This window comes from Bacillus sp. ISL-7 (genome assembly GCF_018613065.1).
Genome location: NZ_JAGGQW010000002.1, coordinates 1 through 57,450, shown reverse-complemented (window position 1 = coordinate 57,450; position 57,450 = coordinate 1). Strand labels below are relative to the sequence as shown.

Genomic DNA, 57,450 nt, shown 5'->3' with positions numbered 1-57,450 from the left:
ACGTTTAGCCCAATTAATTTTTAAAAACTTAATGGAACATGTATCAAAGGATATCGATACACCTGACTTTACTATGCCAAACAGCGTTCAAAGAGTAAGTATTGAAAGAGGCTCCATGCCGCCGGTATTGGCAAGTAAATATACCCCTGGAAGTCAAGTTATTACTGAGTATGCTGTGAAAGGTCATGCACCTAAACGTGTCTCCCAAAGGTATGACAAACTGAATGCTCCGAAAAAACTAAATGCCAAATATGATGAAGTAAATAAAAATATTACCTTAACATGGGATTACAATAATTCAAAAGAGGCAAATGTTACTTTCTCTGTAACGGTAAATAGCGGGACTGGTCAAAAGCAATATAATCAAGCAGAAACATCTTTAAGCATCCCTGCAGTACCTGGTACTAAATATTCTTTCACGATTGTGGCAATCAGTGGTGATCGAACTAGTAATCCAGCAACTGCTGCAATTGACATACCACTACCTATTCAAGAAGAAAACCCAGGTAATACCAATCCTGGCAATGGTACAAATCCAGGAAATGGAAACGGGAACGGCAATGGGAATGGTACCGGTAATGGCAACGGTACTGGTAATGGCAACGGTAATGGCGATGGTACTGGTACTGGTAATGGCGATGGTACTGGTACTGGTACTGGTACTGGTACTGGTACTGGTACTGGTACTGGTACTGGTACTGGTACTGGTACTGGTACTGGGAATGGTACTGGCAACGATACTGGTAATGGTGATGGTACTGGGAATGGCACAGGTACTGACAACCAAGATGACGGCGTTACTACTCCACCAGATACCCCGGTCGACAATGGGACAGTAAATGGAGCAAATTCAGGTACACCTACAACATTACCCTAACTAAAAAGAATAGTAAAAAAGCGTCTAACCTTTAGGTTTAGACGCTTTTTTTAGTATTCTTCTTTTCGAATACAGCTTTTCTTGCTCAACCATTAACTCTGATAACTGCCGATATGAATGATATAGATTTGGTCTAGACATGATAAAACCTAACCGTTCTTCCACATTGACAGGTTTAAACTCAAATTTATAAGAGTTAAAAGGTTCATCCAGAGTTGCAGGCAATTCATTTGACCAAGACAAGAACTGAATAAACATTAAAATTCCCTTTTCCATCAACACTTTTGCGTTTTGATAATCTCGTTCACGAAATAATGCTTCGAGTTGGACCTTACTATTTTCCCATTCCTTCAATAGGCTGGAAATGTTCTCAACCTTTTTAACCACTGATAGATACCTGACCTTTCATCCGCTTTTTACCCTCCCTGCATAGCCCTACTAGTGGGCAGCTTGGACATTGTGGATTTTGGGCTTTACAATGATAGCGGCCGAAAAATATCAAGCGATGATGTGTAACTGACCATTCGTCTTTTGGGATCTTCCTCATTAATGTTTTTTCCACTTCGAGTACAGAATCCTTCCAACGGCAAATCCCTAAACGCTTACTCACTCTTTCAACGTGAGTATCTACTGCTATAGCAGGTACATTAAAAGCAACGGACACAACTACATTTGCTGTTTTCCTGCCCACACCAGGCAGCTTTGTTAACTCATCACGATCCATTGGGATTTCACCTTTATACTCTTCTAATACCATTCGGGAAAGGCTTTGAATGTTTTTAGCTTTATTTCGGTAAAGGCCAATCGAACGTATGTCGTTTTGTAATTCTTCTAGTGAAACCTCAAGATAATCCTCAGGTATTTTGTATTTTTCAAATAACGATTTAGTCACTTTATTTACGAGCACATCGGTACATTGTGCCGATAAGGCCACAGCAATGACTAGTTCGAATGGATTTGAATGATTTAATTCACAGTGGGCCTCTGGAAACATCGCACCCATTTGATCAAGGCAATAACGGATTTGGGTATTATTCAACATATCTATCACCTACTATTATTAAAATGAATAAAACGAGAGATAACTCCCTCGTTAATCAAATTATTGTTCTAACCAATTGTAAAAGGGCACAGTTGGTTGATGTGTTTCACCCTTCACAGTTCCATTAGGTGTTTGCTTTTGACGAAATTTAAGTCCATGGGTTTTCGCTTGCTCAATCGTTTTTATCCCATTTTTCTTCCACTCAAAAAGAATTCTATCAATATACCGGAAGTTTAATTTTCCAGACATTACAGCTTCCCGTAAAGCTGCTTTGATAATAATTGGGGCGTGATGATCATCATCCATCCACATGGCTAGGGATTCACATTCAAATGGAGATAACGGTCGGCCAAATTCCTTCTCAAAGCAAGTATAAAGGTCGGTTTCGTCTGCTTTCTTATCTGTTTCCTTATTACTTTTATTATTTTTCAAGAAATGTTCAACAAGTCTTTCCCATAAAGGGATGACAGAATACTTTTCATATCGGATACCTTCATTCGTATATTCATCGGTAATTTCGATAAAACCTCTTTGAATCAACTTTCTAAGCATTTCATTACATTCCGAAATGGAAATCGTCATTCGTGCCGATAACTCATCTGGTGTAGGGAATTCATGCCCCTTTTCTAAAAAGGTTAGTATATTTAATAAAAGAACAAGTTCAAATTCATTTAAATTTAGATTACGGTATTCAGAAAATAATAATGTTGGAACGGTGATATTACCTTCTTGAATCCATGCTAAAAAGTTTGTTTTCATCATTAGGACACCTCCAGTTAAGTATACCACGAACAAATTATCCGAGTAAGAGTTTTAGGCATCCATCTTTGGTAACTAAAAGCAAAAAGCCTGCAGACCTTAGCAGACTTTTTACGTTTTTAATTATTGACAATGCTTGATTTGGATGTAACAAATTGGTGGATTCTCTCCACTGCTTTTTCCAATAATTCTAAAGAAGTTGCATAGGAGAGTCGAATATTGTCAGGAGTTCCAAAGCCTGAACCTGGGATAACAGCGACTTTGGCATCGACCAGCAAGGCTTCAACAAAAGCATCAACATTTTGATATCCTGTCAATTCAGCAGCTTTTCTTACATTTGGATAAAGGTAAAATGCTCCTTGCGGTTTCACACATGTTACACCGGGAATCGCTACTAGTTTATCAAAAATTATTGATAATCTTTTTTCAAATGCCTGGCGCATATCTTCTACTGGCTGCTGTGAGCCATTGTAAGCAGCGATTGCTGCATACTGGGCTGTGGTTGTCGGATTAGATGTACTATGACTTGCGAGGTTTGTCATCGCCTCAATAATTACTTTATTTCCAGCCGCGTACCCGATTCTCCAACCTGTCATCGAATGTGATTTAGAAACGCCATTAATTACAATGGTTTGGTTTTTAAATTCTGGAGAAAGTTGTGCGATCGAAACATGTTTATTTTCCCCATAAACTAGCTTTTCATAAATTTCATCTGAAACAATGAGAATATTTTCCTCAAGACAAACTTTGCCTAACTCATAAAGTTCTTCTGCTGTATACAACACACCCGTTGGATTGCTAGGTGAATTAATTATAACAGCTTTCGTATTTTTCGTAATGGCGCTCTTTAATTGCTCTGGGGTTACTTTAAATTGATTTTGCTCTAATCCTTCGATATACACAGGAACGCCGCCTGCTAATTTGACTTGCTCTGGATAGCTGACCCAATATGGAGTAGGGATTATAACCTCATCCCCATCATTTAATAGGACTTGAAATAATGTATAAAGAACGTGTTTAGCTCCATTTCCTACAATGATTTCATTCAGTTTATATGTTAACCCTTGGTCCGCTTCAAATTTCTTAATAATTGCTTTTTTTAATGCAGGTAAGCCTGCTGATGGGGTATACTTCGTATGCCCTTCTTTCATAGATTGGGACGCAGCATCTAATATATATTGTGGAGTATTAAAGTCAGGTTCACCTGCTCCCAAACCGATAACGTCTTCACCTTGTTCCTTTAATTCCTTTGCTTTTGCAGTAATTGCTAATGTTGTTGAAGGTGTAAGTGCCTTCACACGATTTGCTAATTCCAATACCATAAATATTTCCTCCATTCTCCATTACATCTATAGGTTTTCGATTTTCTTTAGCCATTCACCTGTTTCAAAGTGAACATAGTAATAATTTATTAAATTATTATTAGAACGATAATATATTTCCCACAAGGGGATATTTTTTTCCATGCCAAGTCTTACTGAAATAACCTTTTTAGGACTTTTTTCTTGTAAAAGTTTCTGAATGGCTTCTTCTTTTGATAAACCATCCTTTGCTTTTTTCACGTAAACTTTTTTACTTTTTTCAGGAATCCAAACGATAATTTTTTCACCATTATTACTTTTTCCCTCAATGACATTAACAGTTTCTATGCCATTATATATATGAAAATCCTCAACTTCTTTTATAGATATTTCCTTTTTGGCTAGTGCAACCGCTTTTTTCTCTGCAGCTTTAACAGGATCCACAGATGTGAAATACACTTTTATTAATAAACCAAAAATCACTACTATAAATATTACTATAAATATAATCCACTTTTTCATAAGCACTCACTTCTTTATGTACGATAAATGGTAAAAATCGCTGTATTTTTATCTTCTTGATCAAGTGCCAATCCAAACATAAGATCTTTTTGCTTCAAGGTTCGATTAAGGGCATCAACAATTTTATACAAATCCGGACTGTGCTGGATTTTTACTGTTGATAACACTTCAATTTTACTTTCCATCCGTTTTCCTCCAATATTTGCCTATTTCTCTACAATAATTGATAAATCTCAACCATTATTATAACAGGTGGAAGCAAAAAGCGGGTCTGTGATTATATGAATTTTTCTAATTTTTTCTTAGTTATCCTCTTCGACAGGGATCGTTATTACTTCATAGTTTGAATCGGTGAATTTTATCGTGACGGTACCATGTTTTTTGGTAGTATAGATTTCTGACCAAGTTTCATGGAGATCGACAAGAATATCTGGGTCATGCTCCTCTTCTTCCGGTGCAAATAGAATCGAAATTTGCGGATTTAAATACTGGATTAATTTTTCAGATAAAGAGTCCTCCATTGCACAATTAGGAATCTTAAAAACATTAATATTTTCCAAGTTTTTCTTCATCAAGGTTTCCTCCGCATGTGGTGTAAATGAAGTCATCAGGAAAATGCGGTGATTAAAAAAATCCAGTGTCAAATCCATGCCCTCATTGGGTTCATTTCCAACAAATTGGACCACTGCAGTCAACTCCGGAAGAATGGTTTTTTTTGTTCCCTCACCCCAGGTGACGACTGCAGGTTTATTTGGTATGCCTAGTTTGTTTGTTATTTGGGCAGATAACTCCGGTGTTGTGATAATTTCTTTAATACTATACTTCGTTATTAGCTTATTGATTTGTTTTTCTGAAAGCTCCAGATTGTTCTTTGTAAGAATTAGCTTCGAAATTTTCTTCACATCATAAAGATAAAGCCATCCTTCCAATTCTGCATCCGTCTCTTTCCCGCCGGCATTTACCAAGATATTTTCACCATTTGAGCCTTGAATAAGGGTTGAATCACCTTCAGACAGGCCTAAAAAAGTAACAGCAACTTCATGATCCTTAATATTTAAGTCAATGTTTTCAATATTATTTACAGTAGTCGTCTTTGATGCCTCTACCATGAGTGTCGATTGAATGAATATGGACAGTAATAATAGTAAGGTTCTCATGATACACCTCCCATAATATAGGATGTGTTTTTTACCAAATATTATCCAGTATATTAAACAATTGGTCCGACTGATTTATTATAACCAAGAGTCAATAATTTCAGCTAAATCATCCATCTTCCCCTTTTTTATGGGAACATTGGGAATTGATTTCAAAAAGGCCTTACCATACTTGGTCGTTACAATTCTTTTATCAAAAACCACAATAATTCCACGGTCATTTTCCGTACGAATTAACCGACCAAATCCTTGTTTAAATCTTAGGACCGCTTCTGGCAGTGAGTATTCAGAAAAAGCATTACCCCCGCGTTTTTCGATTAACTGACATTTTGCCTCTGTTAAAGGTTCATCAGGGGGACTAAATGGCAGCCTAACAATTACAAGGCACGATAAGTCCTCACCAGGTATATCTACCCCTTCCCAGAAACTGCTTGTCCCTAGCAATAATGCCTTATCATATCTCTGGAAATTTCTAGTTAGCCTAGTTCGGCTGCCACTGGTTATCCCTTGGGCAATCATTGCATAGTCATGCAAAAAACCACTTTCTTTAATTAATTCATAGGTTTTCTTTAGCATGTCATAGGCGGTAAATAGAATCAGCATTCTTCCTTTTGTTGCCTCTGCAATTGTGATGATATGCTCAGTAATAGAAATGACATAATCTTCTAACGATACCGTGTTTATTTCTGGTAAGTCTTCAGGTATTAAGAGTTGTACCTGTTGATTATATTCAAATGGCGACGGAATGTTCAACTGTATCGTTGAAACTGGATCAAGTCCAATTTCTTTCATGATATAGTCAAATGATTTATTCACAGTCAAAGTAGCAGAAGTAACCACTACCGCTTTTTTAAGTTGAAAAAATTGTGCCTTTAGTTGGTCGGCCACAGATGCTGGCTGAGCTATAAAGGTTGTAACATTTTGCGGTGAACGAATATCTATTTCAATCCATTTTACATCGTTCGTTTTTTTAATAAAGGAATGAATAACCGTGTCTCTTAATTCTGATAGATCATTTAGAAAGGTTTGGATTTCTTCCATTTTATTTTCTTGGGAACGTGTTAACGAATTACTTTCCCTTTTGATCCATTCGAGTCGTTCAATAATGACTGAATGAAAATCCTTAAGTAAAAAGGCAAACCTTTCTGCACTATGTACAAGTGCCTTTTTTTCTTTTACCTCGTCTTGAAGAGAAAAGCGCACCTTGGCACGGTTAATTCCTCTTTTATTTGTAAGCTTGGCTTTTGCAAAAATTGCAATCAATTGAAAAAATTCGTCTGTTTCAAAAGCAAGGTCAACATTTATTTGATTTAACTTAGTTGCAGGTGCCATCATCTCAGGTTTCTTTGGTACAGAAGCAATTAGCTTCTCCAATTCATAAAAGAGCTGTTTTTGTTCTAAAACACCAAATTGACCCAATAAGAGCCGAGTGGATAAGTAATCTAATGTATGACCAAAAAACTGACTTGCTACTTTTTCAAAATGATGTCCTTCATCAATGATAGCGAAAGAAAAATCGGGCAAAATTGTGCCTTCTCCTTTAATATCACTTAATAGCAAAGAGTGATTGGTAATAATAATATCGGCAGTTTGCGCATTTCTTTTGGCCTTCAAATAAAAATCTCTTTCTTGCCAAGCCTGGTTCTGCATAAACATAGCGGGTTCGTTCTTAATTTTATTCCAGAATATTTGCCCGCCGCTTGATAGGTTTAACTCATCCCGATCACCTGTTTCAGTTTCAATCAGCCAAACAAGAATTTGCATTTTGGTTAACCCTGTATCGTAATTATCACTATCATCTGCAAGTGTCTGATTAAACTTTTCTAAACTAATATAATGATTCCTACCCTTTAGGAGAACAGAGTTAAGCTTAAAGGGCAAAATTTTATCTAAGATCGGGATTTCATTTTTTAGAATTTGTTCTTGTAACTGAATGGTATGCGTGCTTACAACTATAGGAAGCTCCTTTTGCCTTGAAAAGTAGGCAATCGGCAGCAGGTACCCAAGTGATTTTCCGACACCGGTTCCAGCTTCAATCAATGTATGGTTTTCATTTTGAAAGGATTGATACACAGTATCCATCATGGTAAATTGGCCTGTCCTCTTCTCAAAGGCTGCAAAGGCTTGTTTTACTAGCTCGGTTTTTTCATCCTCACTTGCAGGATATTGATATTCTTTACCTTCATCCTTCGTTCCTGACTGCTCAGAAAGCCTTTTTAAGGCTATCCCCTTAAAAATCTCGAACGACTCCGAAAATTGTTCAATCGAGTCATCTTTGTTTACGAGTATTTCATCAAGAAACTGCTGTAGATCACTTTTGAGACCGCCAGAAAGATGTGCAAGCTGTTTTAGCGTTACTCTAGGTAAGGATGTCAAACGATTTAAAAGAATTAAGAAAAGCTCAGCAGTTACCTGTGCATCACTATCAGCTTGGTGGGGGCGATCATGATTAAGATTTTCTTTCTCTGCTAAATCCGATAACTTATAACCATCAGCTGTCGGATAAAGTATTCTTGCCATTTCCACCGTATCAAGAACAGGGCCAAAGAACCCTTCCTGACCCGATTGGATTAATTCTTCCTGAAGAAAAGACAAGTCAAATAACACATTATGTGCAACAAAATAAGCCCCATCCAGTAAAGCCGTGACCTTTTCTGCTATTTCCGAAAATAGGGGAGCATCCTTCACCATGTCATCATTTAAGCCGGTCAATTCTTCAATAAATATTGGAATGGATTTTTTCGGATTTATTAATGACGAAAATTTTTCTGTGATTTTTCCATTTTCAATGATCACAGCAGCAAATTGGATGATTTTGTCACCCTTTTTTGGAATGTTTCCCGTTGTTTCCAAATCAATTACGACGAATTTATTTATCATTTCATTAACACCCCAAACCTTCGTTCATTAGAACGGTATCACATTATCTTCAAAAGAAAAAGTAAACAATACTAGGATGCTTCCCATTCTACCATTATCTTTACGATCTTTTTTATATTTATTATATAAAACAGTCGTAAAAAAAGAAAAATCCCCTAAATTGGGGATTACATGATGGTTAGAGCTGGTTCTGCATAGATTAGTTCTTTAATCCGATTGTCTTCATCCATGATCGCTACTTTAGGTTTATGTGCTGCTACCTTTTCTTCAGCAATAAGGGCGTAGGAAATGATAATAACGATATCACCTTTTTGAACCAAGCGGGCAGCTGCACCATTTAAACAAATGACACCACTACCTCTCTCGCCAGGAATAATATAGGTCTCTAGACGCGCACCATTGTTATTGTTAACAATTTGCACCTTTTCATTTGCAATCATTCCAACTGCATCTAATAAGTCCTCATCAATCGTGATACTGCCTACATAATTTAGATTAGCCTCTGTAACAGTTGCTCGATGGATTTTTCCGTTCATCATGTTGCGAAACATTATATTCCTCCCCCGTTCTCTTTTTTCTATCAATCTAAATTCGTAATGTAATTGTCTATTAATCGTACCTTCGTAAATTTTACAGCCAGTGCAATAATAATTGTACCCTCTAATTTTTCCAGTTGCTTTAATTGTGGATAGGAGTAGATTTGGACATAATCAATTGTACCCGTTGATTCATTGGTAATCATTTCACTAATCATACTAATTAATTTCGCTGGATTTCGCTCACCTTCATTAATTGCTGCCACTGCAGCTTGAAGGCTGTGATACATTACAGGAGCTTCTTGTCTTTCCTTGGGCAGAAGATTAACATTCCGTGAACTCTTAGCAAGTCCATCATTTTCACGAACGATATCGACTGCAATAAGTTCCACAGGAATATTAAAATCAGAAACTAACCCTTCAAGAACTGCCACCTGCTGGGCATCTTTTTTTCCAAAATAAGCTCTTGTTGGCATGATAATGTTAAAGAGTTTTGTTATTACTGTAGCGACGCCATCAAAATGGCCTGGGCGTGATTTCCCACATAAAACATCCGTGCGATCACGGACGTTAACTTTAACCGAAGGCTCGTTTGGATACATTTCCTCAACGGATGGATGGAAAAGAAAATCGACCATTTCACTTTCAGCCAAGGCGCAATCACGATCAAGATCACGCGGGTATTCAGCATAATCCTCTTTTGGTCCAAATTGTAATGGGTTAACAAAAATGCTTAGAACAACGATATCATTATCTTGTCTTGCTTTATTTAAAAGTGTTAAATGACCTTCATGCAAAAATCCCATTGTTGGTACAAAGCCAATCGATTTTTCTTGAAGCTTATGTTTATTTATTATTGCCTGCATTTCCATAATGGTTGAGATAACCTTCATTTCGTACCTCCATAAAGCCCTTTCAGTTCCTGTTCCTTCATTGTGAAAGAATGTTTTTCTTCAGGAAACCGTTCATTTTTAACGTCAGCTGCATAGGCTTGAATTGATTCAATCATAAATGGATTGACAGCATGATATTGTTTGACGAACTTCGGTACGCGATTAACGCCATAGCCCAGAATATCATGATAAACGAGAACTTGACCATCGACCGCAACTCCGGCCCCAATACCAATAACTGGAATAGAAATCATTTGGGCAACTTCCTCTGCCAGTTGTTTTGGTACACATTCAAGAACGATAGCAAAGGCACCGGCTTCTTCACATTTCTTTGCATCTTGGAGTAATTTCCTTGCTGCTTGGGCATCTTTCCCTTGTACTCTATATCCACCTAATACACCTACAGATTGAGGAGTTAACCCTAAATGGGCACAGACAGGAATACCGGCTCTAGTTAAAGCAGTAATTTTTTCAATAACATCATCTGCACCTTCTAGTTTAACCGCATGTGCACCCGTTTCTTGTATTAGTCTGGCAGCATTTAATAATGTATCTCGAACAGATAAATGATAAGTTAGAAACGGCATATCAGCGAGAATAAAGGTATCTTTTGCTCCACGTTTTACAGCTTTTGTATGATGGATCATGTCGTCAAGCGTTACTGGTATGGTTGAGTCATAACCAAGGACTACCATCCCAAGAGAGTCTCCCACCAATATAACGTCAACTCCGCCCTCTTCAGCCTGCTTAGCCGAAGGGTAATCATACGCGGTTAACATAACGATTTTTTCATTATTTTCCTTCATTTTCAAGAAATCTGTTGTTTGCTTCATCAATTTTCCCTCCTTTTATATGGGAGAGGGGATAAAAAGATTTTAAAAGAGCAAATAAAAAGATCCTTCTGAAGGCAGAGGATCCCAGTTACACTTTTAACATGCTTCATCCCTCTGTCCCGGTCCGCTATACGGATCTAGGCAGAAACCTTATTAATTGTTAGTTTCGTAAAGGTGCAGTTCTCATTGGATACTGCCCATTGGATAGAATTATAACAAATTCTACGAAAAGTTCAAGCTTTTAAAACTCAATATCCGCAGAATAGATATGATGAATCGTACCGGTCAAATCCTCTAACTGCAGCACTCCATCATTGGTTATTCCTAGTGCTTTTCCTTCAATGGTATTCGTAAGGGTTCTAGCTTTTATGTATTTTCCGATACTGCCGGCATAACCCTCCCATAAAAGCTTTATTGGAAGAAATCCTTGTTCTAGATACAGCGTATATAATTTTTCAAAGTGTTTGAAAATAGATCTAATTAACTCTGCTCTCGAAACAGTTTCTCCATCCTCGATAAATAGGGAAGTAGCTATTTCTTGAAGTTCTAACGGGAAATCTTCTTTCTTCTGATTCACATTTATACCAATTCCTATGATAATTGAATGAACAAGGTCGGCCTCCGCTTGTAATTCCGTTAATATTCCCGTTACTTTCTTTCCGTTAATAAGAATATCATTCGGCCATTTTATTTCCGGAATAAGGTCTGTCATTTCTTCAATGGCTTGAACAATCGCAACTGCTGCGAGCAATGTCAATTGTGGCGCATTGCTTAGGGGTATATTTGGACGTATAATCATACTCATCCATATACCTGTATATTTTGGAGAATGCCATTTTCGGGCCATTCTACCCCTGCCTGACAACTGCTCTTCTGCGATGATGACCGTGCCTTCCGGGGCATCTTCTGAAGCAAAGTGATGGGCAAGCTTTTGGGTAGACTCCACACTTTCTACATAATGGATATTTCTCCCTATAAAGTTTGTGGTTAAGCCAAGCCTTACCTCATCTGCAGTCACTTTTTCAGGAGTTTTTAGAATCCGGTAACCTTTGTTTCTAACGGCTTCTAATTCAAATCCTTCCTTCCTTAATTCCTCAATATGCTTCCATACTGCCGTCCTTGAGCAGCCAATGAGTTCTGCTAGATGCTGCCCTGATAAAAAGGTTTCACCTGCAGTTGTAAAGGCATCAATTAATTCTTTTCTTATTTCTGATTGCACTTCATTAGCCACTCCTTGATCTTTTCTTTGTCGTTATCTAGATTTCCGGCTAGAATATTTTCTTCGATGGTTAAAAGCGTCTCCTTAAGCCATGGTCCACCTCTTTTATTGAACCAATCCATTACGTCATTTCCAGTCACATTCATTTCTGAACGGTCTTTTATCGGCAGGGTTTCATACAGCTTAATCAAATGTTCAATCGATTGAACTTCGTTGGTCCCATTAATAACATGGTAGAGCTTTTCCGTTGATAGGATATGTTCACGACCAGCAGAATATAGGTGATATATGGTCCAATCTTGTTCAAGTCTTTTTGTAAGGAAATGAACAACTTGTTGAATCTCTCTTATTTCCTTAAGTGCAAGCCGCCACTCTTTTAAAAATAACTCTATCTCTTTTTCTTTTAAATTTATACAGAAAATTAAGAGTGACCACATTTCATTTTTATTAAGATTCCCACTTTTAAAACTACGGAACTCCTCTAATTGCTGCCTCTTTCCCTTCAAACCTGGCAAATAAGAATAAATATTTGCTTCAAGGAGAATATTCAACGCTTTAGTCTTATTTTTACCAATTAAGAGTTTCTCAAACTCCGCCCTTTTTCTCTCTACAGCAATGTTATCAAGCAAGTGAACAAGCTTTGCTAATGCTTGAACCGTACCGCTTTCGATCTGAAAAGAGAGTTGGCTTACAAACCTAACTGCTCTCATCATTCTTAAGGCGTCTTCTTGGAAGCGGTCATTCGGACTTCCAACTGTTTGAATTATTCTTTCTTGAATGGCTATAAATCCATTAAATGGGTCAATTAATTTTCTATTTCTGTCCATTGCAATAGCATTCATTGTAAAATCTCTGCGCTGTAAATCCTCTTTTAAGTTGCGGATAAAGGTAACCTCTTTGGGTCTTCGATAATCTTGATAGTCTGATTCGGTCCTAAAGGTGGTAATTTCATATCCTCCATTATTTACAAGAACGAGAACTGTTCCATGTTCGATTCCAATGTCCACTGTTTTTGGAAAAATCCTTTTCACTTCATCGGGGGTTGCGCTTGTTGCAATATCAACGTCATTAATCTCTCGTTTTAACAGAAAATCTCTAACGGAGCCACCAACAAAATAGGCTTCAAAGCCAGCATCCTCCAGCTTTTTTAATACAGGACTTGCTGCTAAAAATGGGTCAATCATTTACTTCACCTTAATTCAGTAAATTAAAATATATTTGTTCATATTGTTCAACAATTTGGTCAGCCTTAAATTTAGTTTTTGCTGTCTCCACAGATTGTTTGGAAAATTGCTGATGAAGGTCCTGATCAACTAAAATGGCTAATGACTTATTAGAGATATCGTCGATGTCGCCTACTTCACAAATAAATCCATTCATTCCATGATTAATAACTTCTGGTACACCACCAACATTCGTACCGACACAAGGAACTCCACATGCCATCGCCTCTAATGCAACAAGTCCAAAGCTTTCCTTTTCCGATAATAACAGCATTAAATCACTGATGGAGTACAATTCCTCTAGGCTCTCTTGTTTACCTAAGAAAATGACTTGATCTTCTAGTCCAAACTCTCTGACAAGTTTACAGATGATGGTCATTTCAGGGCCATCACCGACCAATAGTAGCTTGGCTGGCATTACAGCTGCAATCTTTGCAAAGGACTTTACTACATCTTGTACCCGTTTCACTGGACGGAAATTGGAAACGTGAATAATTACCCTTTCATCTTCTTTTATCCCAAATTCTGACTTTAAAGCACGTGCATCACTTTTTTTATAAATGCGGTCATCAATAAAGTTATACACTGTTTCAATTTGTTTATCTGGATTGATCAACTCATAGGTTTGGTCCACTAAAGCCTTGGAAACTGCTGTTACCACATCCGATTTTTCAATTCCAAATTTAATCGCATCTGTCAAAGAAGGATCATACCCCAAAACCGTTATATCGGTACCATGTAATGTTGTGACAATTTTAATATCTCGATGGCTCATTTGCTTTGCTAGTATTGCACATACAGCGTGAGGAATAGCATAGTGGACGTGTAGCAGATCTAATTTTTCCCGATTAGCCACTTCCGCCATTTTACTTGCTAAGGCGATATCGTAAGGTGGGTACTGAAACACGGAATATTGATTCACTTCAACCTGATGATAATAGATATTATGGTACATTTTATTTAATCTAAATGGGATACTTGATGAGATGAAATGAATTTCATGTCCCTTTTCAGCGAGCATTTTCCCTAATTCCGTCGCTACTACACCTGAACCACCTACTGTCGGATAGCAAGTAATACCAATTTTAAGTTTCCTCATGTTTATTCTCCTATCAAATCACGATTCAAAAGGATTGGAACTTTCGTTTTGAACCCTTCAGCAAATGTAACACCAACCAACTTACCAAACATTCTTTCCCTTGACTCAACAGTTTCAATATACCCATTTACAAGCGGAGTACTATAGCTTTCTTCTGTTTGCTCGAATTGGCTTTTGTACTCCCTCAATGCTTGGAGTTTTTTATCCATATATTGAGTAATATCAATGGTGAAATCTGGATTATGAAAACCATTAATCATATAAAAATAAACTCTTTCCACCCGATGTGCAGGTTCATTACCTTCTGTTACATATTTTCTTATGGCAGATGAAAAAACAGCTTCCTCCACTAAACTAGCACAATGACCATGGTCAGGATGGCGGTCTTCAAAATAAGGTGCAAACACACTGTGAGGCTTGTATGTTCTAATAATCCTTGCAATCTCTCTTATGTATTCGTCTTTAAGAAATAATCCTCTATCTGGAAAACCCAGTGATGTACGCATAGAGACGTTTAGTATCCCTGCAGCCTTTGCCGCCTCCTCTTTTCTTAGGGGTACATTCCCATTTGAAGAAAGGTCGGCATCTGTTAAGTCACAGATACCAACTTGTTTCCCTTGGGAGGTCAATTTAGCAATCGTTCCAGCCATGCCAATCTCGACATCGTCCGCATGTGCACCAAATGCAAGGACATGAAGGTGCTGATTAATCATTGATTGCACCATTCTCTTTATTTAGATTTCTCCACTCAATAAGCCCCAGTTCTAGGCCTCTAATTAATAATTCTGCAGTTCCCATATTAGTAGCAAGTGGAATCGAGTATACATCACATAGTCTAACCAATGCTGTTACATCTGGTTCATGTGGCTGTGATGTTAATGGGTCACGGAAGAAGAAAACAGCATCCATTTTATTTTGGGCAATCATTGCTCCGATTTGCTGGTCACCGCCAAGGGGTCCAGATTGAAAACGAGTTATACTTAGACCCGTTGCCTCACTAATTCGCTGTCCAGTTGTCCCAGTCGCAAATAATGTATGCTTCGAAAATATATTTTGATAAGCAGTCGCGAACTGAACCAAATCATTTTTCTTTTTATCATGAGCTATTAAGGCAATATTCATATATTTACTCCCTACTCTAAAATATTTTCTAGTCCATAAACAAAAGTATTATGTGTCATTACAGATTCTACTGCCACTTTTACACCCGACATAAAAGAGCCGCGATGGTATGAATCATGCCTTATTGTTAGAGTCTGACCATCAGATCCAAATAAAACCTGTTGGTGGGCAACAAGTCCAGGCAAGCGTACCGAGTGAATATGCATTCCATCGAACGTTGCACCCCGCGCACCTTGGATCGTTTCTTTCTCATTTGGGTGCCCCTGATTTTTTTCCTCACGAACTGCAGAAATCATTTCTGCTGTTTTTACAGCTGTTCCTGAAGGAGCATCCAGTTTTTGATCGTGATGCAATTCAATAATTTCTATATCGTTAAAATATTTCGCAGCCATTTGTGAGAATTTCATCATTAACACAGCACCAATGGCAAAATTCGGAGCAATAATACATCCCAGTTTTTTCTCATGACAAATATGTTCTAATTCCTCTAAATCTCTTGCAGTAAAACCTGTTGTTCCAACCACCGGTCGAACATTGTTTGTAAGTGCAGTTTTTGCGTGATGCATGCCCACCTCAGGTGTGGTTAGATCAATCAAGACATCCGCATGGACATTTTGCAGACATGTTTCGATATTTTTATAAACGGGTACGTTATGTATTGAATGAAAGCCTTCCAAGTCGCTAAGCATCATTCCATCATATTTATGATCCACAACAGCTAAAAGTTCAAAATGATCAATATTCGTTACTAACTTCACTGCTTCACTGCCCATTCGGCCGCGGGGACCAGCGATGATAATTTTAATTTGTTCCATAAAGTTCACTCCATTTTTTCTTCATTAATTCTTGTCCACCGATTTTTGTCTCTTGTCTTAAATTTTTCCATTACATAATTATGTGCATCTTCTAAGCTGATATTTAAAGAGTTAGCAAAACAAATTAATACAAATAAAAGATCACCAAGTTCTTCTTCGATGGCCTTTTCAGTTTCACTTGTTTTTTTGGGTTTCTCACCATAATAATGGTTAACTTCTCTAGCAAATTCCCCTAGTTCTTCTGTAAGTCTTGCTAGCATCGCAAGCGGACTGAAATACCCCTCTTTAAATTGACTAATGTACAAATCTACTTCTTGCTGAAGGTCTTTCATCGTCTTTTCTTTGGCCATGTATTTCACCTCATCAATAAGACTGATAATTATGTCCATATCCTTATTCTATTGTTTATGTTAGCTAAATTAACGACGATTTACAAATGTTTTCATTTATATTACCCTCTTTTACTGTACTCATTGCCCTAACATTTTTTATTCGATATAATAAAAACCGCCATATAAGAGAATTTATGGTAGAGGGGGGTTATTAATGTTACATGGTCTTAAAGTAAAAAACATATTATTTATCCTATTGGGAGCAGCGATAATGTCGTTTGGCCTTGTCAATTTTAATATGCAAAACAAATTGGCAGAAGGCGGCTTCACAGGCATCGCACTTCTATTTTATTTCTTGTTTAAATGGGATCCATCCTATTCAAATCTATTCTTAAATATACCACTTTTTTTTATTGGGTGGAAATTGTTAGGACGTAATACATTTTTATATACGATATTAGGGACAGTCGGGGTGTCCATTTTTTTATGGATATTTCAACGCTATTCCATTGATATGCCACTTCAAAGTGATTTAACATTAGCTGCATTATTTGCAGGGGTTTTTACAGGCATTGGTTTAGGCGTGATCTTCCGTTATGGAGGAACTACAGGAGGAGTAGATATTATTGCTAGGCTTGTCCAAAAATATGCAGGCTGGAATATGGGAAAAACAATGTTCTTGTTTGATGCATGTGTTATCGCTTTATCTTTGGTAACATACTTAAATTATAAACAAGCAATGTACACACTCGTAGCTGTGTTTATCGGCGCTAGAGTAATTGATTTCATGTTAGAAGGTGCTTATTCAGCGCGAGGAGCTATGATTATTTCGGAAAAGAACGAGCAAATTGCCTCTAAGATTATGGAAGAAATGGACCGAGGAGTAACAGTCCTAAAGGGATACGGCTCTTACACTAAAAGTGAGCGTGAAGTCTTATATTGTGTTGTCGCAAAAAATGAAATAGTCAGTTTAAAAAATGTAATAACTTCAGTTGATCCCCATGCATTTGTCTCCATCACAATTGTTCATGATGTCCATGGAGAAGGTTTCACACTCGATGAAAATAAAATGCCTTTAGTAGACTAAAAAAGCAATGTCCGCGTTTGGACATTGCTTTTTCTTAACTTTTAAATCAATCCTTTAAATCTCTCGAACGGTCTTTTTTCATATTCTTGTCACCTTGATACTTTCTCCAGCCAACATAGGATAATGTCATGATAATAATGCTTCCTGTCGAAATAATGACCCACCAAATGTTTGGATCTGCCTCATCCTCTTCCATGTTAGAAAAGAGATTAACTAAGTCCGTATCAAGTTTTTCCAACTCCTGTTGGCTTTTAGAATCATTTACAACTTGGGAACGGTATTCATTAATAAAATCTATCCGTGCGTCTAGTCTTTGAACATTTTCTACAGACACATCAATTTTCATACTCGGATAGATCACGTTATACAAGGATAAAAAGGAGTTAAAGTTTGAATGAAAGTGCCCTGAATCACCCTTAATTGCCGCATCTTTTGCTTGATGAAAAGCTGTCATTATTTGATCTTCCATTTCAATCCATAATGGTTGGTGACTTGTTGCAATGGCATCAATGACAAGACGAAATTTGACTAATTTATTTATTCGTTCCTCATATTTCATGTTGGAACTAACTGCTGCTTCCACTGCTTCATCATGGGAGGTATTAATTATTCTTACTTCATCCATTGTTAGCGACGGTTCATTACCAGTAATGCTTGTGAATTGATCCGAAAAATAATCAAGCAGTCTTTTAGCGTCTTCATATCTATGAAACTTCACCATTTGGAGAGCTTCATCTGATATATCATCAAGCTTCTCCATAGGAGATTGTTGTTCTGCATTTACAGTTATGGGAGTAAGCATCATGATAATTGCAAAGAAAAAAAACCATTTGTTTCTCAATCCTTGTCCCCCCTTTCATTACTAATAAAATGTATGTAGGGGTGGACAAGGTTAGACCATCTGGGATTATTTTATTTCAAGTTTGTAACTTTTGGGACGAATTGAAAAATAATAGGCAAGTCCAATCGAAAGAATCGAAAGCCAGAAAGTAAAATAGCCAATTTGTGGTGTATAGCGATCAAGCATATGATAGCTTGGCAACATGAAAAAAACATAATCAATAACATCATTATGTAGTGTCCAAATAGCTGTTAGAATTAAATGCCGCCACTTAAATCTGTAAAATGGAGCATATAAAATACCTTGAACAGCCATTGCGAAATGAGACAAGATTAACATATAGCCAACCGCATCTAGTTCTCCTTGAACAAAATAGACAAGGATATTCATGACTACTGCCCAGATTCCATATTTAAAGAGAGTGACAATTGCTAGCGCCTCTATTAAGGGCCAGTTTCTCCGTAATAGAAAGGCAACTAGAACAAAAACAAAAAATAAACTAGCCGTCGGGCTGTCAGGAACAAACAACAGAAAAATAGCAGGTGTCTCCTTTAGTTGCCACCCATACCAGTAGTACCCATAAATTGTTCCGGCAATATTAACAATCAATAACAGCTTCATTATCGATCGATTTGCTAAGAGAGGATAAATCCAACGCACAAAAACTCTCCTTTTATGTTTGTTTTTTTATCATGAAGAAAAAAGCTGACGATCTTTCGTCAGCTTTTTATCATTCGATTATTACTTACCAAGGTTTGCTATGAATTCGGAAAGTGTTTTGAGTTCCTCATCTGTACCTTTAAAGATACCAGGTGGCATTTTACCGCCTTTACCTTCCTTGGCAATCTTTGCAATATCTTCTGGTTTTAAGCCTGTACCGACTAGTGCGGGTGCACCAGCACCGCCTGAAAGGTTTTCACCATGACAAGTAATACATGTATTCGCACTAGCTATTTTATAGCCGGCACTTGATTTATCAATATCTACTTTTGCAACAATTTTACCTTGGCGTTCAGCAGCTGCCCAATCATGTGTCGCAACAGATTGCCAAGTTAAATATACGGTGGCAGCTAGTGCCAATAGCATAGCTGCAGTTGCAATCGGACGCTTCATTGGACGTCGTTCCGGACCAGAATCGAGAAACGGAGCTAATAATAACCCTCCAAAAGCAAGTCCTGGTATAATCATTGCTCCGATTACAGTGTATGGACCAGATGCAAATGTATATTTCAATAATTGATACAAGAACAAGAAATACCAGTCAGGTAATGGAATGTACCCAGTATCAGTTGGGTCCGCTATCCTTTCAAGCGGAGCCGGATGGGCTACTGTTAAACATAAAAAGCCGATAAGAAATACTGCTCCTACCATCCATTCTTTCAAAAGGAAGTTAGGCCAAAACGCCTCTGTTTTACCAGGGTATTCAGAGTAATCTTTCGGAATCATCTTTTTTCGTTCAGATGGTGCTAAAACACGTGAATCACCAACGAACTTTAAACCTTTACCGCGATGCATCGAGCAATCCCCCTCCTTTTTCCGTAGTTAATAGAAATAAACTGCGATTAGAATAAAATCGTTTTATAGTGGTCCGGAAATACCTTGTTTACGAATCATTAAGAAGTGAGCTCCCATTAGTCCAAGCAATACACCAGGCAGGAAGAATACATGAATTGCAAAGAAGCGGGTTAATGTTTGAGCACCAACAATGTGTTCATGACCAGCAAGTAAAACCTTAACTTGAGTACCGATGAATGGTGTCGCTTCGGCAATCTGCAGACCTACTTTAGTAGCGAATAACGCTTTCATATCCCAAGGTAATAGGTACCCTGTAAAACCTAAGCCAAGCATGACAAAGAAAATAAGTACCCCGACAACCCAGTTCAATTCACGAGGTTTTTTATAGGCGCCTTGGAAAAAGACGCGTAGAGTATGTAAAAACATCATTACAAGTACTAAACTTGCACCCCAGTGATGCATTCCACGTACAATTTGTCCAAAAGCAACTTCATTTTGAAGATAATAAACAGATTCCCATGCGTTTTTAATATCTGGTACATAGTACATGGTTAGAAACATACCAGAAAGAATTTGAATTACGGTTACGAAGAAAGTAAGACCTCCAAAGCAATATACAAACGCTGAAAAGTGGTGCGCTGGGTTAACATGCTCAGGTACTTCATGGTCTGCGATATCGCGCCACAAAGGCGTAATATCTAAACGTTCATCTACCCAGTCGTAAATTTTGTTTAACAATAGTTACGCCTCCTTCCGTGGTTGAGCTTTACCGAGATAAAGATAACCATCTTTTTCCTTGAATGGATATACATCAAGTGGTGCTAATGGCGGTGTTCCTGGAATGTTTTTACCGTTTTTCTCGTAGCGGCCATAATGGCACGGACAGAAGAATTGACCTGGATGTTCCTTGTCAGTATTCCAGTTAACAGTACAACCCAAATGTTTACAAGTAGGCGAAAGGGCTACAATTTTCCCCGCATCATCCTTATAAACCCAGGCGATATTCGTTACTTCTGACTCATACCAGGCATCCTTTTGTTTAAAAGTAAAGTCAACTTTAACTGGATCTTTTGTTAAATCAGATACCTTTTGCTTTGTAGCAACAAAATCGCCGCCTTCTTCAGCCTTTAAAACAGGATCAACTGCAAATCTTACCATTGGCATTAGCATACCAGCCGCCATGAAGCCGCCTACCCCTGTTAGGGTGTAACTTAAAAATTGACGTCTTGAAACGCGTTGCTTACTCATGCTTATATCCCCCCCTCTATTCACGAAGTTAAGTCCATCGGACAATAATTTAACACATATAAAACTAGGACATAACAATGATATATCAATCTTCATGTTAGGTCAATATCATACTATTTTAAAAACATATATTATCGTTGGTTTTACTGATTTTCATGCCATTTTTGAGTAAAGAGAACTAAGAGCTGCTTAACTTGACTATCAATAACTCCTATTTTTTGCGAATCATCCAAATGCTCAAGCGGGATTGAAGGAAGCCAAATTACCGTGCCATGTAGTTCTTTTTCCCGTGCTCTCCACTCTATTTCTGATGTTATGTAAAAAATATGTTTAAACTCCCCCTTTGCTAGGCTAGCCTCCCAATCCTTCAAATCACTTAAGGTACTTTCACCATTTTTGGAATTTAGATATGTAAATGGCGGGATTAATATTAATCTTCCCGTAAATTGCCTTTCTAAATACCCTGTTAATAAAGTGATAAACTCTGCTGCTGCCGCTGACTGCTTTATCTCCCCTCCTATGGAAACTGAAATTAACGGAACAACAGCTGTGTCCACATACTCTTTGGCATTCAAATACGTCTCAATATCTTGAGGTATCCACTTCATATCTTTGCACCAACCTTTAATTTCACTATTAATATAATATCATTTTCCACATTAACAATAAAAGATAAAGAGGAATATTTAGTAAAATTCTAATGTTAGAAAAAAACAAACAAAAGGAAGCTGCTCATCGCAAACTTCCTTTTTGCTCGGTCATTGTCAAATTATTTAATTTTTGTGTTAAGCTTTGGAATGCTTTGCGATCGTGTTTATCTAGTGCCTCGTCAATCAATTGAAGAATTTTCTCACGTTGAAAGTGTTCGATGCTGTGCTGCAATAATTGTTCTGCAACGATTCCATCCTTTTCATTTACTTGCAAATGTTTAGGAACGTATAAATTTTCTTCTAGAACAGCAGCATACTGGTGTGCCTGATTGGCAGCATGAAAGTTTAATTGAATAAAAATATCCTCGTCTCGATTTAAACGAATATCGTGAAAGGATTTTTCTGCGTCCGTCGTCATCACATTTTCTTTATAGAATCGAAACGGAACTTTATCCACACAATGTGTAGACATAATCAAACCTCTCGGACAATACTGTGCTTGCTCAACGAAATGAACCTTTTCCATCAGTTGATCGTGGCTCATAAGATAGTTGAGGATCCATACACATTCTCTTCTTTTTAATTGATAATGATTTAGAAACCAACGAATAAAGTCCTTCTTCTCGTTGACAGAAACAGGGGTTGCCATGATAGTTTCCCTCCTCTGCAGAATCAGCTATTTTAATCTTTCAACCCTGTAAGACGTTCAAGTAAATCCAAATACTCGACGTTTGTTGGATCTTCATTAAGCAGTTGTTTAAAAATTTCGGCAGCGCGGTCGGTTTTTCCTTCTTCAATTAAAAAATAACCGTAATCATGTAAAAATGTTTCATTTCTCTTAAAAAAAGTATATGCACTTTCATATTTGTCTAATGCGTAAGAAAATTTTTCCAACTTATGAAAGCTAAGTGCAGAATCCCATAAAAGCTGGGGTTCTTCATCTTCCTTAATGTCAAGTTGAGCAATTAACTCAATGACATCCTCATATCTTTCTTGGAGGAAAAAGAGCTTATTTAATGTTAGTGCAGCTTCTGTAAATCCTGGATCAAGGGCAAGTGCCTCACGAAAATATTTTTCTCCTTCCTCCACTTTTCCTAACTTGATGGCAATTTTCCCACCAAAGAAAAATAACTCTTTATTAAATTCATCTTGTTTTATGCCTTCTTGAATCGTGAGTAAACTATTCTCAAGCTCTTCCTCCCGTTCATAAGCTAACGCAAGATGTAAATAAAGTGAATGATATTCAGAATCTAGCGCTTTTAATTCAATGAATTTTTCTATAGCAGTTCGATTATATCCAGCCTGAAGAGCTGTAAAAGCGTATCCGAATAACGTGTTAATCTCTAATTTTTCATTAATTGCCTTCTCGTAATAAACCAAGGATTCCTCAAACATTCCAGATGCACTTAAAAGATCTGCAATCCGTTGGTCAATATTCACTCCAGCTATTTCATTTACCTCTTTTAAAACCTTTTCATACGCATCCATTGCCTTTGATATTTCACCTTGTTCACTGTAAAGTTCACCTAATGCAAAATCTATGATTACTTCATCAGGCAATATCGCCTTTGCCTTTAGAAGCTTTCGTTCACAAACTTCATATAAACCCTGAACTTGATAAAGATCGGCTAACAAGAGTAATGATTGTCCAAAATTTCCATCATGTTCTGATATCTTTTCAAGGACAAGTATCGCTTCTTCATCTTCCCCAGCCTCGACTAAAATTTCACCTAGCAGAACAAGGAGTTCACCTTCCTCGGGGAATATCTCTAACAAATTTTCAACTAATGCCTTTGCCTCATCAAGGAAACCATATTGAAACATTTCTTCTCCTAGAAGAAATTTCTCATCTGGCATTCCACTTTTTAATACAACATTATATTCATTTAAAGCATCATTATGTTGGCCGTTTTCTAACATGTTAATAATTTTATTTACTCTTTCCATTGACACTTACCTCTCGTTCTCCTAGATTGACAGAGAAAAATAAGATGGGGTTTGCACCCTAACATGTTCTCCATTACCAGGTTTAAATATCACGTTATCACCTGCACGTTGAACCGTTCCCTTGTGAACAGTCACTACGAGTCTATCACCATGATAATGAAATAAATTCACTTCATCAATATTCTTGATCTCATTTATTTTTGTGTATAGATTATAACTTACCTCAGTACCACTCATTAAACTAGCTTTTTGAGGGTATAAACCGATTTTATTTAATACAGTAATAGTCAATGGGTAATTTTCTTCTATTTCTTCGTAAAGTGCAGGGATATTTTCTCTTTTCATGATACCTTTCCATTTCGACAAAACTGTCTTAACTTCCTTCTTCTGGACGGAAGAAATTATTGGAATTAAAGGACTGTTGAACGGAAACATGGCTTCTTTAATCCAGCCCCAAGGTATTTTTTCTAATTCATCAAAGTTTTGCAGGTCAACAAAAATAGCTGGTATTTTTTCCTTCTTACATTTCCTAATAAACGATTGTGTTAACAATCGAATCGGTACTCTTACCCCTATTAAATAGTCAATAGGACTACTTAATAGAGCCGTTTTTAGTTCGGTAATTTTAGTGGTTAATTCATTTTCATAGGAAACATTTACATAGGTAAATAAGGTGGTGCATCCTTTCAACATAAATTCCTTAATCAGACACCTTTTTAATTCTTGAAAGGATTTAATTTGTGGGATACTTGAATTAAAAAGAACATATGACGGGGTCATGATAAATGGACCAGCATTCATTTTTATCAGTCTATAATGACTAAAATGCGAATCAATTTTAGCTATGCGATTTTTACTAATTAATAGCGAACATGTTTTCAACTGCTTGTCTTTAAGGAGATTGGCATTTTCAATGATATACATCGTCCACCACCCTATTCATTTCTTTGCTACCTTTTACTTTATTTCCTTATGACAAGCTATGCGCAAAATCAATAAACTATGACATACTAACAAAATCAAATTCATTTAAAAATAATGTTGGTTAAAGGTTACTGTTGATTTTATAGCCAAGTTTAACAGAACCAAAAATAAAAAAAAGCTGCATTAAAATGCAGCTTTACTTAATGAGACTGTTTAAATGAGCAAAGAAGTTAGGATAAGAAACTGAAATTGCTTCGGGATTCACTAGTTCTGCTTCATTTTCACATAGGAGTGCTGCTATTGCCAGCATCATCCCAATCCGATGATCGCCATGACTTGAAACCGTTCCACCGCTTAATACGGATTTCCCGTATATAATCATTCCATCTTCAGTTGCTTCGATTTTAGCACCTAATTTTTTCAACTCGTTAACCACTGTATCTATTCGATTTGTTTCCTTAACTTTTAATTCCTCAGCATCTTTAATAATGGTCGTCCCTTCAGCTTGTGTTGCTAAAAGGGCAATAATTGGTATTTCATCAATTAATTTTGGAATTAAATCACCTTCAATGACTGTACCTTTGAGACTGGATGTCTTTATAATGAGGTCACCAAATGGTTCAAAAGAGGTTTCCTCATTTTGAACAATCTCTAAGTCTGCACCCATCTTTTTCATAACCTCGATAATGCCTGTTCTGGTAGGATTTAGGCCAACATTTTTCAGAACAATTTCACTGTCAGGAATAACAGCACCAGCGACAAGAAAGAACGCTGCAGACGATATATCCCCAGGTACATGAATCGACGTTGCTGTCAGCTTTTGACCACCCTTAACCATAATATTTTGGTTATCCTTATGGATTTCTCCACCAAATTTTTTGATCATTCTTTCAGTATGGTCGCGAGTTTCCTCTGGCTCAATAATAATACTTTGTCCTTCTGCTTGCAGTCCCGCAAGGATAAGAGCAGATTTCACCTGTGCACTAGCAACTGGAAGCTGGTAGTTTACAGGTTTTAGCCCACCACCACGGATGGAAATCGGAGTGAAGGAACCATCTTTTCGCCCATCTATTCTTGCACCTATTTCTGATAATGGGTTCGTAACCCTGGTCATTGGCCTTTTTCCAATCGACTCATCGCCCACAAGAGATGAGAAAAATGGTCTTCCTGCCAAAATACCCATTAATAAACGGATCGTTGTTCCTGAATTACCAACATCCAGTACTTCAGTCGGTTCAGTTAATCCCTCAAAACCTTTTCCAATAATGCGAAGTTGATTATCAGATTCCTCAATAATAACTCCGAGTTTTCGAAAGCATGAAATTGTACTTAAGCAATCTTCTCCAGGCAAGAAATTAGTTACCTTGGTTTCACCATATGCGATCGAACCAAACATAACAGATCTATGCGAAATCGATTTATCCCCTGGAATTGTTATCTTACCATTTAAACCATTTATGTTAGTTTTAAGTTTTAATGACGTCATGAAAAATCACCTTTTATTCATATCATTTTAGGAACCAATAGATGTTGCATAGTTGGAATAACTGCCAATACAGCGATCAGCATTTTGCCGATCCTCTTCGGTTTGAAAACTAATCACTAAGACTCCATTAATATCTTCTCGTGTTTCTAGAATCCGAATATTTGTAATGCTAATTTCTTCCTTTGCTAAATAGCCAGTAATTTCCGAAATCACACCCGGGTAATCTGGAATATCGACAAATAAATCATAAAATGCCGGAATCGCACCTTTTTCTTTCAGTGGCAAGCCATCACGAAATTGCTTTGCTTGCTGAAAATAGTCGTAAATTTCAGAACTATTTTCATTTTCAAGTAATGCTTTAACCCCATTCATTTCTTCTTGCCATTGATCGAGTAATTCAATTAAGATTTCACGGTTGTGCAGGAGAATATCCTTCCACATCTTTGGGCTGCTCGAAGCAATCCTAGTTATATCCCTAAATCCGCCAGCTGCTAGTCGTGGAATAAGACTTTCTGCTTCTGCTAGTTTTTCAGTTTGGCGAACAATAGAGGCAGCGATGATATGAGGGAAATGACTGACAATTCCAGTGAGATAATCATGGTTTTCTGGTGTAATAGTTAAAAACTTAGCATTGGTGCCATTTAACCATGCTTTTAATAATTCTACCTTTTTATTTTCTACATGTTCTTGCGGTGTTAACAGGTAAAAGGCATTTTCAAATAATATTTCTTTGGCAGCAGATACACCACTTTTATGGGAACCCGCCATTGGATGCCCTCCAATAAAGGTGATTCCTTGGTCCTTCAGGCTTTTGGCACTTCCGACAATCTTACTTTTTGTACTTCCTGTATCTGTCACGATTACCTCTGGATGGAGAGGGATGCCCGCAAGGAACTGAATAATTTCCTCTGTTTCATTTACAGGTGCAGAAATAATAATTAAATTAGCGTTAATTGCACCACTGTAGATATCTTCAGCTATTTCATCAATGACTCCAAGCATTTTTGCAAGCCTTGCTTGTTCACTATTAATATCAAATCCTACAATAGTTACATCCTTATGCTCCTTTTTTATACAAAGGGCTAGAGAACCGCCAATTAATCCTAAGCCAATTACAAATACACGGCCTTTCAATGATAACTCCCCCTAAACAACAAAGCACTACTCTGTTTTACTAATAGCTAAGGATTCTCCAAGTGCTTTTAGGACACCGACATTTTGTTCATAGGAGCCTACTGTAATTCTAACACCGGTTGGAAAACCAAGAGCTTTTCCGGAACGGACGATATATCCTCTCTCCAATAAATGTTGGAAAACCTGATCCCCATCCATTTTACAATCAATTAAAATAAAGTTAGTTTGTGATGGATAAAAATTAAGTTCATTCTCACCACAGAATTGATAAAACTGTTCAAGCCCCTGCCTATTTTTTTCTTTACAGACTTTTATAAATTCCTGGTCCTTGATTGCTGCAGATGCTGCTAATTGACCTAAAGAATTAACATTAAACGGCTCCCTTGCAGGTTCAAGCGCTTTTATAATCGAGCGATTGGCAACCCCATATCCAATTCTCAAGGCAGCAAGTCCATATATTTTAGAAAAAGTTCTTAGGACAATTAAATTTTCATACTTACGAGCTAGGTTAACGGAATCATAGTAATCATCAGCAACAACATATTCAAAATAGGCTTCATCCAATACAACCAGAATATCTGATGGAACTTTTTCTAGAAAAGCGATTAATTTATTTTCTGGTATATATGTACCGGTAGGATTATTAGGGCTGCATAGCCAAATAACATTGGTCTGTTCATCAATAGCTGCAAGCATTGCCTCTAAATCATGTTCTCCGTTTAGCAGCGGTACTTCCTTACTAACTGCCCCTTCAATAACAGCATTGTGCTTATATTGTGAAAAGGTAGGTGTCGCCATAATTGAATTGGCGTTCGGATGTAAAAGTGCCCTAGAAATTATTTGGATAAGATTATCTGAACCATTACCAAATATTAATTCATCTTCGTCAACCTGTAAAAATGAAGCAAGTGTCTCTCTTAAATTTGTAGCGTACCCATCAGGGTAAATCGCTAAACTTGTTTGATTCGATTGAAGAGCGGTCAACACCTGTTCTGAACATCCAAAAGGATTTTCATTTGATGCTAGCTTAACAATTTGGTCGAGTTTATATTGCTTCTTTACTGCCTCTATTGATTTACCTGGTTGATAGGGAGTCAGTGTTAATAACTGCTCTTTCCATCTCATATTTATACACTCCATTCTTGTAGACGTATTCTATCTTTCAAAAAGATCCTCCCATTACGCTAAACTATTGCTTAGGTCGGGTCTAAGGACTTTAGCCCCTTTTAAGTATACATGGTTAATTTCTTCTTGAGATTGTGTTGTATTTACATGCATCATGATTCTAACACACATTTTCAAGGAATTTGGAACAGGCATTTCCTGCATGCACATGACAGGAACGTAAGTCCACCCCTCAAATTTACGCAATGCCTTTGCCGGGAATACCGCATTAATATCCTCTGTTGTTGAAATGAAAACAGATGCAACTAATTCAGGTTGGATATGGTTTTCCTCAATTATCTTCTCCAGCAGTTCTTCTGTGGCAGTAATAATTGCTTCCTCTGTGTTCTGATTAACTGTGATTGCTCCCCTCATCCCTCTTATCAAGACAAGACCCCCCTTTAAGAACTTTTTAACTCTTCAAATAAAACTGTTTCTGATATTTCCTTTAGGACTGGCTGACCCAATTGTTCGAGTAATACAAAACGAATCGAATGCAAAACAGATTTTTTATCCTGCTTCATTTTATTAATTAAATTTTCATGAGAGAGATTTTCAGGTATTTTCGATGCATACCCAAGTCTTTCAATCCAGTTTGTGAATTCTTCTAAATCGAATGAAAGCCCTAGTAATTTTTTACTTACCTTTAATGCAAAAATCATCCCTACCATTACTGCTTCCCCATGAGTAAAATTCCCATAACCCATTTCTGATTCAATAGCATGACCTAACGTATGACCTAAATTCAAGTAAGCCCGAATTCCAGTTTCTTTTTCATCCTGACTAACGATTTTACCTTTTACCTTTATCCCTTTTATGAGGGATTCCGATAACAACTCCATAGGTAAGGTTTGAAGGTCTTCCACATTTTCTTTCAGCCAATCAAAAAAATCGGAATCATCAATAAGTGCATGTTTAATAACCTCTGCAAATCCCGAACGAATTTCATGAGCAGGAAGTGTTTTTAAAAATTCTAAATCATAAAAGACGGCTTCTGGCTGATGAAAGGCTCCTATCATATTTTTCCCGAGTGGATGATTGATCGCTACCTTTCCGCCAACAGCACTATCGTGAGCTAATATGGTTGTTGGGACTTGAATAAAAGGTATACCTCTCATAAAAGAGGCGGCAACAAATCCTGACAAATCTCCTACTGCACCACCGCCAAATGAAAGTATAACAGATTTGCGGTCAAGTCGGTTTTCAAGAGCAGTTGAAAGCGCAGAATAATAAACTTCAAAGGTTTTTGCCTTTTCGCCACTAAGGGCAGTAAAAATTACAGGATCAAACGATTTAAGCTCAAACAATAATTTTTCTAGGTGTATCTTAGCAACGGTTTCATCTGTAATAATTAATATTCTGGTTAGACCCTCAAAATGTTTCTCTAAAAAAGGGCCAAGCTCCTTACTTACACCTTCCCCCACAAAGACATTATAGTTTTTTGACGCTGTTTGGATTTGAATGGTTTCCATTAAAACTCCCTCGCATATTCTCTCTGCCTTTTTATTTCAGTAGCAAAAGCATCAAAGCGGTCGCTGTAAAATTGTTCAATCAGGGCGTTTGCAAGTTCCCATGCAACAGCATTCTCTGCAACCACTGCAGCAGCAGGTACAGCACAACTGTCTGAACGTTCAACGCTCGCAGCAAATGGCTCCTTAGTATCAATATCTACGCTCATCAGTGGTTTATATAATGTGGGGATTGGTTTCATCACTCCTCTGACAACAATTGGCATGCCAGTCGTCATTCCACCTTCAAAGCCACCCAGTCTGTTGGTCTTGCGGTAATAACCTTTTTCTTGATCCCAAGCTATCTCATCATGGACTTCGCTTCCTGGTTTGCTAGCGGCCTCAAAACCAATGCCAATTTCTACACCCTTAAACGCATTTATACTCATAATGGCAGCGGCTAATTTCCCATCCAATTTACGATCATAGTGAACGTAGCTCCCAACTCCAGCTGGCATACCCTTAGCAATCACTTCCACGACTCCGCCGATTGAATCACCATTTTTCTTCGCTTCATCAATAGCAGCCATCATATCCTTTTCCACATTAGAGTCAGCACATCGAACAGGAGAATTTTCTGTCTTGTCCTTTAATGCCTCAAAAGAAAGAGAATTATCAGTATTAGCTTTTATTCCACCTATTTCAACGACATGTGAAACTAGTTCAACTCCTACCAATGATAAAAGTTTCTTGGCAACAGCACCTGCAGCGACTCTAACAGTTGTCTCACGGGCAGAAGAGCGTTCAAGGACATTTCTCATATCCCTATGTCCATATTTAATCGCTCCATTTAAATCCGCATGACCAGGACGGGCACGAGTTACTTTACGTTTAACTTCATCCTCCTGACCTTCATCTAGGGGCTCCGCTCCCATAATCTTCGTCCAATGCTTCCAGTCATTGTTTTGAACTACTAATGCTATTGGAGAGCCAAGAGTGTAGCCGTGACGGACTCCCGAAACGATTTGGGCTGTATCCTTTTCAATTTGCATTCTTCTTCCACGGCCATATCCTTTTTGGCGCCTGGATAATTCCTCATTTATATCTTCTAATAATAATGGCATTCCAGCAGGGAGGCCTTCTAATATTGTTGTTAATTGCGGCCCATGGGATTCTCCTGCTGTTAAGTATCTCATTCCCATACTCTTTCCCCCTTCAACTCATTAAAGAATTTTTTTATCAATATACCATATAGCGCCCAATAAACATAGTATAACAATTCAGAAAATAAGGATTAAATTAATATAGAGAAATAAAAAGACACTTGTATAATAGCTATACAAGTGTCTCAATTTATTTAATTAGTATATCCATTCGTTAACTAGTTTATTGTATTCTACAACACCAGAATCTTTAAAAAACAAGCCAATTTCACGCTCTGCACTCACAGGTGAATCTGAGCCATGAATAACATTTTTACCAACAGTTAAACCAAAATCACCGCGAATAGTACCTGGTGCAGCATCTTTTGGATTGGTAGCACCCATCATTTGGCGGGCAGTAGCGATGACATTTTCACCTTGCCAGACCATTGCAAAAACAGGACCAGAAGTAATGAAATCTACTAATTCACCGAAGAAAGGACGCTCCTTGTGCTCACCATAATGTTCTTCAGCTAGTTCATTGGGAATGCTCATTAACTTCGCTCCAACCAATTGAAAGCCCTTTCTTTCAAAACGTGCGACGATTTCTCCAATTAAGTTACGCTGTACACCATCGGGCTTTACCATTAAAAATGTTTTTTCCATGAATTCCACTCCTAAAAATTAATTATTATGTATATTGATTGTATTTAAGAAACAATCCATGAAAAATATTATCATTTTTTCGAAAATTTAACAAGTTATTTAGAATTTTCGTTTCCCAATAACCTTTGCAATATCGTTTAGGGTTTTTTTTGCTTTATTCGCAGGTATCCCCTCTAATTCTGCTAAAGCTTTTTGTAAGTAAAGATCGCTTAGTGCGAATGATTTTTCGATTGCTCCTGATTGCTTAATTAACGAAATAATCTTTGTTATTTCATGAGCATCCATTTCCTCATTGACCTTTTCTATTTCATTACGGATTTCGTCATTTTCCATTGCGTAAAGAGCTGGAGCAGTAACATTCCCCTGCACTAGGTCTCCTCCAGCAGGCTTCCCAAGTTCCTTCTCAGTTGAGGTAAAGTCTAAAATATCATCAATTATTTGATAAGACATTCCGACGTAATACCCGAACCGATAAAGTTTTTTATGGATGGTTTCTTCCACCTCTGCAGCTATAGCTCCTAATTGGCAGCTAACTGCAATTAACAGGGCAGTTTTCCTCTTAATTCTGCGGAGATAATCTCGCAGATTTTGATTAAAGCGATATTTATCTTTAATTTGTTGAATTTCACCTAATGAAACTTCAACAATCGTATTGGCTAAAATTTTATGGGCTTCGGGATTTTCGATATTAGTCATCAATTCAATCGCAAGAGCAAAAACAAAGTCACCGGTATACATAGCAATTTTGTTATCCCATTTGGATTTCACCGTAGGCTGGCCACGGCGAAGATCAGCATCGTCTATCACATCATCATGGACAAGTGATGCCATATGAATTAATTCAAGAGCAACAGCAACATTCTTCATCACATGGATATCATATTTACCAAATTTTCCTGCAAGCAAAACAAAAACAGGACGAATTCTTTTCCCGCCGGCTTGTAATGTATGCATAGAAGCCTGTCTAAGCAGAAGGGAATCTGCCTTTATAGTCTCTTCTAACTTTTTTTCAATCAAGTTAATATCCGAATTCAAAAATGAATACATCATTTTTAATTTCATTTGAATTCACCAGCTTTTCATCCTGTCTTCGAGTTCAATAAATTAATTTTTTTTACCAATATGTACAGCTGCAGCACCGCCGCTATATGGTTTGTATTTCACTTCTTTGAAGCCAGCTTGCTCAAACATTTTAGCTAGCTCCCTCATCCCTGGAAAATTACGTGCTGACTCATGAAGCCAAGCATATTCTCGATAGCTTTTTGCAAGCAATTTACCAAACATCGGCATAATAAAGCGAAAATAAAAATAATAGAGCTGTTTATAGCCAATTAGTGTAGGTTGTGATGTTTCTAGACAGACAGCGATTCCATCTGGCTTTACTACACGGTGCATTTCTTTTAAAACTTGCAGGTAATCAGGGACATTCCTTAAACCAAAGCCAATCGTTACATAATCAAAACTATTATCAGGAAAAGGGAGTTCCATTGCGTTTCCATGTACTAACTCAACCTGTTTTAACCCAAGCTCTTTAACCTTTTCAATACCCACATTAAGCATATTTTGGCTAAAATCCAATCCTGTAACTCCACCTGTTGGACCAACCGCTTCTGCTAAGGCTATTGTCCAATCAGCAGTACCACAGCAAACATCGAGAGCTTTTGAACCAGGCTGTACATTCATTTTTTTCATCGTGTCTTTCCGCCACTTGATGTGCTGTTGAAAACTGATAACAGAATTCATTTTATCGTAGTTATCAGATATCTTTTCAAACACATTGTGAACTCGCTGTTCTTTCGATTCCTGCATGATTTTATTACCCTTCTTCCACAAAAGTTTTTGCATTTGGCTGGTATTGGCTTAAGATTGATACAACCCTTTTCTCAAGTAATTCATTTAAGTATGGCAACTGTTCTAATCCCTTTTCAATAACTTCTTTTGACCTTGCAAGATGATGGTCGCAACACAGAAATAAGTGATTTTGCTGTTCCCTAGACAACTCTTTCGCCTTATTATTATTGATTGGGAAAACAATTGATTTTAAGGCTTCGAACAATACCGAACTTCCTGTTTGTAAAAATTGACGTTTTTCATGAAGTAAACGTTTAAATAAAAGCAGGTTTTTTAGAAAATCATTCCATAAATCCACTTTAAAATACTCGGAAAGATGGGCAAGTAAGGAACTTTCAATCAGCCCAATACTTGTCATTAGCTCTTCTATGTCTAAAATTTCATTTTGATATACAGAAATTTTATTTTCATTGACTTCTTTAATTCCTCTAGAAAGTGCCTTGATCATCATTATATCTTCCGAATCTGCTAGAAGCTTATAATATAAACCACTAAAATAATCGCCTGCTAGAACGGTTAATTGACGATTTTTTTCTTCTACAGATGCATCTGTAATATGTTCATGGGTATCAAGGGCAATTTGAATTAACATTGTTGACAAGGCGTAGTTCTGCATATCACTGTATGACAATTCGAGGCGATCCATTATTGAGATTAGAAGAAGCAGTTTATCTTCGTCAATAATCGGAATTTCAATATAATTAAGCAAGTATGTGTCACAAACTCTTTTTTCGACCTGCTCTCTAATATTTGTGAATTTTTGTCGAATGTCCAGCAATTTAATCACCCTTGCTTCCCCGAAGTAATGTCTTTATGTATTCTTATTTCCTATTTGCATAGTAAAATTCATGCCGTTTAATAAAGAAAAGCCTAACCATTCTCTAAAAACAAGGCAGACACCATTATATCATAAAAGGTTTTCTTTAGGCAGAAATTCACAAAATAATCATTTACGCTCATATGAAATAAGATGAAAACAATGTGATTCGAACTGATTATCTTATTTTTTCAATTCACTTTCTACTTCACCCAGATGAGTAAGAATTTTCGCATTTCCCCTGATTTTTATAGCAGAAGTATGCTCAGTAAATTGAGCTATAAGCACTTCTCCTTTATCCAGCTTCTCAGAATGATGAAATTTTGTATCTGTGCCCCTTGTTAAGCCGATAACACTGACACCATCATCAATCGCTTTAATAACTACATACTCACCATTTTGTGGATAGCGTTTCTCCATTTGATCACCTCAAATACTTTAGGTAAATTAGACTAATATTTTATTAAAGATAGCACTTCAGCCCGAGCAATCGCATCATCAGCAAGAACACCGCGGACTGCAGTGGTTACTGTTTTAGACCCTGGCTTTTTTACACCGCGCATGGTCATACACATATGTTCTGCTTCGACAACCACCATCACTCCGTGCGGTTCTAATTTTTCCATCATGCTATCAGCAATCGTGGAAGTAATCCGTTCTTGGAGTTGAGGTCTTTTTGCTACGGCTTCTACAGCTCTTGCCAATTTACTCAATCCAGTAACACGACCATTTTTCGGGATGTAGGCTACATGTGCTTTACCAAAGAAAGGAACGAGATGGTGTTCACACATAGAATAAAAAGGGATATCTTTAACCAATACCAATTCTTCGTGATCTTCACTAAAGATGGTTTCAAAATGCTTCTTCGGATCCTCATTTAATCCACTAAAAACTTCTTCATACATTTTTGCTACACGTTTAGGTGTATCAAGCAGTCCTTCACGGTTTGGGTCTTCACCGATTGCTTCTAATATTAAACGTACCGCTTCTTCAATTTGGGCACGATTCACTTGTGACATATTAAAATTCCCCCTATTGTTCAGTCAAGTATATATGACAAATACATATTAGCACAATCTTTTTAGTTCAAGCAAAAAAGTAGAAAAAAGGCCATGGACTTTACCATGACCTTTTTACTTAAGCATTCGCCTCTTGCAATAAATTTATGTAATTATTTTACTGCGTCTTTAAGCGCTTTACCTGGTTTAAAAGCTGGAACTTTGCTAGCAGCGATTTCGATTTCCTCACCTGTTTGAGGGTTACGACCTTTACGAGCTGCACGCTCACGTACTTCAAAGTTTCCAAAACCGATTAATTGTACTTTATCACCATTTTTTAAAGCATCTAAAATCGCATCAAAAACAGCATCAACTGCTTTAGTAGCGTCCTTTTTTGAAAGCTCGCTTGCTTCAGCAACTGCATTAATAAGTTCTGTCTTGTTCATGCCATTCACCTCCTCCCAAAGAAATTATCAAGATTCGTAAATAAGATTACTTATCTACATTTCTAAACAATTTTTCTGATTTCTATACGTCATAGCTCGGTTTTATTACCAAAGTAACCTTAAATAACTAAATTGGTAACTCAAATCTATTTTTTCAAGGAAAACCCTTATGAAATAAGGGTTCAAACACTATAACGTAATTCAGTTTAAAGATTATCATAATCAATTCAGCATATCAAGAAGATTTCATTAAATAATGGTAATCTTTTCTTTTGTTCAACAAAATTCTACTTATTTTGCCCATTTTGGTAAATTTTTCCCACTAATGTCCGTGAAAACAAAAATACAACACCCTCATTTCCACAAAAAAAAGACCCCGATTAGGAGTCAGAGCCTATAGAATAATGGCAATTAAGCCGCCTGAGCCTTCGTTGATAATTCTCTCTAACGTTTCTTTAAGTTTATATCTTGCATTTTCTGGCATTAAGCTCAGCTTTGCTTGGATACCCTCACGAACAATGGAGCTTAAGCTGCGGCCAAAGATGTCTGAATTCCAAATGGATAACGGGTCATCTTCGAAATCCTGCATTAAGTATCTTACAAGCTCCTCACTTTGTTTTTCCGTACCAATAATTGGGGCGAATTCAGATTCCACATCCACTTTGATCATATGAATCGATGGTGCTACAGCACGAAGCCTTACGCCAAACCGGGCACCTTGACGAATAATTTCCGGCTCTTCAAGACTCATATCAGAAAGTGTTGGTGAGGCAATTCCGTAACCCGTTTGTTTCACCATTTTTAAGGCATCAGCAATGTGATCATACTCTGCTTTAGCATGGGCAAAATCCTGCATTAATTCGAGCAGATGATCTTTCCCGCGGATTTCTACCCCAACGATTTCTTTTAATATATCATCATACAATTCATCTGGGGCAATTAAATCAATTTCAGCAACACCAGAGCCCATTTCAATTCCTGCTAATCCAGCTCTTTCAATAAATTCAAACTCACTAAAATGTTGGACAACTCGATCAACATCTCTTAATCTCTTGATATCTTTTACAGTTTCCTTGACAGCATCTTGATAGCTTTCACGAAGCCAATGGTTTTCTCTTAGAACCATAACCCAGCTTGGCAAATTCACATTGACTTCAAGGACAGGGAACTCGTAAAGTGCTTCACGGAGGACATTCAGAACATCACTGTCGCGCATACTTTCAACACTCATGGCAATTACCGGGATATCATATTTTTCTGCTAAACTCGATCTTAGCGTTTCAGTGCTTGGATGGTAGGGCTGAGCACTGTTAACAACCATGATGAACGGTTTGCCAACTTCCTTCAGTTCGTTAATAACTCTTTCTTCTGCCTCAATATAGTTACTTCTTGGAATCTCACCTATTGTCCCATCCGTTGTAACAACCACACCAATAGTGGAATGCTCCTGAATGACTTTCCTAGTGCCAATTTCAGCAGCTTCATGGAAAGGAATTGGTTCCTCATACCATGGGGTAGTAATCATTCTTGGTCCATTTTCATCCTCATAGCCTTTAGCACCTGGCACTGTATAACCAACACAATCAACTAGCCTAATATTGACATTTAATCCATCATCAACATGAACAGTTGCTGCTTGATTAGGCACGAATTTCGGTTCAGTTGTCATAATTGTTTTTCCTGCAGCGCTTTGAGGCAGTTCATCCAGTGCCCGTGACCTCTCAGCTTCACTGTTTATATTCGGTAACACGACCAGCTCCATAAATTTTTTAATAAATGTAGATTTTCCAGTCCGTACTGCTCCTACTACCCCTAAATAAATATCACCGCCTGTTCTTTCGGCAATATCTTTAAAAATATCAACCTTTTCCAAGTGATCCCCTCCCGATCATAGAGTAAAGTGGGATTAAACATCCATTTTAGGTATTTTTGGACAGTATATGTTTATGACGTTGTCCTATAATGTTATGACACTTTTCGAAAACTTTTTTACCCCCTTATTAAGAATTCACTAAGTTCTCTTGTATCTGTAGTGTCTGAACATTTGATTTAATGGAGGGTTTCAATATATTTTTTTCTTTGGCATTAGCAAAAAAAACCCTTCTCCTACAATATATTTCATAGGAAAAGGGTTATGACTAAATATAAGAATAAGCACATTATTCTTCTAAAAATACCGGTTCTTTCGTCTTAGAATCCCATGTATATGGCAAGGAATAGGCAGGCACAAACATTGAATCATTCACTAAAATTGAGCGAATATCCTCCCCTGATTTTACCTTCTCGTCCGTTTTTTTCATTGCTTGGTATAAATCCGGGCGATAATCTACATATACTTCTGCACTACCAGTTATGACAAAAGATAAATTTTGATTAGTAAACGGACTGACAATGAAAGGATCTTTTTTATATCCTAGCTGTTTAAAATCAAGGGAAAAAACATTTTTAGCAATTTGCTTTTTATATGGTGGATACCCTTTTGTTTTAATTCGTAATTTAATATCTCGTATCACATCTGTTATTCTTAAATCAAATAATTTTACAGTCGGCTTGGTCTCCACATCTACGAGTACATATTGGAAGACCCCCCCATTTTCATAAGCATTTCCTGGCGGCTCCGCGATATATTTTGGAGTGATTTTTTTAAATTCAATTGGATACTTCTGATAAATCGGCGTTTCTGCTTCTTTTGTTTTTATTGGAAGGATTCCGCTATTTTCCTCTCTAAAGGCATCCACAGCGGTTTGAACAGCTTGAATTTGATCTCGATAAGGGATTTGATTCTTCGCTAATTCCTCTTGAGGATACATGCATCCTGCCAGTAAAAAAGCGGTTAAAGCTAGAAAACAACCGAGCACATTCCATTTCATTCGATCACCACTTTATTTATGTATTTAACCCTGATTATGTTAAGAAAACTATAAGAAGCGTTAGGCCAGAAACAATCATTAATAAGTAAGCGATAATTGCAGTAATAATTCGAAATACTCCTTTTAACTTATATCTGCTGAAATAAATTGTCATAATCGCAAGGAACATAAACCCCATTCCAGCAATTGACACCCACATTTTAAACATTGCTGGTGACACACTAAACTCCCCCTTTTTCGAAAATTAATTATATCACAAGCTATAACTTTTCTAGAAAAATTTTAAACTAAAAACTTTCATGTTCTCTTCCTCACCAAAAAAAAACCGAAGTAAAGAGGGGCGAATTCTTTACTTCAGCTTTAAAGACTAAATAACCCATACTCCAGCGTCAAACTACCAGGTTGCTTCGTTGCATTGTATGCAATCTAGACACAAAGCGCCTCTTTAGAACGCCTATTTATTAATAAAAATATTCATGAGCAGTAACACTGCCCGCCCCCATTTAATGACATTTGGGACATTTTTTAGTCTTCAATATTCCTTTCATCTAAAACATTAACCAAATCTTCCATTTCGTGGGTCTTTCCACGTGCCATTAATACATCTACAGCGTCTATTGCGTTCTTCCCGTTAAATAAGACATCATATAGCGCAAAGGTTATTGGCATATTTACATCATACTTTTTCGCTAACTGATAAGCCGCTTTGGTGGTTCTCACACCCTCTACAACCATCCCCATGTTATCCAAAACCTCATTAAGGGTTTTCCCTTTACCTAATAGGTTTCCCGCTCTCCAGTTCCTTGAATGGACGCTTGTACATGTAACAATTAAATCACCTATTCCTGCTAGGCCTGAAAAAGTTAATGGATTGGCTCCCATTTTGGTTCCTAGACGAGCAATTTCAGCTAATCCTCGTGTCATTAAGGCTGCCTTTGCATTATCACCATAACCAAGCCCATCTGTAATACCCGCTGCAAGTGCAATAATATTTTTTAATGCACCACCTATTTCAACACCGATGATATCTGAATTCGTGTACACTCGAAAATTGTTGTTGATGAATAAATCCTGTACTTTTTCTGCGGCAGCCATATTTTCTGAAGTAACGGTTACCGTTGTTGGGTGACGAAGGCTTACTTCTTCAGCATGACTAGGACCAGACAGAACAACGACACCTTTTAGCAATTCTTTGGGCATTTCTACTCTTATTATTTCTGATATACGCATTAATGAATCAGGTTCGATTCCTTTACTTACGTGTGCGATCAAAATCGGACCAGCTTGCACGGTACGGATTTTTCCAATTACCTCACGTATTGCTTTCGTGGGAACAGCTAATATAATTGTATCCACTCCCGCTAATGTATCACTTAATGAAGCATACCCCACAATTAATTCTGAAAGAACGATCTCAGGCAAATATTTCTTATTTGTGTGCTCTTCATTAATTTCTTTCACCTGAACCTCGTTATGGCTCCAAAGACGGACTTCATGTCCATTGTCCGCAAGGACCATTGCCAATGCGGTTCCCCAGCTTCCAGCTCCGATAACAGCTATTGCAGTTTTAGTAGCATTCAATTTAAATCACACCCACCTTATCTTTTATTTTCTTTCTCTTGCAAAAATTTTGATAGGAGTTCCTTCAAATCCAAAAGCATCTCTAATTCTGTTCTCTAGGAAGCGTTCATAGGAAAAGTGCAATAATTCAGGTTCGTTTACAAACACAACAAAGGTCGGCGGTTTAACAGCCACTTGGGTTGTATAATATAATTTTAAGCGTCTGCCATTGTCTGTTGGGGTCGGATTCATTGCTACTGCGTCCATGATGACATCATTAAGGACACTTGTTTCAACCCTCATCGAGTGGTTTTCACTAGCAGTGTTGATCATTGGCAGAAGTGTATGGATTCGTTTTTTTGTTTTTGCGGATAAAAACACAATTGGAGCATAACTAAGAAATAAGAAATGTTCCCTGATCTTGTGTTCAAGTTCCTTCATGGTCTTCTCATCTTTTTCAATAGCGTCCCACTTATTTACAACAATAACGATAGCCCTGCCGGCTTCATGTGCATACCCAGCTATCTTTTTGTCCTGTTCAATGATTCCTTCTTCGGCGTTAATGACAACAAGAACAACGTCAGAACGTTCAATTGCCCTTAGTGCACGGAGGACACTATATTTTTCCGTACTCTCATATACCTTACCTTTTTTCCTAATTCCTGCTGTATCAATTATGACATATTTTCCCCCATTAAATGTATATGGAGAATCGACTGCATCACGAGTTGTACCGGCAATATCACTTACGATTACACGTTCTTCGCCTAATATAGCATTTACCAATGAGGATTTCCCTACATTTGGCCGCCCAATTAAGGAAAATTTGACTACATCTTCACCATATTCAATAGGTTTGTTTTTTGGAAAATGTCTTGCTGCTTCATCCAATAAGTCACCTAACCCTAGTCCATGTGCCCCTGAAATTGGAATAGGCTCACCAAACCCTAATGAATAAAAATCATAGATATCTTCACGCATTTCAGGATTATCTATTTTATTTACAGCTAATACAACCGGTTTTTTAGACTTATATAATATTTTTGCCACTTCTTCATCGGCTGCTGTTACCCCTTCTCGTCCATTTGTTAAGAAGATAATAACATCAGCCTCATCAATCGCAACTTCCGCTTGTTGGCGGATTTGCTCTAAAAAAGGTTCGTCACCAATATCTATACCACCAGTATCAATCACGTTAAAGTCATGTGTTAACCACTCACCTGAACTATAAATACGATCTCTTGTAACTCCTGGAATGTCCTCAACAATGGAAATACGTTCACCGACAATTCGATTAAAAATAGTTGATTTTCCTACGTTGGGCCGTCCTACAATGGCAATAACAGGTTTAACCAATTACAATCGCCATCCTTTCTTTTCTATAATCAAATACAATTTAGTATGTTAGCATAGAGTGAAACTTCCTTCAGTGGGGGTCTTACTTCCCGTTAATGCGGGATAATTCCCTATAGTTCTTATTAAGTAAAGAAACCCTTCTGTCATCTAGAAGGGCCTAACTATATTATATTATCAATGATACTCCTTTCCCGCAATGGGGAAGCTTGACAAGATTCTAAATTACGAGGATTTTTGCTTTCCTTTTTCAAAGAAATGAAAATGATTTTGCAATATTGTACCAGCGTTTTCCAATGTACTCCATCCTGCAAGCAAAAGTGCCGTTAACGAACACACATCTAAATAGGCAAATTCCCCAATTAAATAGGGAAATTGGAATTTATTTAATATATATGCATATAAAATCTCTCCCTGCATTCCACCTGCAAAAATTATGATCAATCTCCCTTTTAAAGTTTTTTGCAATAGTATGGCTAAATACCACAATGCTATACCCATCATCCATTCCTTCTTAAAAACGATCCAAATTGGATCAAATATCTCAAATAAATGGAAGGTTACATATGCGATTGTTATTATGAATGAACAAATAAAAAAGTAAATTATTCCTCCTCGTTTTTCCTGGCTAATGAATAAATAACAGATACCTAAAATAAATAATCCACTTGCTTGTACTTCAAATTCACCTACCATAAATTGAATATTTGATAATATTAGTGCAATTAAAACGATAGCAGCAAGTTTAACTCGAAATGGGTTTTGTTTTTCTAAAATAAATGTTAAGTAAATCCAAAAGGCCCAACAGCTCCAATAAAAGAGTAACCCTTCCAACTCATACACCTCCTATTATTTTCATTATTGGTAATCTTTATGTAGTTTCATACTTCCTTGAATAATATTTCCTGTGTGAATCATCTTATTAAGAGGAGGTGTGTAGGAATGGGAAAAGACCGACAAGAACAAAAGTTACGCGAAAGTAGAAGAGTGGAGTCAGATCGTGATCAGGCATTACATTATCCTGGCTCGACAAAATTATCAAGTCCTGAGGAAGCAAGAGATTTAAATGATGGAAAATATGATAAATAAAAAAGAGCTCTCGCGAAAGCGGGAGCTTTTATTTATTGGTGCGCTGAGCAAATTGTTTTGTATCGATGCCTCTTTGATTTAACCAATGATAGGTTTCGCCAGATATTATTAGTGGTGCATTTTTTAAATCTGAAACTGTCTTTGTACCTAAAGCAGTCATAATCATTTTTAATTCCTCATGAAGGATTTCGATTTCTTTCTGTAACGTTTCTATCCCATCTTTAACAAGAATTTTCAAGAAATAACCTGCCATGCCAACAGCATCTGCTCCAATCGCTATTCCTTTTGCAATATCATGCGCTGACATAAATCCCCCCGAGCCAATGATGGATAGATGATTAGAAACTGACGTTGCTTCAAGAATAGATACACCCGTCGGGATTCCCCATTGATTAAAAAAAGACAGAGATTTTTCCCTGCGCTTATTTTCAATTTCAGCAAAATTTGTTCCCCCAGAGCCGCCCACATCAACCACTTTAACACCAATTGACGAAAGTGAATGAACAGTTTCCTTTGCCATACCGAAACCAACTTCTTTCACAATAACAGGGACTGTTAGCTCTTTAACAATGGATTCAATTCTTTTAAGTGCACCAGAAAAATTCCGATCTCCCTCTGGCATAGTTAATTCTTGAATTACATTTAAGTGTATTTGCAGGGCATTTGCTTCAACCATCTCGATAGCAGCTTTTGCGTCGTCTGGTGAGGCTTCACTCCCTAAATTTGCAATAATAACACCTTTGGGATTCTCTTTACGGACAATTTCATAGGTGTATTTTTGAGTTTTATCTTTTAATGCAGCCATTTGTGACCCAACAGCCATTGTTAAACCGGTATTTTTAGCTACTATTGCCAGCTCTTTATTGATACGATAAGTTTTTTCACCACCACCACCGGTCATGGCATTGATAAAAATTGGCGAACTTAAATAAAGTCCGCCAAATTCATGGTCTAATCCAACATCGAACACACCGATATTCGGTAATCCCTGGTGAATAAATTTTATATCATCGAAAGCTGAAGCATGATGTTTCCTATTATCAAGGGCATAACGAATGTGGTCCCATTTTCGTTCAGATCTAGACACTTAAATCACCATTATTTTCCTAGATTCTTTAATTTATCTCCAATAACTTCTCCAAGCTGAAAGCCTTTTGACTCTTCAGGAAGTTCATAGTCATGGTTTTCCTCATACTCTTTTTCAAGAAGTTCTTTAATGCTTAAGGATAAACGTTGATCTGACTCATTTGCCTCAAGAACTTTGACATCTACTTCCTGTCCTTCTTTTAATACTTCATGTGGTGTACCGATGTGTTTATGGGCAATTTGAGAGATATGAACCAGCCCTTCAACACCAGGAAATACTTCGACAAATGCACCATATGAAACCAATCTTTTCACTTTTCCTTTTAAAACGGTACCTTTTGGTGCTTTTTCGGAAATATTTGACCAAGGTCCAGGAAGTGTTTCTTTAATCGATAAAGAAATCCTTTCATTATCACGATCAACACTTAATACCTTAACCTGTACTTGTTGCCCTTCTTGAACTACATCAGATGGCTTATCGATGTGCTCATAAGATAATTGGGAAATATGAACAAGACCATCAATGCCGCCAATGTCTACAAATGCCCCAAAATCAGTGATTCTTTGAACTGTACCATCGATAATTTGGCCAACTTGAACAGCACTTAGGCGATTTTGTTTTTGTTTGCCTTTTTCTTGTTCTACAACAGCTCGATGAGAAAGAATTAATCGATTCTTTTCCTTATCAAGTTCTACAATTTTAAAGGTTAGGATACGGCCTTTATAATCGCTGAAATCTTCTACAAAATGAGCTTCAACGAGGGATGCTGGTACAAAACCACGAACTCCGAGATCAACAACAAGGCCGCCTTTTACGACGTCTTTAACCTCGGCTTCAAAAACTTCTCCACTTTGGAATTGTTTTTCTAAACTCTCCCATGCTTTTTCTGCATCTACTTTCCTTTTGGATAGGATGATTGCTTCTTCCTCTACTTTTAAAACTTCTAATTCTAATTCATCACCATCTGCGACTGCATCTGATGCTTTTTCAATATGCAAGCTTGAAAGTTCACTGATTGGGATGATTCCATCAATTTTGCTGCCTTGGATATCCACGAGCACCTGCTTTTCTTCTACTTTAGTAACTTGTCCTGTTACTTTATCCCCGATTTCAAAGTTTCTCACTTCTACTTGATTTAATTCTTCCGACATATGTATTCCTCCTTAATCCATTTACTCCTAAAAATTCTATATATGAACTGGTGAATGCCACGCAGCATACAACATATATAAAACAAACCTAAAAGCAGTGAATTTTCAAAAAAAAACTCTTTCCATTAACTTCTTACAAATAGTCTTTTTTGTCAAGCAGAACCTATTGATGTTCTTTTTTAAGTTTTTCAATCTTTGACATAATTAATTCAGTAACTTGTTCTGCTGAAGCTTTCTCTTTTCTCATTTCTTCCAGGTCAATGGGTTGTCCATAGACGACCTTTAATTTTCGGAAACTTCTATACGGTCCAATAATAGCACAAGGTACAACTGCTGCTGTTGATCTTAGAGCAAAAAATCCCGCCCCGGAAAGTCCTTTTCCTAGTTCCCCATTCTTACTCCTTGTTCCCTCTGGAAAAAGACCGAAAACATGACCATCCTTTAAAATCTTTAAACCTGTTCTAAGTGCTTCACGATCGTTAAATCCCCTTTTAACCGGAAATGCATTGCATTTCCTAACAATATTACCTAAAACAGGAACGGAAAAAATCTCTTCTTTTGCCATATAGTGAATAGGGCGTGGTGCCATGATTCCTACAACCATAGGATCGAAATTATGGATATGATTAGAACAAAGAAGAACCCCACCCTCTTTCGGGAAATCTTCACGTCCAATGGCTTCAATCCTGTACCATGGCTTAAAAACTCCATATATAACTGACCTTGCAAACGCATAAAACGTCACACCTATCCAATCCTTTCGTGCACCAACGTCATTATTTTTTCAACAACATCAGGAATTGTCAAAGAGGTTGTATCAATTTCAATTGCATCATCGGCTTTTTTCAGTGGTGCTATTTCTCTCTCTGAGTCGATTTTATCTCTACGAGCAATTTCTTCTTTCAACTTTTCTAAGTCGGATGGAAATCCTTTTTGGACATTTTCAATATGACGCCTCTCAGCTCTTTCCTCGACACTAGCAAGTAAGAATACCTTTACCTCTGCACCTGGCAATACATGTGTCCCGATGTCCCTACCATCCATTACAACTCCGCCTTCAGAGGCAAAAGCTTGTTGTCTTCTGACCATTTCTTCACGGACCTTCTGATGTTTAGCAACATATGAAGTAGAATTAGTTACTTCAGCAAAACGAATCTCATTTGTCACATCCCGATCGTCTAGATATACTAATTGTCCACTCTCAGAAGGCTGCAATTTAATATCCGTAGATAATAATGTCTCTAATAATGAATCTTCATCTTCTATATTTAGCTGATTAACTATTGCCTTATATGTTAATGCCCGGTACATAGCACCAGTATCGATATATATATAAGAAAGTTTTTCTGCTACAATTTTTGCAACTGTACTCTTACCGGCTGCAGCAGGGCCGTCTATTGCGATTGATATTTTTTTTTCCATAAATCCTCCTATTTGCCATCATGATTATCTCAGATGTTGTCTACTATTTATTTTACCACAAGATATGTCAATGCCTCTTTTATTTACGACTATAAAAATGAAATTTAATGACAATTATAATTATGTTCAATCAAAAGAAAGCAGGCAGGCCTGCTTTCTCATTTTCCTTGGAAGGTTTCAAGAATATCAGTATATGTATTTTCATTTACCCCTTCGTATTTTGTCAATTGTTTTACTTGAGGAAAGACATCCAACTGATGAAAAAATAACTGTGCAAAAAATAGAAAAATAAACTGTATGATGACAACTTTAATTAAAACACTTTCTACCTTTTTCATAACATCCACTCCACCAATCAATATATATTTATTATTGGAGTTATTTGAAAAAAATATAAGGAAAAGCAATTGCTCTTCCTTATATCACGTCTTCATATACCTTCTCAGCATTCTTCATTTTTTCAACATCTTCTTCTACACCGCTTTTTGCATTAATAAAAATACGATAGGTATCATCATCGATTGTCCCAAGGAACTCATAACAAAGCACCTCTTTGTTAAGGTCATTTATTATAATTGCCTGCCGGTCTTCCATTACTTTAAAGTTAGGATTCACCTTTGCTCGGGCTTGTTCTAAAGAAATAGCAGGCTTTTCTATTTTCCTTGTCTGAAAAGATTTTAAATACTCCTCGGCGGATACACCAATAATATCGCCATTGTCCAAAGCAACTTTAACTTTAATCGATTCAGGGTAAATTCTAATACCATTTATTTTTGAAACAAAATTGAAAACACCGATATTGTCATATTGTGTGCTTTCAAATATCTCTAAATCTTTAAAACCTGTTTCTTTTAGAAAAGTCGCCGCCTTATTATCAGCATCATTTAAACTGAGAACTTGTTTTTTTACATCTCGATGGTTAATAAACCAAATTGGATGTCCCGCTTTTTTGGTAATGTCCATACTGCCTTCATCACCGGTTTTCTTATTTTTTATGGAAACACTATAAAAACCATAATCGGAACCTTTTCCATTTTCAGTAACTTTCAATTCGGAATTCCCATCAATTTTCATATACTTTTTAGCGATCTTAATGGCTTCTTGCTTGGAAATCGTTTTTCCTTTTATTTTTTTAAAATTTTCATCCTTTTTTTGCATATTTACAAAAGTTGGGCCCAAGTCCGATTCTTCATAGCCTGTCACTGTCTTTTCTACAGATTTAAAGCCGTCAATTATTGTATTATCCGTAGATTCCTTGCCAGAAGCCAGGGCAAGTTCAACATCCATCCAGCGAAGGTTATTTTTGAGTACCATATGCTGTACTTTTCGAAGGTCATCCTGAATATCACCAGACTGCTTATAAAGTACCTTTAAAGTGTTGTATTCATCCTTTGACAATGGTTCCTTGTCTAAATCTCTAGCAGCGGTTCGATAGCTGAAGTTTCCAATATTGGCCAAGAATTCCTCCGTCTTGTTAAAAGGTAGTAATGTTAGCGGCAGTTGCCCTACATCACTATGTGCTTCTGAAGTAATCCTCCATACCTCAATTAACGATGGAGACAAGGATTGCCTTGAATTCATTGCAAGGGTTGTTCCAATCTTATCATGTAATAAATCCACTTGATAGGAAAGATCATGGAATGCTCGTTGATAAGTATTTTCTGCATTTATTAATATTGCATTTTTTTCCTGATGTTCTTGGTAGCCCCAATAGGCTGTTCCCGCGACACCTACAGCGAGAACACCTATTAATATTCCTCTAATCAATTCTATTCACCTCTCTACTTGCAAAAAATATGTTTCCCGATTTGTTTTATTTGAGGTCGTCCCCATATCCAGCCGCTAGTAGCAGTATCTGGGTTAAAATAGTATAATGCCTCTCCAGTTGGATCCCAACCATTGATTGCATCTATTACGGCTTTCTTAGCATTTTCATTTGGTGTTAGCCAAATTTGCCCATCAGCAACAGCAGTGAAAGCACCAGGCTCAAAAATTACTCCTGAAACTGTATTAGGAAATGTTGAACTATTCACCCTATTGAGAATAACAGCTGCAACAGCAACTTGACCTGTATAAGGTTCTCCCCTTGATTCTCCATAAACGGCATTAGCCATCAATTGGATATCATTTTGTGAATAACCATTTGGTATGTTAGCAGCTGTTGGCTTTTTGGGTGTCCCATTTTTTGGTGCTGTGTTTTTTTGAGCTGTATTTTCTGGTGGAGCTGTTTTTTTGGGTGTTTGTTTTGCTGGTGCTTTGTTTGTTGGATTAGGGGCACTTTGTTTACTTTCATCTACACCACCGTAATGTGTAAATTTGTTACCTGAGTTTATTTGTTTTTTTACAAACTGTTCATTGTATTTGCTTGCATTGGCTAATTTTAATTTTGTTGGCCACCCCGCCAATCCATCAATTGGCAGCCCAAATTCATATTGAAAATTTCTTAACGCCCAATACGTACTCCATCCGAATACCCCATCAATCTCCCCATGGTAAAATCCAATATACTGGAGCCTGGATTGCAGTTCAATGACATCATCACCAACTGCACCTTTTTGGATAATCTGATTAGAGAAAGCTCTGACCTCCTTGCTCTCAATAAAAGAAGATGTCCCAAACATAAGAAAGATTAGTATGAAAAATTTTAGCAGGATTTTTTTCTTTATCATGGAATATTAACCCCCATTGTAAATCTTTTATCAGTAACCCTATTTTTTGTTTAAATGGTGTTTTTATTCCATTTTAATGAGAATAAATAAAAAAACCCTTTACAAGTGAAGGGTTTTTTGGACAGCATATTGTTTTTTCATATGATTGGCACTTAATATTTTAGCTTTTTTCACTTTCCTAAGTCCAAACCACCAAAGAAAAATCATAAAAGGAAAAATAATAAAGAGCCAATTTTCTTGGGAAATTAAGATAAAATCGTATGCACCGTGCAGAAGAAATGGTAAGAGAAGGGAAAATATAACCCATTTAGCTTTATTCCCTTCTGTAAACTTTGCTTTTCCAATATAAAAGCCCATAATTACACCAAATAGAGCGTGACTTGAAACAGGTAATAATGCACGTGTTACCGCATGTTCGATTCCATTAGCTATTAAATAGAAGATATTCTCTATTGTAGCAAAACCAAGTGAAACAGCTACACCATAGACAATTCCATCAAAGGGTTCATCAAACTCTACATGCTGATAGACAACATAAAAGAGGATAAACCATTTGAAAAACTCTTCAAATAGACCTGAGCTAAGAAACGCATTGAAAAGATCAGATTTAATTATATGTTCTGTTTCAAGTACATGCTGGATAAACATGATTGGAAACACAAGAAGAGCTCCGTACATAAATGTCCTTAGAACGAAGGATATTGGCTCTGAGTCATATTCATCTTTTAAATAAAAATAACTAAGTAAGGCCAGTCCGGGGGCAATTCCGGCGGATAATATTCCCAGCATGATGAACCTCTTTTCCAATCCATTTTCTTAATCGTATCATGTATTCTCTATAAAGAAAATGAAAGATTCATTCCATTTATTAAGCTGACTTCAACCGTTTGACCTTTGGTTAGCTTAAAATTTAATTTCCTTCAAATTGCTAGCAAGGGCAACAGCCAATTTAATTCTTGCTTTTTTAGAGTCGTTGTCACTCCCTAGAATAACTCCCTTATTAAAAAGATCAAAGGCACTTCCTTCATAATCATAGGTTGTGTATACTGAACCCTCTTCTGCGCTAGTAGTGACAACCAGTTTAATTCCCGCTGCAATAGCTTTTTCAATTTCTTCCATCATTTTAGGCGCAACCTGACCACGTCCCACTCCTTCTAGGACAATTCCAGCAATCCCCGCCTCTCGAGCTGCCTTAATAAATTTCCCATCAGCTCCAATATAGCATTTAATGATTTCGACTTGAGGAATAGATGATTCTATTTCAAAATACTCTCTTTTAATTGGTTTTTGAAAAACATGAACTTGATCGTTATCAATAATGCCAAGATAGCCAAATCCAAATGCATTGAAACCCTGGATATTGGATGCATGTTCTTTTTTTACATATCTTGCAGCAAATATTCGTTCATTAAAAACGACAACGGTGCCAGCATCCCTTAAATCATGAGAACAAGCACAATAAATGGCATGACGCAAATTAATATACACATCGCTGCCTAAATCCTCTGGCGAGCGCTGGGAACCTGTAACGACAACAGTTCTTGGGTCTTTAATTGTTAAATCAAGAAAATAGGATGTTTCTTCCATTGTATCCGTTCCATGTGTGACAACCACGCCTGAAACATCTTCATCCTTAAAATAGTCCTCAATTTTGTTTTTTAATAAAATTAAATCATCAAATGTGATATGAATACTTGCTTTTTGAAAAACAGATTCAATAACGACTTCAATGTCCTTTGGCAAATTACACATACTAGCGAGCTCTTCACCAGTTAACGCACCTGAGGCTAATTTCCCTGAATCTTTATTTGGTTTGCTTGCTATTGTTCCACCTGTTGTTAATAAGACAACTTTTTTCATCACTTTGTCACCCTTTTTGCATCTTTTTCTAGGATTGAGCAAGCAATTTCCCCACCGTGGAACCTGCCATTTTCAATGAATATTTCATTTGCGTTATTTCCTGCCGCAATTACACCTGCTATATATATCCCCTCAATATTTGTCTCCATTGTATCTGCATTAAAGAAGGGCCGCCCTGATTCCCCATCTATTTTTACACCCATGTTCCGTAAAAATTGATGATCTGGATGGTAGCCTGTCATTGCAAAAACAAAATCATTGCTTATCACATTTTCGTTATGGTCTTTTATATATACAACTTGATTTTCCGTTATTTCTTTTAGGGTAGCGTTAAATTCCATCAAAATGGTTCCCGCCCGGACCAACGCTTCAAATTCAGGAAGAATCCATGGCTTTATACTTGGAGAGTATTTTTCACCACGATATAAAACGGTCACTCTCGCTCCAGCCTTCACAAGTTCTATTGCAGCGTCAACACTAGAATTTTTCCCACCAATCACACAAACATCTTTATCATAATAGGGATGGGCTTCTTTAAAATAGTGAAATACCTTGGATAAATTTTCACCAGGTACCTCCATATAATTGGGATGATCATAATAACCGGTTGCGATGATTACATAGCGAGCACAATAAGTATTTTTATTGGTAAAAACATGAAACAGCTCACCTTGTTTTGATACACTGGTAACTTTTTCAAACGCATTTATTCGTAACTGTTTCCGTTTGGCAACTTCTCGATAATAAACAAGCGCCTGATTTCTTTTAGGCTTATAATGTTCTGTAATAAAGGGTACTTCGCCAATTTCTAATTTTTCTGCTGTACTAAAAAAGGTTTGATGTGTCGGGTAGTGATAAATTGAATTCACCACATTTCCTTTTTCAATAATAAGTGGTTTTTTCCCTATATCCTGAACTGCAATCGCCGCTGCTAAACCACATGGGCCACCGCCAACAATAATGATATCTTCTATTTGCATAATAAGTACACCCCTTAAAACAATCATACAGAATAACAAAAAACTCCTATCGTCTATGATAGGAGTTTTTTCACTATGTTTCAATGGATAAGTTTTAAATCCAGCCTCTAAAACGGCTTGCCTCTGCCATTTTTCTAACTCCAACCATATATGCAGCAAGTCGCATATCGACACGGCGTGTTTGGGCAGTGTCATAAATATTGTTAAAGGATTTTATCATTACCTTTTCCAGTTTTTCTTCTACTTCTTCCTCAGACCAATAGTAACCTTGGTTATTTTGAACCCATTCGAAATAAGAAACGGTTACACCTCCGGCAGATGCTAATACATCCGGGACAAGGAGAATTCCTCGTTCAGTTAAAATCTCTGTCGCCTCTAGTGTAGTTGGACCATTTGCCGCCTCTACCACAATGCTTGCACGAATATTATGAGCGTTTTCTTCAGTAATTTGATTTTCTATTGCAGCAGGAACAAGAATATCGCATTCAAGTTCTAGCAATTCCTTATTTGTTATCGTGTTATTAAATAATTTTGTAACCGTTCCAAAGCTATCTCGTCTATCCAATAGATAATCAATATCCAAACCATTTGGATCATGCAAAGCTCCGTATGCATCAGAAATTCCAATTACTTTTGCACCTGCATCATGCATGAATTTAGATAAAAAGCTTCCAGCATTACCAAAACCTTGGATAACAACCCTTGCACCCTCAATTTGAATACCTTTCTTTTTAGCAGCCTCTTGGATACAGATTGTTACTCCTTTTGCCGTTGCAGACTCACGTCCATGTGACCCTCCAAGAACCAGTGGTTTACCTGTAATAAAACCTGGTGAATTAAATTCATCAATTCGGCTATATTCATCCATCATCCAAGCCATGATTTGCGAATTGGTAAACACATCAGGAGCTGGAATGTCTTTAGTTGGTCCAACAATTTGACTGATTGCTCTTACGTATCCCCGGCTTAATCTTTCAAGCTCTCTAAAGGACATATCACGAGGGTCGCAGACAATACCGCCTTTACCACCGCCATACGGAAGATCGACAATTCCACATTTTAAGCTCATCCAAATTGAAAGGGCTTTCACTTCCGTTTCTGTCACACCTGGATGGAAACGAATCCCACCCTTTGTTGGCCCCACAGCATCATTATGCTGGGCACGGTAACCAGTAAATATTTTTATGGAACCGTCATCCATTCTAATTGGAATTTTAACTGTCATTAAACGTAATGGCTCTTTTAAGAGCTCATATACCTCTTCAGGATAACCTAACTTTTCAAGGGCTTTATGTATAACGGTTTGTGTCGATTTCAACACATCATGCTTTTCCTCTTGATTAGTCTTTTCATTATCTTTATCGGCTACCATTTGTAATCCTCCCTAAAAAAATGCTACGAATGTTGTCAGCTTTCAGACACAAGTATACACCTTTAATTGATTTATGCAAGAGGAAAAAACAACTACCTGAACCATTATGTAAACGTTGCCATTTGCATTTTTAAAGGATTTCTAAAAATTGCAATGGCTACAAATTATATCTTAAAAGCTTTTAATGATTGAAAGGGCGGTGGTTGCCCTCTTCTAACTTACTTTCTTAAAAAGAAGCTAAATTACTTGAAATATTGAAGAATAGTTTCCACCGCATTATTTTCGATTATTCGTTTCCCATACTCAGCTAAAACGTACGGACTTAGAATAGAAGCATTACCAAATTCAGATAAAACACAAGCTGCCTTAATATTATTTTCAGTTTCTAAATTATTCATTACTAAATAATAGCGGTTATGCATTGCATATAGGCTTCCACCAAAAATATTGACAGTGGACAGTCTTTTTGAAAGACCAATTATATCCTCAAAATCATCAAACTCATACAATAGGTCCTCAAAACCTTCCATCCTTACTTGCATTTCAATAAATCCATCATATAGAATTTCCTCATCTTCAATTGCTTCATCAACGGTAATGATCAATATCATCCCTTGAGCCTGGAGGGAGAACACCTCTACCGCCACAGAACCTTGGATATCAACGTCAAATTCCTCACTTGCCTCTTCCACCAAATCATGAAAAAGCTGATTCCATTTTATGGAGTCTTTCCAAATATCTTCTTTGGAGAGTCCCCTGTCAAATAAATCATCAGAGGTTAGAAAAATTTTTATTTTATTGGCCGTTAAGCGTTCTAAGCGCATGATTTTGCCCCCTGCCGTGACATAACTCTTGTTTTCAGTGTATGCCCTGGGGTCCTGTTGGTGAATTGTCTATATTTATCCTTCCATATCAGAATTCCACTTTAGTGTAATCAAGTGACATTCAGCAGGTGCCCCTAACCTTAAAGGGATGGTAGTGGTACCATAACCATTACTAATAAGAAGAATGGTATTATCTAATCTTTTTATTTTCCCTCTTTCATGTGGACTATATCCTAAAATATGAATTTGCCCCCCGTGGGTATGACCACATAACACTAAGCGAATTTCATGTTCAGAAAGAATCTTATTTGTAATATCAGGATAATGGCTTGCTAGAATTTTAAAACTTTTCTCTTCTGCATCTAGTAAGGCTAAATCCAGACGATCTCGGTCTTGCTTTAAATCATCTACACCAAGTAAACAGAATTTTTCACCCTCTGCTGATTCAAAAGTCACAGCGGTGTTATCTAATATTTTAATACCTAACTCCAGGAGGATGGCATCTAATTTATGATAATCTACTTCATAATCATTGTTTCCCCATACAAAGTAGACAGGACCAATTTGCTTTAGTTTCAACAAGTTTGCTTTAACTTTCTCAAAAGGAACCCCTTTTTCTGTTAAATCTCCGCCGATTACAACTATATTTGCCTTCCCCTTAACAGGGTTAATAATTTTATCAGATATCTTTCTCCTATGAATATCCGATATAAAAAAGATCGAAACACTACCAAGAGATTTAGGAAAGTCAGAAAAAGATAATTCATGTTCTATTACTTTATTTAAAAATGCTTCTCTTAACATATATATAAGAAGACATACACCACCGATAAACAGGACAACTAAACTAATAACCATATTTCCTTTTCCCCATTTCTTAACTTAATGTTCAATGGAAATCATACCATAAAAAAGACTTAAACTAAAAAAGACAAGGGTTTGCTCCCATCCCATTTTAAAAAGAAGGAAAAAAATAAAAAAAAGGAAGAGATATTCCAAGAAAAGATTCATACCTAATTTTTCTCGTTTCTGCCCCATTTTTCTTGTCCTATGTAACAGCTCACGAATAACTTTTCCGGTAACGAGAAATCCAATAAAAAAAACCACTGAAGCTATAAAAAATTTTAATGGATTTATTACAAGCCCTATAAAGAACTCAGAAAGGACAAATGGATGAGGAATCGTAATCCATTTAATGAGCAGATATCCACTTAGAAAAATAACCAAATCCGTCAATACTTTTTTATACATAAAAATCCCTCCCATACAATGTATGAGAAGGATTGAAAATATTACCTAATTCAGTTATTGGTCCTCTTCGATACTTAAAATTCTGAACCCATGTTCTTCCAGCCTCTTTGTAAATTTGTCCATATTGTTCTTCTTTTCAACCTTCATAACAATTCTTCGGACAATAATCAGTTTCATCAAAAGTTCACCTTAAAATTGATTGTCTGCATTATCTATTATTCTTCGATAATCCTTAGATAAATCCCATTTATTAAGATAAATGTCATAGTAAAACGAAAAATTCATATTATTAAATGATGTTGAATAAAGGGAGGGCTAAAATGAATACACACTTTAAAACCTATCATCCTTATGCGAGTCCGTTTGACCCTTGCAAGCCAATTCCTGAAAAAACTTACTCTACCCCGCCACATTTATATATGGGCTTTCAACCACCTAATCTTCCACAATTTTCACCGCAAGAAGCATTGAGAGCTGGCACGCTCTGGAAGGACTTCTATGATCCTTGGTACAATTCCTTGGAGAAAGCAAAAGGGGGCCTGCCAACATGAAACAGGTCCCTGCCGAATATTATCAAATAATGGAGCAGCTTCAAACGGTTGACTTTGTTTTAGTAGAACTCACATTATATTTAGATACCCATCCTGATGACCTAGAGGCAATCAATCAATTCAATCATTACGCAAAAGAACGAAAACGTATCAAAAAGGCATTTGAAAGCCAATTTGGTCCATTGCTTCAATTTGGAAATAGCTACTCCGGATATCCATGGAACTGGAAAGATACCCCATGGCCGTGGCAAGTTTAATTAAAGGGAGGGAAGAGCTCAATGTGGGTTTATGAGAAAAAATTACAATACCCTGTTCGAGTCAGTACTTGTAATCCAACCTTAGCAAAATATTTAATTGAGCAATATGGGGGTGCCGACGGCGAACTTGCTGCTGCACTCCGATACTTAAACCAACGATACACGATTCCAGATAAGGTAATTGGCCTTCTAACAGATATCGGTACAGAAGAGTTCGCTCACCTCGAAATGATTGCTACAATGGTCTACAAATTAACGAAAGACGCCACGCCTGAGCAAATGAAGGCAGCTGGATTGGGAGCACATTATGCTGACCATGATAGTGCTTTATACTACCATAATGCCGCAGGAGTTCCATTTACAGCAACTTATATAACCGCTAAGGGTGACCCAATTGCAGATTTATATGAAGATATTGCAGCAGAAGAAAAGGCAAGGGCTACCTACCAGTGGTTGATTAACATAAGTGATGATCCAGATATCAATGATAGTCTGCGCTTCTTACGTGAACGGGAAATCATTCATTCGCAACGTTTCCGGGAAGCAGTAGAAATTTTAAAAGACCAACAGGGTAAAAAGACGATTTTCTAATCAAATAAGAAGCAGTTAGTCTGCTTCTTATTTTTTTTCATGATATAAGTTTATGTCATATTTTGTTTTCATCATTTCAAAAACAATGTGACGTGATTTCCATTCTTCTTCTTTTTTCCAATAATCCTTACTGCGGTCGACAATTTCACATCTTAATTCATGATATTCCTTTTCTGCTTTGTCTTTTTTTTCTTTCAGTAAATTCATTGTACCGTACATTCCGACACAAAAAACCAACAATGTTAAATTATTGGAGTCATTTACAAACGCAGAAAACATTGCAGCAAAGGAATAGGAATAAATACTGGCAACTGTGATATACAAATAGATTAAGAAACTAGCTGCTAAAATAATTGTGGCCCAAATTGAAAGAATATGCCGCTTTTTAAAACGGTCAAATTTTTCTTTTCGTTTTCTTACATTTTCAAGAGCCTGCTTGGTTGCCTGATCAGTATTTTCAAGTAATTGGATTGGAGAATCCATATTTATCACCCTCCATTTCTCTATATATACATATGAACTTGTCCCTTCTATTATGTTTTTCTATAAAAAAAAAACCGATCACTTTTGAACTGCACCCGAATTGTTG

At 37.0% G+C, this 57,450-nt stretch carries 67 protein-coding genes and 1 pseudogene (1 of these 68 only partly in view); 6 read left to right on the top strand and 62 right to left on the bottom strand.

The window, feature by feature from the left end; translation table 11 throughout:
• Positions 1–877, top strand: partial view of a transglycosylase domain-containing protein gene (locus tag J7E66_RS00930; RefSeq protein ID WP_214997595.1) — the end only. The gene continues 1,868 nt to the left of window position 1, outside the view; 877 of the gene's 2,745 nt are visible here — the last part of the coding sequence; the start codon falls outside the window, past its left edge; it ends in the stop codon at positions 875–877.
• Positions 878–901: 24 nt separating this feature from the next.
• Here the strand turns inward: J7E66_RS00930 and J7E66_RS00925 are convergent, their stop codons facing one another.
• From J7E66_RS00925 to J7E66_RS00840, 18 genes are all read right to left on the bottom strand, one after another.
• Positions 902–1,264, bottom strand: a complete 363-nt coding sequence (locus J7E66_RS00925; RefSeq protein WP_214997594.1) for a YpoC family protein — start codon at positions 1,262–1,264, stop codon at positions 902–904.
• Positions 1,257–1,919: an endonuclease III gene (gene nth, locus J7E66_RS00920; RefSeq protein ID WP_214997593.1), complete on the bottom strand. Its 663-nt coding sequence runs from the start codon at positions 1,917–1,919 to the stop codon at positions 1,257–1,259. The genes J7E66_RS00925 and nth overlap by 8 nt, the downstream gene beginning before the upstream one ends.
• A gap of 60 nt (positions 1,920–1,979) precedes the next feature.
• A complete protein-coding gene (locus J7E66_RS00915) occupies positions 1,980–2,681 on the bottom strand; it encodes a DnaD domain-containing protein (RefSeq protein ID WP_214997592.1) in 702 nt (233 codons plus the stop codon).
• Between the two features lie 116 nt (positions 2,682–2,797).
• A complete protein-coding gene (locus J7E66_RS00910; protein ID WP_214997632.1) occupies positions 2,798–3,994 on the bottom strand; it encodes a pyridoxal phosphate-dependent aminotransferase in 1,197 nt (398 codons plus the stop codon).
• A 33-nt stretch (positions 3,995–4,027) separates the two neighbouring features.
• A complete protein-coding gene (locus tag J7E66_RS00905; RefSeq protein ID WP_214997590.1) occupies positions 4,028–4,501 on the bottom strand; it encodes a cell wall elongation regulator TseB-like domain-containing protein in 474 nt (157 codons plus the stop codon).
• A gap of 14 nt (positions 4,502–4,515) precedes the next feature.
• Positions 4,516–4,686: a YpmA family protein gene (locus J7E66_RS00900; protein ID WP_088088772.1), complete on the bottom strand. Its 171-nt coding sequence runs from the start codon at positions 4,684–4,686 to the stop codon at positions 4,516–4,518.
• A gap of 117 nt (positions 4,687–4,803) precedes the next feature.
• Positions 4,804–5,658 carry a ComEC/Rec2 family competence protein gene (locus J7E66_RS00895; RefSeq protein WP_214997589.1) on the bottom strand — a complete coding sequence of 285 codons (855 nt, stop codon included), beginning with the start codon at positions 5,656–5,658 and terminating at the stop codon, positions 4,804–4,806.
• 78 nt (positions 5,659–5,736) lie between these two features.
• A complete protein-coding gene (gene dinG / locus J7E66_RS00890) occupies positions 5,737–8,538 on the bottom strand; it encodes an ATP-dependent DNA helicase DinG (protein WP_214997588.1) in 2,802 nt (933 codons plus the stop codon).
• A gap of 167 nt (positions 8,539–8,705) precedes the next feature.
• Complete coding sequence (gene panD / locus J7E66_RS00885; RefSeq protein ID WP_214997587.1) at positions 8,706–9,089, bottom strand: aspartate 1-decarboxylase; 384 nt, start codon at positions 9,087–9,089, stop codon at positions 8,706–8,708.
• A gap of 29 nt (positions 9,090–9,118) precedes the next feature.
• On the bottom strand, positions 9,119–9,967 hold the full coding sequence (gene panC, locus J7E66_RS00880; RefSeq protein WP_214997586.1) for a pantoate--beta-alanine ligase: 849 nt from the start codon (positions 9,965–9,967) through the stop codon (positions 9,119–9,121).
• Complete coding sequence (gene panB / locus J7E66_RS00875; RefSeq protein ID WP_214997585.1) at positions 9,964–10,800, bottom strand: 3-methyl-2-oxobutanoate hydroxymethyltransferase; 837 nt, start codon at positions 10,798–10,800, stop codon at positions 9,964–9,966. Before panB ends, panC begins: the two co-directional genes overlap by 4 nt.
• Positions 10,801–11,041: 241 nt before the next feature.
• Positions 11,042–12,019, bottom strand: coding sequence for a biotin--[acetyl-CoA-carboxylase] ligase (locus J7E66_RS00870; protein ID WP_214997584.1), 978 nt, complete (start codon positions 12,017–12,019; stop codon positions 11,042–11,044).
• Positions 12,004–13,203, bottom strand: a complete 1,200-nt coding sequence (locus tag J7E66_RS00865; RefSeq protein WP_214997583.1) for a CCA tRNA nucleotidyltransferase — start codon at positions 13,201–13,203, stop codon at positions 12,004–12,006. Before J7E66_RS00865 ends, J7E66_RS00870 begins: the two co-directional genes overlap by 16 nt.
• A gap of 10 nt (positions 13,204–13,213) precedes the next feature.
• Positions 13,214–14,341 (bottom strand): N-acetyl-alpha-D-glucosaminyl L-malate synthase BshA, encoded by a 1,128-nt coding sequence (gene bshA / locus J7E66_RS00860; RefSeq protein ID WP_214997582.1) that lies wholly within the window; start codon positions 14,339–14,341, stop codon positions 13,214–13,216.
• A 2-nt stretch (positions 14,342–14,343) separates the two neighbouring features.
• Positions 14,344–15,054, bottom strand: coding sequence for a bacillithiol biosynthesis deacetylase BshB1 (bshB1, locus tag J7E66_RS00855; protein ID WP_214997581.1), 711 nt, complete (start codon positions 15,052–15,054; stop codon positions 14,344–14,346).
• Positions 15,047–15,463 carry a methylglyoxal synthase gene (gene mgsA / locus J7E66_RS00850; RefSeq protein ID WP_168244905.1) on the bottom strand — a complete coding sequence of 139 codons (417 nt, stop codon included), beginning with the start codon at positions 15,461–15,463 and terminating at the stop codon, positions 15,047–15,049. The genes bshB1 and mgsA overlap by 8 nt, the downstream gene beginning before the upstream one ends.
• Before the next feature lie 11 nt (positions 15,464–15,474).
• On the bottom strand, positions 15,475–16,278 hold the full coding sequence (gene dapB, locus J7E66_RS00845; RefSeq protein WP_214997580.1) for a 4-hydroxy-tetrahydrodipicolinate reductase: 804 nt from the start codon (positions 16,276–16,278) through the stop codon (positions 15,475–15,477).
• A gap of 5 nt (positions 16,279–16,283) precedes the next feature.
• Positions 16,284–16,628, bottom strand: coding sequence for a nucleotide pyrophosphohydrolase (locus J7E66_RS00840; protein WP_214997579.1), 345 nt, complete (start codon positions 16,626–16,628; stop codon positions 16,284–16,286).
• Between the two features lie 196 nt (positions 16,629–16,824).
• On the opposite strand from J7E66_RS00840, the gene J7E66_RS00835 reads away from it, so the two are divergent.
• Positions 16,825–17,697, top strand: coding sequence for a YitT family protein (locus J7E66_RS00835; protein WP_214997578.1), 873 nt, complete (start codon positions 16,825–16,827; stop codon positions 17,695–17,697).
• Positions 17,698–17,743: 46 nt separating this feature from the next.
• Here the strand turns inward: J7E66_RS00835 and ypjB are convergent, their stop codons facing one another.
• From ypjB to J7E66_RS00695, 28 genes are all read right to left on the bottom strand, one after another.
• On the bottom strand, positions 17,744–18,538 hold the full coding sequence (gene ypjB / locus J7E66_RS00830; protein ID WP_251032678.1) for a sporulation protein YpjB: 795 nt from the start codon (positions 18,536–18,538) through the stop codon (positions 17,744–17,746).
• Between the two features lie 66 nt (positions 18,539–18,604).
• The gene (lhaT, locus tag J7E66_RS00825) at positions 18,605–19,198 is read right to left on the bottom strand and encodes a lipoprotein heptaprenylglyceryl N-acetyltransferase LhaT (RefSeq protein ID WP_214997577.1); all 594 of its coding nucleotides are present in this window, start codon (positions 19,196–19,198) and stop codon (positions 18,605–18,607) included.
• Between the two features lie 81 nt (positions 19,199–19,279).
• Entirely contained in the window at positions 19,280–20,053 is a 774-nt protein-coding gene (locus J7E66_RS00820; protein WP_214997576.1) for a menaquinol-cytochrome c reductase cytochrome b/c subunit, read from the bottom strand.
• Positions 20,054–20,116: 63 nt separating this feature from the next.
• Complete coding sequence (gene qcrB / locus J7E66_RS00815) at positions 20,117–20,791, bottom strand: menaquinol-cytochrome c reductase cytochrome b subunit (RefSeq protein ID WP_214997575.1); 675 nt, start codon at positions 20,789–20,791, stop codon at positions 20,117–20,119.
• Between the two features lie 3 nt (positions 20,792–20,794).
• Positions 20,795–21,301, bottom strand: a complete 507-nt coding sequence (locus tag J7E66_RS00810; RefSeq protein WP_251027032.1) for a QcrA and Rieske domain-containing protein — start codon at positions 21,299–21,301, stop codon at positions 20,795–20,797.
• Between the two features lie 143 nt (positions 21,302–21,444).
• Positions 21,445–21,909 (bottom strand): YpiF family protein, encoded by a 465-nt coding sequence (locus tag J7E66_RS00805; RefSeq protein WP_214997574.1) that lies wholly within the window; start codon positions 21,907–21,909, stop codon positions 21,445–21,447.
• Positions 21,910–22,033: 124 nt separating this feature from the next.
• Positions 22,034–22,600, bottom strand: coding sequence for a ReoY family proteolytic degradation factor (locus J7E66_RS00800; RefSeq protein ID WP_214997573.1), 567 nt, complete (start codon positions 22,598–22,600; stop codon positions 22,034–22,036).
• A gap of 32 nt (positions 22,601–22,632) precedes the next feature.
• Complete coding sequence (locus tag J7E66_RS00795) at positions 22,633–23,898, bottom strand: tetratricopeptide repeat protein (protein ID WP_214997572.1); 1,266 nt, start codon at positions 23,896–23,898, stop codon at positions 22,633–22,635.
• Between the two features lie 21 nt (positions 23,899–23,919).
• On the bottom strand, positions 23,920–24,822 hold the full coding sequence (locus J7E66_RS00790) for a hypothetical protein (RefSeq protein ID WP_214997571.1): 903 nt from the start codon (positions 24,820–24,822) through the stop codon (positions 23,920–23,922).
• 196 nt (positions 24,823–25,018) lie between these two features.
• Positions 25,019–26,308: a 3-phosphoshikimate 1-carboxyvinyltransferase gene (gene aroA, locus J7E66_RS00785; protein WP_214997570.1), complete on the bottom strand. Its 1,290-nt coding sequence runs from the start codon at positions 26,306–26,308 to the stop codon at positions 25,019–25,021.
• Positions 26,309–26,335: 27 nt separating this feature from the next.
• On the bottom strand, positions 26,336–27,442 hold the full coding sequence (locus J7E66_RS00780) for a prephenate dehydrogenase (RefSeq protein ID WP_214997569.1): 1,107 nt from the start codon (positions 27,440–27,442) through the stop codon (positions 26,336–26,338).
• 27 nt (positions 27,443–27,469) lie between these two features.
• Entirely contained in the window at positions 27,470–28,567 is a 1,098-nt protein-coding gene (gene hisC / locus J7E66_RS00775) for a histidinol-phosphate transaminase (RefSeq protein ID WP_214997568.1), read from the bottom strand.
• Positions 28,568–28,621: 54 nt separating this feature from the next.
• A complete protein-coding gene (aroH, locus tag J7E66_RS00770) occupies positions 28,622–28,993 on the bottom strand; it encodes a chorismate mutase (protein WP_214997567.1) in 372 nt (123 codons plus the stop codon).
• 14 nt (positions 28,994–29,007) lie between these two features.
• Positions 29,008–30,078, bottom strand: coding sequence for a 3-dehydroquinate synthase (gene aroB, locus J7E66_RS00765; RefSeq protein ID WP_214997566.1), 1,071 nt, complete (start codon positions 30,076–30,078; stop codon positions 29,008–29,010).
• A complete protein-coding gene (aroC, locus tag J7E66_RS00760) occupies positions 30,078–31,250 on the bottom strand; it encodes a chorismate synthase (RefSeq protein ID WP_214997631.1) in 1,173 nt (390 codons plus the stop codon). The genes aroB and aroC overlap by 1 nt, the downstream gene beginning before the upstream one ends.
• A gap of 165 nt (positions 31,251–31,415) precedes the next feature.
• Entirely contained in the window at positions 31,416–31,862 is a 447-nt protein-coding gene (gene ndk, locus J7E66_RS00755; protein WP_214997565.1) for a nucleoside-diphosphate kinase, read from the bottom strand.
• A gap of 99 nt (positions 31,863–31,961) precedes the next feature.
• On the bottom strand, positions 31,962–32,924 hold the full coding sequence (hepT, locus tag J7E66_RS00750; protein ID WP_214997564.1) for a heptaprenyl diphosphate synthase component II: 963 nt from the start codon (positions 32,922–32,924) through the stop codon (positions 31,962–31,964).
• Positions 32,925–32,966: 42 nt separating this feature from the next.
• The gene (locus J7E66_RS00745; RefSeq protein ID WP_214997563.1) at positions 32,967–33,671 is read right to left on the bottom strand and encodes a demethylmenaquinone methyltransferase; all 705 of its coding nucleotides are present in this window, start codon (positions 33,669–33,671) and stop codon (positions 32,967–32,969) included.
• Between the two features lie 7 nt (positions 33,672–33,678).
• The gene (locus tag J7E66_RS00740; protein WP_308162438.1) at positions 33,679–34,500 is read right to left on the bottom strand and encodes a heptaprenyl diphosphate synthase component 1; all 822 of its coding nucleotides are present in this window, start codon (positions 34,498–34,500) and stop codon (positions 33,679–33,681) included.
• 213 nt (positions 34,501–34,713) lie between these two features.
• Positions 34,714–34,950, bottom strand: coding sequence for a trp RNA-binding attenuation protein MtrB (mtrB, locus tag J7E66_RS00735; protein ID WP_168244924.1), 237 nt, complete (start codon positions 34,948–34,950; stop codon positions 34,714–34,716).
• A 32-nt stretch (positions 34,951–34,982) separates the two neighbouring features.
• Entirely contained in the window at positions 34,983–35,549 is a 567-nt protein-coding gene (gene folE / locus J7E66_RS00730) for a GTP cyclohydrolase I FolE (RefSeq protein WP_168244925.1), read from the bottom strand.
• A 152-nt stretch (positions 35,550–35,701) separates the two neighbouring features.
• The gene (hbs, locus tag J7E66_RS00725; RefSeq protein ID WP_024030636.1) at positions 35,702–35,974 is read right to left on the bottom strand and encodes a non-specific DNA-binding protein Hbs; all 273 of its coding nucleotides are present in this window, start codon (positions 35,972–35,974) and stop codon (positions 35,702–35,704) included.
• A 394-nt stretch (positions 35,975–36,368) separates the two neighbouring features.
• Entirely contained in the window at positions 36,369–37,847 is a 1,479-nt protein-coding gene (gene spoIVA / locus J7E66_RS00720; protein WP_098931601.1) for a stage IV sporulation protein A, read from the bottom strand.
• Positions 37,848–38,133: 286 nt separating this feature from the next.
• On the bottom strand, positions 38,134–38,844 hold the full coding sequence (locus J7E66_RS00715) for a hypothetical protein (RefSeq protein WP_214997562.1): 711 nt from the start codon (positions 38,842–38,844) through the stop codon (positions 38,134–38,136).
• Positions 38,845–38,878: 34 nt separating this feature from the next.
• Positions 38,879–39,064: a DUF2768 domain-containing protein gene (locus J7E66_RS00710; protein ID WP_088088805.1), complete on the bottom strand. Its 186-nt coding sequence runs from the start codon at positions 39,062–39,064 to the stop codon at positions 38,879–38,881.
• A 305-nt stretch (positions 39,065–39,369) separates the two neighbouring features.
• Positions 39,370–40,425 (bottom strand): NAD(P)H-dependent glycerol-3-phosphate dehydrogenase, encoded by a 1,056-nt coding sequence (locus J7E66_RS00705; protein ID WP_214997561.1) that lies wholly within the window; start codon positions 40,423–40,425, stop codon positions 39,370–39,372.
• A 24-nt stretch (positions 40,426–40,449) separates the two neighbouring features.
• Positions 40,450–41,760 (bottom strand): ribosome biogenesis GTPase Der, encoded by a 1,311-nt coding sequence (der, locus tag J7E66_RS00700; RefSeq protein WP_088088807.1) that lies wholly within the window; start codon positions 41,758–41,760, stop codon positions 40,450–40,452.
• A gap of 222 nt (positions 41,761–41,982) precedes the next feature.
• Positions 41,983–42,591 carry a YphA family membrane protein gene (locus J7E66_RS00695; RefSeq protein ID WP_214997560.1) on the bottom strand — a complete coding sequence of 203 codons (609 nt, stop codon included), beginning with the start codon at positions 42,589–42,591 and terminating at the stop codon, positions 41,983–41,985.
• A gap of 108 nt (positions 42,592–42,699) precedes the next feature.
• Between J7E66_RS00695 and J7E66_RS00690 the strand changes: the two genes are divergently transcribed.
• A complete protein-coding gene (locus J7E66_RS00690) occupies positions 42,700–42,846 on the top strand; it encodes a YpzI family protein (RefSeq protein ID WP_214997559.1) in 147 nt (48 codons plus the stop codon).
• Between the two features lie 28 nt (positions 42,847–42,874).
• On the opposite strand, the gene fni is transcribed toward J7E66_RS00690, so the two are convergent.
• From fni to J7E66_RS32230, 15 genes and pseudogenes are all read right to left on the bottom strand, one after another.
• Positions 42,875–43,933, bottom strand: coding sequence for a type 2 isopentenyl-diphosphate Delta-isomerase (gene fni, locus J7E66_RS00685; RefSeq protein WP_214997558.1), 1,059 nt, complete (start codon positions 43,931–43,933; stop codon positions 42,875–42,877).
• 11 nt (positions 43,934–43,944) lie between these two features.
• Entirely contained in the window at positions 43,945–45,084 is a 1,140-nt protein-coding gene (rpsA, locus tag J7E66_RS00680; RefSeq protein WP_214997557.1) for a 30S ribosomal protein S1, read from the bottom strand.
• Between the two features lie 163 nt (positions 45,085–45,247).
• On the bottom strand, positions 45,248–45,829 hold the full coding sequence (locus J7E66_RS00675) for a lysophospholipid acyltransferase family protein (protein WP_214997556.1): 582 nt from the start codon (positions 45,827–45,829) through the stop codon (positions 45,248–45,250).
• Between the two features lie 2 nt (positions 45,830–45,831).
• Positions 45,832–46,506: a (d)CMP kinase gene (gene cmk / locus J7E66_RS00670; RefSeq protein WP_214997555.1), complete on the bottom strand. Its 675-nt coding sequence runs from the start codon at positions 46,504–46,506 to the stop codon at positions 45,832–45,834.
• A gap of 158 nt (positions 46,507–46,664) precedes the next feature.
• Positions 46,665–46,844: a YpfB family protein gene (locus tag J7E66_RS00665; RefSeq protein ID WP_214997554.1), complete on the bottom strand. Its 180-nt coding sequence runs from the start codon at positions 46,842–46,844 to the stop codon at positions 46,665–46,667.
• Between the two features lie 79 nt (positions 46,845–46,923).
• Positions 46,924–48,273 carry a germination protein YpeB gene (gene ypeB, locus J7E66_RS00660; RefSeq protein WP_214997553.1) on the bottom strand — a complete coding sequence of 450 codons (1,350 nt, stop codon included), beginning with the start codon at positions 48,271–48,273 and terminating at the stop codon, positions 46,924–46,926.
• Positions 48,274–48,287: 14 nt separating this feature from the next.
• Positions 48,288–49,127: a spore cortex-lytic enzyme gene (gene sleB / locus J7E66_RS00655; protein ID WP_251032680.1), complete on the bottom strand. Its 840-nt coding sequence runs from the start codon at positions 49,125–49,127 to the stop codon at positions 48,288–48,290.
• Positions 49,128–49,274: 147 nt separating this feature from the next.
• Positions 49,275–49,964 (bottom strand): glutamic-type intramembrane protease PrsW, encoded by a 690-nt coding sequence (gene prsW, locus J7E66_RS00650; protein ID WP_214997551.1) that lies wholly within the window; start codon positions 49,962–49,964, stop codon positions 49,275–49,277.
• 114 nt (positions 49,965–50,078) lie between these two features.
• Positions 50,079–51,035, bottom strand: coding sequence for an asparaginase (locus J7E66_RS00645; protein ID WP_214997550.1), 957 nt, complete (start codon positions 51,033–51,035; stop codon positions 50,079–50,081).
• The gene (locus J7E66_RS00640; protein ID WP_214997549.1) at positions 51,035–52,015 is read right to left on the bottom strand and encodes a YpdA family putative bacillithiol disulfide reductase; all 981 of its coding nucleotides are present in this window, start codon (positions 52,013–52,015) and stop codon (positions 51,035–51,037) included. The genes J7E66_RS00645 and J7E66_RS00640 overlap by 1 nt, the downstream gene beginning before the upstream one ends.
• 94 nt (positions 52,016–52,109) lie before the next feature.
• Positions 52,110–53,387: a Glu/Leu/Phe/Val family dehydrogenase gene (locus J7E66_RS00635; protein WP_214997548.1), complete on the bottom strand. Its 1,278-nt coding sequence runs from the start codon at positions 53,385–53,387 to the stop codon at positions 52,110–52,112.
• Positions 53,388–53,629: 242 nt separating this feature from the next.
• On the bottom strand, positions 53,630–54,211 hold the full coding sequence (locus J7E66_RS00630; protein ID WP_214718979.1) for a genetic competence negative regulator: 582 nt from the start codon (positions 54,209–54,211) through the stop codon (positions 53,630–53,632).
• Between the two features lie 75 nt (positions 54,212–54,286).
• Complete coding sequence (locus J7E66_RS00625; protein WP_168244937.1) at positions 54,287–55,069, bottom strand: metallophosphoesterase; 783 nt, start codon at positions 55,067–55,069, stop codon at positions 54,287–54,289.
• Positions 55,070–55,093: 24 nt separating this feature from the next.
• Complete coding sequence (locus J7E66_RS00620; protein WP_214997547.1) at positions 55,094–55,462, bottom strand: hypothetical protein; 369 nt, start codon at positions 55,460–55,462, stop codon at positions 55,094–55,096.
• A gap of 54 nt (positions 55,463–55,516) precedes the next feature.
• Positions 55,517–55,646 (bottom strand): annotated as a pseudogene (locus tag J7E66_RS32230) (CBS domain-containing protein); the annotation flags it as partial.
• 136 nt (positions 55,647–55,782) lie between these two features.
• Here J7E66_RS32230 and J7E66_RS00615 point away from each other — a divergent pair.
• The 3 genes from J7E66_RS00615 to J7E66_RS00605 are packed head-to-tail and all read left to right on the top strand — an operon-like array spanning position 55,783 to position 56,861.
• Complete coding sequence (locus tag J7E66_RS00615; protein ID WP_214718973.1) at positions 55,783–56,013, top strand: spore coat associated protein CotJA; 231 nt, start codon at positions 55,783–55,785, stop codon at positions 56,011–56,013.
• On the top strand, positions 56,010–56,270 hold the full coding sequence (locus J7E66_RS00610) for a spore coat protein CotJB (protein WP_214718971.1): 261 nt from the start codon (positions 56,010–56,012) through the stop codon (positions 56,268–56,270). The genes J7E66_RS00615 and J7E66_RS00610 overlap by 4 nt, the downstream gene beginning before the upstream one ends.
• 21 nt (positions 56,271–56,291) lie before the next feature.
• A complete protein-coding gene (locus tag J7E66_RS00605; RefSeq protein WP_214718968.1) occupies positions 56,292–56,861 on the top strand; it encodes a manganese catalase family protein in 570 nt (189 codons plus the stop codon).
• 27 nt (positions 56,862–56,888) lie between these two features.
• Here the strand turns inward: J7E66_RS00605 and J7E66_RS00600 are convergent, their stop codons facing one another.
• Complete coding sequence (locus tag J7E66_RS00600) at positions 56,889–57,344, bottom strand: YpbF family protein (protein ID WP_214997546.1); 456 nt, start codon at positions 57,342–57,344, stop codon at positions 56,889–56,891.
• Between the last annotated feature and the right edge of the window lie 106 nt (positions 57,345–57,450).

What these genes read in the sequence shown, in the direction of transcription:
- panD (WP_214997587.1), bottom strand. Translation starts at nt 9,089, where the DNA reads ATGTTTCGCAACATGATGAACGGAAAAATCCATCGAGCAACTGTTACA.
- J7E66_RS00905 (WP_214997590.1), bottom strand. Translation starts at nt 4,501, where the DNA reads ATGAAAAAGTGGATTATATTTATAGTAATATTTATAGTAGTGATTTTT.
- J7E66_RS00915 (WP_214997592.1), bottom strand. Translation starts at nt 2,681, where the DNA reads ATGATGAAAACAAACTTTTTAGCATGGATTCAAGAAGGTAATATCACC.
- ndk (WP_214997565.1), bottom strand. Translation starts at nt 31,862, where the DNA reads ATGGAAAAAACATTTTTAATGGTAAAGCCCGATGGTGTACAGCGTAAC.
- J7E66_RS00790 (WP_214997571.1), bottom strand. Translation starts at nt 24,822, where the DNA reads ATGTATATCATTGAAAATGCCAATCTCCTTAAAGACAAGCAGTTGAAA.
- J7E66_RS00745 (WP_214997563.1), bottom strand. Translation starts at nt 33,671, where the DNA reads ATGCAGGAATCGAAAGAACAGCGAGTTCACAATGTGTTTGAAAAGATA.
- J7E66_RS00840 (WP_214997579.1), bottom strand. Translation starts at nt 16,628, where the DNA reads ATGGCCAAAGAAAAGACGATGAAAGACCTTCAGCAAGAAGTAGATTTG.
- dapB (WP_214997580.1), bottom strand. Translation starts at nt 16,278, where the DNA reads ATGGAACAAATTAAAATTATCATCGCTGGTCCCCGCGGCCGAATGGGC.
- J7E66_RS00820 (WP_214997576.1), bottom strand. Translation starts at nt 20,053, where the DNA reads ATGCATCGCGGTAAAGGTTTAAAGTTCGTTGGTGATTCACGTGTTTTA.
- J7E66_RS00645 (WP_214997550.1), bottom strand. Translation starts at nt 51,035, where the DNA reads ATGAAAAAAGTTGTCTTATTAACAACAGGTGGAACAATAGCAAGCAAA.
- J7E66_RS00690 (WP_214997559.1), top strand. Translation starts at nt 42,700, where the DNA reads ATGGGAAAAGACCGACAAGAACAAAAGTTACGCGAAAGTAGAAGAGTG.
- hbs (WP_024030636.1), bottom strand. Translation starts at nt 35,974, where the DNA reads ATGAACAAGACAGAACTTATTAATGCAGTTGCTGAAGCAAGCGAGCTT.
- prsW (WP_214997551.1), bottom strand. Translation starts at nt 49,964, where the DNA reads ATGCTGGGAATATTATCCGCCGGAATTGCCCCCGGACTGGCCTTACTT.
- J7E66_RS00835 (WP_214997578.1), top strand. Translation starts at nt 16,825, where the DNA reads ATGTTACATGGTCTTAAAGTAAAAAACATATTATTTATCCTATTGGGA.
- folE (WP_168244925.1), bottom strand. Translation starts at nt 35,549, where the DNA reads ATGTCACAAGTGAATCGTGCCCAAATTGAAGAAGCGGTACGTTTAATA.
- panB (WP_214997585.1), bottom strand. Translation starts at nt 10,800, where the DNA reads ATGAAGCAAACAACAGATTTCTTGAAAATGAAGGAAAATAATGAAAAA.
- rpsA (WP_214997557.1), bottom strand. Translation starts at nt 45,084, where the DNA reads ATGTCGGAAGAATTAAATCAAGTAGAAGTGAGAAACTTTGAAATCGGG.
- J7E66_RS00900 (WP_088088772.1), bottom strand. Translation starts at nt 4,686, where the DNA reads ATGGAAAGTAAAATTGAAGTGTTATCAACAGTAAAAATCCAGCACAGT.
- bshB1 (WP_214997581.1), bottom strand. Translation starts at nt 15,054, where the DNA reads ATGATTAATCAGCACCTTCATGTCCTTGCATTTGGTGCACATGCGGAC.
- J7E66_RS00635 (WP_214997548.1), bottom strand. Translation starts at nt 53,387, where the DNA reads ATGGTAGCCGATAAAGATAATGAAAAGACTAATCAAGAGGAAAAGCAT.
- J7E66_RS00800 (WP_214997573.1), bottom strand. Translation starts at nt 22,600, where the DNA reads ATGGCAACCCCTGTTTCTGTCAACGAGAAGAAGGACTTTATTCGTTGG.
- nth (WP_214997593.1), bottom strand. Translation starts at nt 1,919, where the DNA reads ATGTTGAATAATACCCAAATCCGTTATTGCCTTGATCAAATGGGTGCG.
- J7E66_RS00625 (WP_168244937.1), bottom strand. Translation starts at nt 55,069, where the DNA reads ATGGTTATTAGTTTAGTTGTCCTGTTTATCGGTGGTGTATGTCTTCTT.
- aroB (WP_214997566.1), bottom strand. Translation starts at nt 30,078, where the DNA reads ATGGAAACCATTCAAATCCAAACAGCGTCAAAAAACTATAATGTCTTT.
- mgsA (WP_168244905.1), bottom strand. Translation starts at nt 15,463, where the DNA reads ATGAATATTGCCTTAATAGCTCATGATAAAAAGAAAAATGATTTGGTT.
- J7E66_RS00610 (WP_214718971.1), top strand. Translation starts at nt 56,010, where the DNA reads ATGAAACAGGTCCCTGCCGAATATTATCAAATAATGGAGCAGCTTCAA.
- sleB (WP_251032680.1), bottom strand. Translation starts at nt 49,127, where the DNA reads ATGTTTGGGACATCTTCTTTTATTGAGAGCAAGGAGGTCAGAGCTTTC.
- J7E66_RS00865 (WP_214997583.1), bottom strand. Translation starts at nt 13,203, where the DNA reads ATGATTGACCCATTTTTAGCAGCAAGTCCTGTATTAAAAAAGCTGGAG.
- aroA (WP_214997570.1), bottom strand. Translation starts at nt 26,308, where the DNA reads ATGACGTCATTAAAACTTAAAACTAACATAAATGGTTTAAATGGTAAG.
- J7E66_RS00665 (WP_214997554.1), bottom strand. Translation starts at nt 46,844, where the DNA reads ATGAAAAAGGTAGAAAGTGTTTTAATTAAAGTTGTCATCATACAGTTT.
- J7E66_RS00715 (WP_214997562.1), bottom strand. Translation starts at nt 38,844, where the DNA reads ATGAAATGGAATGTGCTCGGTTGTTTTCTAGCTTTAACCGCTTTTTTA.
- J7E66_RS00620 (WP_214997547.1), bottom strand. Translation starts at nt 55,462, where the DNA reads ATGTATAAAAAAGTATTGACGGATTTGGTTATTTTTCTAAGTGGATAT.
- cmk (WP_214997555.1), bottom strand. Translation starts at nt 46,506, where the DNA reads ATGGAAAAAAAAATATCAATCGCAATAGACGGCCCTGCTGCAGCCGGT.
- panC (WP_214997586.1), bottom strand. Translation starts at nt 9,967, where the DNA reads ATGAAGGTTATCTCAACCATTATGGAAATGCAGGCAATAATAAATAAA.
- mtrB (WP_168244924.1), bottom strand. Translation starts at nt 34,950, where the DNA reads ATGGAGAAACGCTATCCACAAAATGGTGAGTATGTAGTTATTAAAGCG.
- aroC (WP_214997631.1), bottom strand. Translation starts at nt 31,250, where the DNA reads ATGAGATACTTAACAGCAGGAGAATCCCATGGGCCGCAATTAACAACA.
- J7E66_RS00615 (WP_214718973.1), top strand. Translation starts at nt 55,783, where the DNA reads ATGAATACACACTTTAAAACCTATCATCCTTATGCGAGTCCGTTTGAC.
- J7E66_RS00630 (WP_214718979.1), bottom strand. Translation starts at nt 54,211, where the DNA reads ATGCGCTTAGAACGCTTAACGGCCAATAAAATAAAAATTTTTCTAACC.
- hepT (WP_214997564.1), bottom strand. Translation starts at nt 32,924, where the DNA reads ATGAAATTAAAAATGATGTATTCATTTTTGAATTCGGATATTAACTTG.
- J7E66_RS00895 (WP_214997589.1), bottom strand. Translation starts at nt 5,658, where the DNA reads ATGAGAACCTTACTATTATTACTGTCCATATTCATTCAATCGACACTC.
- J7E66_RS00795 (WP_214997572.1), bottom strand. Translation starts at nt 23,898, where the DNA reads ATGGAAAGAGTAAATAAAATTATTAACATGTTAGAAAACGGCCAACAT.
- J7E66_RS00605 (WP_214718968.1), top strand. Translation starts at nt 56,292, where the DNA reads ATGTGGGTTTATGAGAAAAAATTACAATACCCTGTTCGAGTCAGTACT.
- J7E66_RS00640 (WP_214997549.1), bottom strand. Translation starts at nt 52,015, where the DNA reads ATGCAAATAGAAGATATCATTATTGTTGGCGGTGGCCCATGTGGTTTA.
- J7E66_RS00810 (WP_251027032.1), bottom strand. Translation starts at nt 21,301, where the DNA reads ATGAGTAAGCAACGCGTTTCAAGACGTCAATTTTTAAGTTACACCCTA.
- bshA (WP_214997582.1), bottom strand. Translation starts at nt 14,341, where the DNA reads ATGAGGAAACTTAAAATTGGTATTACTTGCTATCCGACAGTAGGTGGT.
- dinG (WP_214997588.1), bottom strand. Translation starts at nt 8,538, where the DNA reads ATGATAAATAAATTCGTCGTAATTGATTTGGAAACAACGGGAAACATT.
- hisC (WP_214997568.1), bottom strand. Translation starts at nt 28,567, where the DNA reads ATGAGATGGAAAGAGCAGTTATTAACACTGACTCCCTATCAACCAGGT.
- J7E66_RS00600 (WP_214997546.1), bottom strand. Translation starts at nt 57,344, where the DNA reads ATGGATTCTCCAATCCAATTACTTGAAAATACTGATCAGGCAACCAAG.
- J7E66_RS00805 (WP_214997574.1), bottom strand. Translation starts at nt 21,909, where the DNA reads ATGAAGTGGATACCTCAAGATATTGAGACGTATTTGAATGCCAAAGAG.